Genomic DNA, 40,540 nt, shown 5'->3' on the forward strand with positions numbered 1-40,540 from the left:
CGAGCACGGCCGCCGCCGCGGCCGCCAGGCCCCGGCGCCGGCTGACGACCGGACCGCGCTCGCCGTGCCCGCCACGCCCGCTCACCGGGCGGCTCCCGTGGGCGCGCAGGTGATGTCGCGTCGCGGCAGCGTGCCGTCGCGGAGGTAGTCGTTGACGGCGTCGTCGGCACACGGGACGGGGCGGTGTCCGTCGATGTCACGCCCGTACACGCCGTGCGAGCGGATGTCGGCCGTCACCAGGCGCGATCCGGTGAGCCTGCGGTGCAGCGCGAGCGCGCCGTCGTACGGGACGTTGTTGTCGCGGCGGGCCTGGAGCATGAGGACGGGTACGTCGTTGTGGATGGCGGTGCCCGGCTCGCGGGGCTGTGCCTTCCAGAACGCGCACGGCGCGATCATGCCGTTGACGACCGGTCCGAAGACCGGCTGCGTGACGCGGCTGCGGACGCTGTTGCGCCAGTACGTCTCCGGGTCCTTCGGCCAGCCTCCGGCGGGCCAGCCGCCGTCGCCGCACATGAACAGCGCCCCGCCGACCATGCTGTCCTCCAGGTCCGGCGAGTTGAGCAGTTCGAGCATCGCGGCCAACTCCGGCCCCGGCTCGGTCAGTTCACCGGCCGCGGCATCGGCCAGGTCGCGCGCCACGGCGGCGAGGGCGGCGTCGCTCTCCTGGTGCTGGACGAGTTGCCGCAGCAGCAGCCGCAGTACGGGTGCGTTGAGCCGCTGTCCGCCGACCGCCACCGGGCGGCGTTCGGCGCCGTCTAGCACCTTCTGTACGGTCGCCCGCACCTGGCCACCGGTCCGGCCCAGCCGGTACCGGTCGTGGTGCCGGGCGGCCCACCCGGCCCACTCGTCTAGCCCCTCCTCCAGCGGGCCGCCCGCCCGTTGGAACAGTTCGTACTGGGTGGCGGCCGGGTCGGTGGAGGAGTCGATGACCACGCGGCCGGCCCGGCGCGGGAACAACTGGGTGTAGACGGCGCCCAGATCGGCGCCGTAGGACACGCCGTAATACGAGAGCCGGGGCTCACCGAGAGCGGCCCTGATGGCGTCCATGTCCCGGGCCACGTTCCGCGTCGAGGCGTGCGGCAGCAACGCGGCGTTGTCCCCGTACTCGTGACAGCGCCGCGCCGTGTCCCGCGCCGACCTCACCGACGCCTCGAAGTCCTCGCGGGGCGTGGTGACCGGGCCGGGCCGCTGCGGGGCCCCGGCGGGGGCACAGCGGAGCGGACTGCTCTCCCCGAGGAACCGGGGGTCGAACCCGATCAGGTCGTACCGCTCCGCGACGTCCTTCAACGCCGGGCGCAGGGCCAGGGTGTTGGCGAGCCCAGTCCCGCCCGGACCCCCGGGGTTGGACAGCAGGATGCCGCGCCGTCCCGCCGGGGACGTCGCCTTGATCCGCGAGATCGCGATCCGGATGGTCCGCCCGCCGGGATCGGCGTAGTCGAGCGGCACGGCCACCTTCGCGCACTCCGCACCCGCGGCTCTCAGCTCGGCCTGCGCCGCCGAACAGGGCCCCCACACCGGCCGCTGCCTCTGGGACGCCGCCGAATCCCCGCCGCCCGCCGCCTGCTGAGGCGTGGCCGCGGCGGGCACGACCGCGGTGAGTAATCCGGCCAGACCCAGGCCGACGGTGACCGTGGACGGGACGCGCATGGTGCTCCTCGTGTCGGAATGGCGAGATGGCGAGATGGCGAGATGGCGAACGCGACTGTCATCTGCCGCCACGACGCTAGGAGCCCCCGCGACCCGGGGCCATGCGGCTGCCCGGCTCATCGATCATGGGGTGGACGGTATTGACTCGATCACGAGGTGAACGGTATTCGCGGTGGCAGTACGCCGACTCCGGCGAACCCTGACCCCGCGCGTCAGCGGCGGACCAGCATCGCGTGCGTGACGGTCGGCGAGCCGACCAGCTCGGACACCCGGTAGCCGTCGATCCCGTCACCCAGGTTGTCCAGCAGCCGCTCCCCGCGCCCGATGAGCATCGGCGCGATCACCAGGTGGAGCTCGTCGATCAGCCCGGCGCGCAGATACTGACGGATGACCGCCGCGCCGCCGCCGATCCGGACGTCTTTGCCGCCCGCGGCGTCGAACGCGCGCTGGAGCACCGTCTCCAGCGGCTCGTCGGTGAAGTGGAAGGTCGTTCCGCCGGCCATCTCCAGCGTCGGGCGCAGATGGTGGGTGTGCACGAAAACGTCGTGGTGGTAGGGCGGGTTGTCGCCCCACCAGCCCTTCCAGGACTCGTCCTGCCACGGCCCGCGCTGCGGCCCGAACATGTTCCGCCCCATGATCGTGGCGCCGATGTTCTGGTCGCCGCGGACGAAGTAGTCGACGTCGATTCCGGTCTTCCCCGCGGCGGCGTCTTCCGTCGCGGAGACGAACCAGCTGTGCAGCTCGTCACCCCAGCCGACGCCGTCGCCGAACGGGGCGTCCAGCCGCTGGTTCACGCCGGCCGCGAAGCCGTCGAGGGAGATCGTCACGTTGTGCACGCGGACCTTGGGCATGGCCTTCGCCTCTCGTGTTGATGTCGTTCTCTCACCTCTGCGTCGTACAGAGCCTGCCTGGATCGACATCCCCGCGCACCTTCTTCCGGCGGGGCCGTACTCGTGCCCGGCACACCGACCTCAGGCGACAGCACACCTAGGTGGCCGAACTGCACAAGGCGTCCCGGAAGGGCCCGTCCGCCGCGAACACCCGTTCCGCGAAGCGTTCGCCCATGCGGTGGTGGGTGGTGGCGTCCGGGTGGAGGTCGTCGGGCAGGGGGAGTTCGGCGTAGTCGGTCTCGCCGTAGAGGTCGCGGCCGTCGAGGTAGTGGAGGTGCGGGTCCTGGGCCGCGCGTTGTTCCACGATGCGGGCCAGCTCGTCCCGGATCACGTTCAGCGTCAGCTTGCCGCTCGCGCGCTCCGCCGGGTCGCCCACGGCCCGGAAACGCAGCCGCCCCTCGTCGAGACCCGCGAAGTCCGGCGCGCAGGGGCCGGGGGTGTCCTCGTGGATGGGGCACAGGATGGGCGAGACCACCAGCAGCGGTGTGGCGGGGTGGCCGTCGCGGATGGTGTCGAGGAAGCCGTGGACGGCCGGGGTGAAGGCGCGCAGGCGCATCAGGTCGGCGTTGACGAGGTTGATGCCGATCTTGACGCTGATCAGGTCGGCCGGGGTGTCGCGCAGGGCGCGCGCGGTGAACGGATCGAGCAGCGCGCCGCCGCCGAAGCCCAGGTTGATCAACTCCACGCCGCCCCGGGAGGCCGCGAGCGCCGGCCAGGTCGTGGTGGGGCTCGCGGCGTCGGAGCCGTGGCTGATCGAACTGCCGTGGTGCAGCCACACCTTGCGTCCCCGGTCCGGCGCCGGCTCGACGGGGGCGTCGGTGCGCAGGGCGACGAGTTCGGTGGTCTCGTTGTGCGGCAGCCAGATCTCGATGTCCTTCATGCCGTCGGGCAGGCCGCTGAAGCGCGCCGTGCCGGCCGGTCCGGCCTTGTGCTCGGCCGTCCCGGCGGTCATGTCGATGGTCAGCGTGTTGCCTCCGCGCACGCTCGCCTGCGCGGTCAGGCGGCCGTCGACGACCAGGTCGTACACGCCGTCCGGACGGGGCGGGACGCCGACATACACGCGCTTGGTGGGCAGCGTGTCCAGTTCCACGGCGGTGGCCCGCGTGCGGAAGACGAGGCGGACGCCGGCGGGCTGGGACTCGGCCATGGCGAGCTGCGCGTCGGCGCACTGGGCACGGGCCCGGGCGGGCAGCCGGTGCGGCAGCACGCCGTGCGCGGTGCGCTCCAGGTCGAGGGCGCCGCGCAGGAGGTCCGCGGTGATGGGGGCGGTGGTCCAGGTGGGGTGTTCGGGGCGGTTGGGGTGTTCAGAGGGCATGGTGGGGTGCTCAGAGGGCATGGTGTCTCAGCCTGTTGCTCGAAGTTCGGTGTTCGGTGTGGGTACGCGGACGTCCGTACGCCGCCGCTCAGGCCGTGGGCCAGGTCCGCAGCAGCGCGTCGAGCGCGTCCACGATCCGGGACCACGACTCCTGCGAGTCCGGTGCGCTGTGGCTGAAGGACCCGGCCGTCTCCAGGCTGACGTAGCCGTGGAAGACGCTGCCGAGCAGTCGGACCGCGTGGGTCTGGTCCGGCTCCGCCAGGTCGTAGCCGCGCAGGATCGCCCGCATCATCTGCGCGTGCCGGGCGCCCGCGCTTGCTGCCGCCGCCTCCGGGTCGAGGCGGAAGCGGGCCGCGGTGTACCGGCCGGGGTGCTCCCGGGCGTAGTCGCGGTAGACGTCGGCGAACGCGGCCAGGGCGTCCTTGCCCGCCCGCCCCGCGAGGGCCGCGGCGCCCCGGTCGGCCATCTCCTCCAGGGCGAGCAGGGCGATCCGGGTCTTCAGGTCGTGGGAGTTCTTCACGTGCGAGTACAGGCTCGCGACCTTGACGCCGAACCGCCGGGCGAGTTCCGAGACGGTCACCTGCTCGAAGCCGACCTCGTCGGCCAGCTCCGCCCCGGCCCGGGTCAGGCGTTCCTTGGTCAGTCCTGCGCGCGCCATGATGCGCCTCCCTTTCGACAGAACCCATTCTGCATCTGCCTAATAGCTTTAGGCAAATAGAATCGACCCTTAGCCTCGTCGGCTGGCCCCCGGCACAAAAAAGTCCCGGGCGGGTGGAGGGCTCACGCCTTCCACCCGCCCGGGACCCCGGACGATCAGATAGTGCCGCGGACTCAGACCGCCACGGCCGGGTACGTCGGGTACTCCACCCCGGAGACGTGCTGGACGACCCGGATGACCTGGCACGAGTAGCCGAACTCGTTGTCGTACCAGAGGTAGAGGATCGCGCTGTCGCCGTCGACCTTGGTGGCGCCCGCGTCGATGATCGAGGCGTGCCGCGAGCCGATGAAGTCGTTCGAGACCGCGTCGGGAGCGCTGGTGAAGTCGATCTGGCGCCTCAGCGGCGAGGTCAGCGAGACCTCGCGGAGGTGGTCGAGGACCTCGTCGCGCGTGGCCTCGCGGCCGAGCCGCAGGCTGAGGATCGCGATCGAGACGTCCGGCACCGGCACCCGGATCGAGCTGCCCGTGATCGGCGCCTTGAGGTCCGGCAGCGCCTTGGCGACGGCGGAGGCGGCCCCCGTCTCGGTGATCACCATGTTGAGCGGCGCCGAGCGGCCGCGCCGGTCGGCCTTGTGGTAGTTGTCCAGGAGGTTCTGGTCGTTCGTGAACGAGTGGACCGTCTCCACGTGCCCGCGCAGCACGCCGTACTCGTCCGCCATCGCCTTCAGCGGCGGGACGATCGCGTTGGTGGTGCAGGAGGCGCAGGACAGGATCCGCTCGTCCGGCTTGATCATGTCGTGGTTGACGCCGTGCACGATGTTCGGGACGTCGCCCTTGCCCGGCGCGGTCAGGACGACCTTGTCGATGCCGGGGCGCAGGTGCTGCGACAGGCCCTCGCGGTCGCGCCACTTGCCGGTGTTGTCGATGAGGATGGCGTCCTTGATGCCGTACGCCGTGTAGTCGACCTCCGACGGGTCGCTCGCGTAGATCACCTTGATCGCGTTGCCGTTGGCGATGATCGTGCTGTTCGCCTCGTCGACCGTGATCGTGCCCTGGAACTGGCCGTGGATGGAGTCGCGGCGCAGCAGCGAGGCGCGCTTCACGATGTCCTGCTCCCCGCCCCGGCGGACGACGACGGCACGCAGCCGCAGACCGTTGCCGGAACCGGCCTTCTCGATCAGCAGGCGGGCGACGAGGCGGCCGATGCGGCCGAAGCCGTACAGGACGACGTCGCGGCCCTCGCGGCACTCGATCTTGTTGGCGCCGGTGGCCCCGGCGACGGCCCGGGCGGTGAACTCCGCCACCGGCAGACCGCGGCCGTCGGCCCGGTACGTCGCGGCGAGCATGCCGATGTCGATCTGCGAGGGGCCGAGGTCGAGCTCGGTGAGCGCCCGCAGGAACGGCAGCGTCTCGGTGACCGAGAGCTCCTCGCCGGCGATCTGCCGGGCGAATCGGTGGGTCTTGAGGATGCTGACCACCGACTTGTTCACCAAGGAGCGGCTGTGCAGCAGGATCGTCACGTCCCGCTCGCGGTGCAGCTTCCCGATGATCGGGATCATCGATTCCGCGATCTCCTCGCGGTTCTTCCAGTCGGTGAACGAGTCGTCGTTGACAGTCACAGGAGTATCTTTCGAGCTAGGCGGCGCTCATATGCTAACCCCACCCGACTTTGAGCTTTCAACCGGTGTCTCGGGGATCGCGCCCCGCCCCCGTCCCGGGCCGCCGAGCAGCAGGAACGCCGAGGCCACGAATCCGGCGGTGCCGGCATGCGGCGCAGCAGGGCGCCCGCCAAAAGGCCGCTCAGTACGGAGCCCGCGCCCTGCACGGTGCAGAGCATGCCGGCGAACGCGGGCGTGCGGTGCAGGCCGGAGTCCACCACGCCACCGAGGAGAACGCGGCGTTCCGGTCACGCAGGACCCGGCTCACGCCCCAACTCATGCAGATCTCCTGCCTGTTGCGTCACAGTGCGCGGCAACTCGCTTGGTCCGCGAGCTGTCCGGCGGCCTCGACTCCAGCGCCGTCACCGCGCTCGCCGCCGCCGAACACCCCGAACTCACCACGTACTCCATGGACTTCGAGGAGGGCGACACCGACTTCCGGCCCACTCCCCGGCGCCCGGAACGTGACGCGCCGTACGCCCATGCCGCCGCGCGGCACAAGCGCCTATCCGGCGACCTTCGCGCCCGCGCACAGCGGCCCCATGATGGCCGTCGCCGACACCCTGCACCTGCTGCTGCCCCTGATCGAAGTGGACCGGTGGATGCGGGACTACCACGTCTCAGTGGAATGAACGCTCTATTTAGTGGCGGTCAGTGTCCGGTGGGGGGACCGGCGAGGGCGTCCGCGCGGTCGAAGTGGTCGCGGCGCCCGAGCAGTTCCCTCCGCTGGAGCGCGAGCGGCATGTTGCCCTCCTGCCACAGGCGTCGAGCCGGTCCGTCGCCTTCTCGATGGTCAGGTCGCCCTGGCGGAAGGCGATGCCCTCGTTGGGCGTCGAGTCGTAGAAATGCCTGCGTACGGGGCAGCCCGGGGTGCGGCTGCGGCACGTACCGCACGGCGTCCTCGCCGGCGCGCGCGGGCGAGGTGAGGTCGTCGGGCACACCGAGCCACGTCAGCGGCGCGAGGTGGGCGGGCATGTCGACGAAGCGATACCGGCGCAGGTCCTGCGGGTCGCGGAAGAGGCCGCGGTCGGCCAGGAAGGCGCGCGTCTCCCGCTCGGCGGCCTCCTGCCGGGCGATCTGTTCGGCCGCGGTGGCCGGCAGGACGGTTTGCGGACCGCGGACCGGGCGAACGGCCGCCGGTCGAGCAGGAGGCAGTAGAGGGGGCCCAGCGCCTGGTCGATGTAGAAGCACGGGTTGCGCTGCCAGCCGCGGAGGTGGTCGAGCTCCCAGCGGACCCGCGCGAGGGCCGAGCCGAGCAGCCGCGAGTCCACGGCATCGGGGCCGTCGGGGCCGGCGACCGGCCGGGCCGTCGCCCCGAGCGGACTCCCCGCGCTCTTCTCGAACTCCCCCTCGAACTCCCCCTCGAACTCCCCCAATCTGCGGCGCTGTTCACGTACCGCCTCGGACGACCAGTCGGCCACCCACCCCGAAGGCCGCTCCACGCGCGGCAGATCGTCCATCGAGTCGGGCTGGGTCTCCTCCCGCCAGGCCCAGAATCTCTCCGCCAGTTCCGCTGTCGTCCTCTCCCGTGCGGCCGAAAACCCCTTGGGCGCGGCCGAGGCCCGTCGATATCCTGCAAGGCTGCCCGCGGACCCGAGACCGTCCGTGGGCCTGATCGAGGAAGGAGCGTGACGCGATGCGGTGGCGAACCCAGCCGCCCGCCCGGAGGTTCCGGGAGCCCGGGCGGCGGTTCCGGAAGGAACGAGATGTCCCGTACGGACAAGACGAAACCCCTGTGGGTGCGCCACGCCGAGCACGACCCCCGGCCGGTCCACGATCACCGCCACGGCCCCTGCGACCTGCCGCCGCGCCCGACACGGGAGGCCCCGGAGACCCGTTGCCGGTGGGAGCACCCCGGCATGCTGCTGTTCGGCCACACCTGCTGCGCGGGCTGCAACGCGCGGGCCTGCGTCAAGGAGCGACAGGACATGGTCAGGGCCGCCAACCGCAAGGAGCGCTACGCGGGACGCCGCGAGGCACGCCGCCTCGCCACGGCACTTCACCCCGGCTGTCGGGGGGTTGTCGGCGGTGGTCGGTGATCTGTCGGTGGTCTGTCGACGGCTGCCGGGACAGTGGATCTCGTTGGCGCCGGTCAGCAACGGCACCGGCCACCAGCGACGCATCATCCCGACCTACTGGAACGGCGCAACCGGCGTGACCTGCCGCGTCCGACCGGTGGTCCACGATCAGGAAGAAAGCCCCCCATGACCACTGACGTCACGATCATCGGCGCCGGGCTCGGCGGCCTCACGCTCGCCCGCGTCCTGCACGTCCACGGAATACCGGCCACCGTCTACGAGGCGGAGCCCTCCCCCGTGGCGCGCTCGCAGGGCGGGATGCTCGACATCCACGACTACAACGGACAACTGGCCCTGGAATCGGCTGACTTGATGGACGAGTTCCGGGGTCTCATCCTGGAGGGCCGCCAGGCCATGCGGGTCCTCGACCCGGACGGGACCGTCCTGTTCGACAAAGCCGACGACGGCACGGGGGGACGGCCCGAGGTGCAACGCGGCGAGCTGCGCCAGGTCCTGCTCGACTCGCTCCCGGCCGGCACCGTGCGGTGGGGGCGCAAGGTCAGCGGCACCCGTGCCCTCGGCGAGGGTCGCCATGAGGTGACGTTCACCGACGGCGCCACGGTCTGCACCAGCTTGCTGGTCGGCGCGGACGGCGCGTGGTCGCGGGTCCGGCCGCTGCTCTCCACCGCCGCCCCCGAGTACATCGGCAAGTCGGTCGTCGAGACCTACCTGTTCGACGCCGGCACCCGGCACCCGGCCACCGCGAAAGCGGTCGGCGGCGGGTCGATGATCGTGCTCACGCCGGGCAGGGAGATCTTCGCCCACCGGGAGAAGGGCGACACGCTGCACGCCTATGTGGGGCTGGCCGAGCCGCAGGACTGGTTCGCCGCCATCGATTTCGCCGATGCCGCCGTGGCCACCGCGCGGATTGCGCAGGAGTTCGACGGCTGGGCGCCGGAGCTCACCACGCTGATCACCGGCGGCGACATCGCGCCGGTCCTGCGCCCTCTCTACGCTCTGCCGACCGGGCACCGGTGGGACCGGGTGCCCGGGGTGACCCTGCTCGGCGACGCCGCCCACCTGTCGGCCCCGAACGGTGAGGGCGCCAACCTGGCCATGCTCGACGGCGCCGAACTCGGCAAGGCCCTCGCCGCGCACCCCGACGACATCGAGGCCGCGCTCACCGCGTACGAGCAGGCTATGTTCCCCCGCAGCGCCGAGGGAGGCGAGGGGCTGCCGGTCGAGGCTCAGCGCACCGGGAAGCCGAAGGAGTAGCCCTGCTCCTTGAGCCGGGGCAGGAGTTGGCGCAGGGCCTGGAGGGTCTGGGTACGGTCACCGCCCGCGTCGTGGAAGAGGAGTGTCGGCCCGTTGGGCAGCTCCCGCTCGACGGTGGCGACGATGGCGTCCGTGCCCGGGCGCTCGAAGTCCTTGCTGTCGACGTTCCAGCCCAGCGGGCGCATGCCCCGGGAAGCGGCGAGCTTGCGGCTGTACGGGGTGAAGGCCCCGCCGGGCGCGCGGTAGTACATCGGCCGCACACCCCCGGACGCCTTGGTGATCATGCGTTCGGCGTCGAGGATCTGCTGCGACTGGTAGGTCCGGGAATCCTTGTCCATGGCGGTGTTGTGCGACACCGAGTGGTCGCACAGCCGGTGCCCGGCCGCGACCACTTTCTTGACGAGGTCCGGGTGGGCCTGCGCCTGCGTGCCCACCATGCAGAACGTGGCCTTCACCCCGTACTCCTCCAGCAGGTCGAGGACTTGAGGGGTCCACTTGGGGTCGGGGCCGTCGTCGATGGTGATGTTGACGCCGCGCTTGCCCGCGTCCGAGGCGTGCGCGATGGTCGCCGCGACCGGCTTGACGTCGCTGCCCGGGGCGGCCGGCGCGGTCGCCTCGGGTGACGCGTCGCCCGCGGCACCGGCCTGGGCCGTCCACACCGCGACACCCGTGGCGAGCATCGTCACCCCCAACGCCGCCCCGGCCACCCTGCCGTACCAGCCCCGACCACCGCCGTGCCGTGCCATGTCCGCCCCTCTCGCCCGATCCCTCGCCGAACCCGGTCTCTCTGCGACCACCCGGCAGGATGAGGCACCGTGGCCAGGGGCTGCCTCTGTTACCGATCACGGACAATTCCGAGAGCGTTCGCGGACACTCTCCGCGAGGTCCCGCCTCACCTCCGGCAACCCCCTCGTTCTCGGGATACCTGCTCTTCGGCGTGCGCCGCATGCTGAGTGCACGGCGCCGCTGAACATCGCATTCCGCGATCCGGCAGAGCGCTGTCCGATGCCCGACCCGTCCGACCGATGGAGGCTCTTCAGTGATCGCTGCCCTCAGGAACAGAACCGGCGGGGCCCTCCTGGCCCTGGTACTCGCCGCCGGTCTGTCCGTCATCAGCGCGCCGCCCGCGCCCGCCGCGGCCGCCGCCTACGAACGCTGCCCGGATCGCTACTCCTGCTACTTCTCCGGCGCCGACGGCACCGGGGACATGTGGCTGGCCCCGAACCCCGGGTGCTTCGACCTCGGACACTGGAACCCTCCGTTCAACGACCGGATCAGCTCGGTGTTCAACCGCGGCGGGCACGAAGTGCACATGTACGACTGGACCGGCAGCTACTGGAAGTGGGTGGCCGACGTCCAGATCGGCGAACAGTGGTCCGTCGGCGGCGGGGACCCCCGCAACGACGTGATCGACGCCGTGTGTGTCGGCCGTACTCCCTGAACCCGCGCGCTGTCCGCGGCCGGCCACCTCCGGCCGCGGACAGCGGGTGGGCAGGAAAGCCGTTCAGCGGCCGCTCGTCCGCACCAGGCACGCGAACAGCTCGTCCCGTCCGGCCACGCCCAACTTGCGGTAGACCGACTTGAGATGGTCGTTGGCGGTGTGCACCGACAGGCCGAGCCGGCGGGCGATGTGCTTGACCGGCACCCCGTGGAACGCGTGCCTGATCACGTCCCGCTCGCGGGGCGTGATCCCGTACCACTCCGCGATGGCCGGAAGCAGCGCGTCGGCCGTGGCGGGCTGAAGGGTGATCGCGTTGCCCTCGTCGCCGTTCTCGCCGAGCGGCTGCGCGTGCAGGGTGGCCCAGCCTCGCGGGGTGAACAGCCGGCTCACCGCCGTGCCGTCCGGCGCCCTGCGCGCGGTGTGGGTGATGTTGCACAGCGCGGTGAACAGCGCCTCGTCGTCGAGGGGCCGCGCCGGGTCGGGGACGTACGCGCGCAGCCACTCCCTCGCTCCCGGCGTCGCCGCGCGGATCGAGTCGTCCGCTCCCACGATCACCACGCCCGGCGGGCCGCCGTGCGCGGCGACGCGCAGCGGCTTGCTCGCCACGAACGCCCGCAGTGAGGCGGCCAGCGGCGCCGCCAACCGCTCCGCGTGGGCGATCTCGGCCGACGAGAACGGCCGGCTGCGCCGCTCCCGCAGCAGCACTACGCCGCCCCACGCCCGGCCGCCCAGGGCGAGCGCGATGCGCATCTCGCTGCCCATCCCCTCCGCCCGCATGATCTCGTGCAGCCGCGCGCAGTACCGGTGTTCATGGACGCCGGTGCTCAACACCCCGACCGGCGTGGGTCCGGTGAACAGCGTCGAGAAGGGGAACGCCTCTTCAGGCCGTCCGAACTCCCGCTCAAGACCACGCAGGGACTCCGCGCCGTACCCGTGCCGCAGCACATGGAACGCGGAAGCTCCGCTGACCGGGTCGAGCCCCATCAGGTGATACCCGTCGTGCGGCACACGCCGGCCGATCTCCGCGGAGACGGCCGCTCCCAGCTCCCCCAGCGTCGCCGCCTCGGCCGCCAACGACGGAAGAACCCATCCGTTCCCACCGAGGAGCACGCTCACCCCGCGAGTATGGCGTGCCGTTCCGGCCGCGGACCACTGAATTCCGGCTGTCGTCCCCGCCCCTACCCCGGAGGTAATCGACACCCGGAACGGGGTCTGGAAAGGTCCAGATCATGACTTCCACCAAGGCACAGCACGATGGGGACGCAGTGGTTCAGCGGCTGAAGGAAGAGGCGTTGCGGCGGATCGAGGGGCGCCACGAAGTCGACCTGGAACCGGGGGCGGTGGCCCGGGACGCCGGGGTCGACGCGCAGGACGCGGCGCGGCACTTCCCCGACCAGGAAGCCCTGATGTCCGCGCTGATCGTGGGCGCGTACAACGCCGTGGCGGACAGCGCGGAGGCCGCCGCCGAAGCGGCGATCGCGGCGGGAGCCGATCCGCTGCGCCGCTGGGTCGCCATCTGGCAGGGCGTACGGGAGTGGGCCGTGGCGCACCCGGAGGAGTACGTCATGCTCTGGGGCCGTCCGATTCCGGGGTACACCGCCCCGCCGGAGACCGTGGAGGCCGTCGGCCGCATCGTGGGGGCGATGGTGGCCGTCCTGCGCGACGCCCGGAAGGCGGGCGAGCTCACCGAGGACCGGCCGGGCGAGGCGCCGTTGAGCGACGGGATGCTGCAGAACGTCCGGGCGCTCGGCTCGGGCCCGCTGGAAGGGCTTCCCAGCGGTGTGGTCGCCCGCATGTTCGTGGTGTGGACGCAGCTCCACGGCATGGTCGGTTTCGAGGTCAACAACCACCTCGCGGCCGTCGCGGTGGACCCGGCGTCGGTCTTCGAGTACGGCGCCGGGTCCATGGGCGAGTACATCGGCCTGCGTCGCCGGGCCGATCAGTGACGCTGGCGGTGCTGTGCCCTGCCGTGCGCGGTGGTTCGCGCCCCGCTCACCACCGCGCCCCGGCTCACCACCGCGTCGCGGTCCCGCACCCCGCTTCGCCGGCCTCCCGCATGCGGGTGTCCATGGACGCGCTCCGGTCGTAGGGGTCGACCTCGCGGCCGTTCCCCGAGCCGGTGCCGGCCCGCCCGGCGCCGAACTCGGGGACGAAGTAGCCGGTGACGTTGTCGCAGCCGCCGTTGGTGGTGTCGGTCTTGTAGGAGAGAAGGGAGAACGTGCCCGGCGCGGTGACGACCTTCGCCGGGTCGTCCCAGCTCATCACGGTCTCCCGGCGCACGATGGTGCGCGCCACTTCGTCGCTCCCCCCGGCGGCGCGGACCACCGGATAGACGTACGTGACGTCGGCGGTCACCTCGACCGCGCCCCGCTTCCCTTCCCGGAACGTGATCCGCCCCCGCGTCTTGACCACGTCGCCGACCACCCGCACGTCCTTGCGCGCGAAGCGGCTGAACAGCATCAGCGGATCGTTGTCGCGGCTGGGCGCACGGAAGGCGGTGGCCAGGTAGTCCTGGACGTCCCGCTGCCGGGGATTGATCAACGCGATGGCCTTCTCGGGGTGTTCCCCGCGCAGCACGCCGGGGTCCAGGCTGGACGCGGCGAGGAAGTCCCGGCTCCGGCTCAGCGCCCGCGCCACCTGGTCCTCGCTCATCCAGCCGGTCGCCCGCGCCGACGGCATGTGGATGCCGGCCGTGCCGTCGCCCCAGCGCGCCGCGGGTGACCCCCTGAACGGCTCCCGCACCGTGGGCAGTCGGCGCGAAGCCTCCGAGGCCGGGGCCCGGGCCGGACGTTCCGACTCCGCTGCGAGCGGCGCGCTGTCCCCGCTTCCTTCGCCGTCTCCGCCCCCGAACCATCCCGCCACCCGGCCCGGCGCCAACGCGACGACCAGCAGCCCCACCGCGACGAGCAGGCCGGCCGCGTACCAGAGCTTCCTGCCCCGTCTCCGCCGCGGGGGCCGATGAGTCCGCCAGCCTTCCGGTGCCTCGGGTTCCTCACGCAGCCGCCGCGCCACCATCCGGGCTCGCGCCGACGGTTCCTCCGGCGCGTCCCGCGTCCCGGCCTCGGCCTCGCGCAGGAAGCGCTCCCACTCCTCATCCGATATGGACCCGTCCTTGCCCACGATTCCCCTCCCGCACCCTCTGTCCCCTGGCCCCCAGGCCCCCTGATCGCCCCTACTGCATCACACGGTGCAACCGCGCCACCACAGACCCCTACCCAGGTGATCTAGCACGCGTCCCATGCCGGACGCATCGTCTCGCCCTGTGCCGTTCACCCCGCGGACCGAGCCTGCGCGCGGCGGCCACTTCGCGCCGTTCGAGGAGCCCGAGCTGTACGCGGCGGAGCTGCGGGAGTTCTTCGGATCCGGCCGCCGTCGAGGGTCACGATCTCGTCGGCCTCGGTGAGCCACGACCGGTCGTGGGTGACCAGGAGCGTGGTGCGGCCGCGGGTCGCGGCGAGGATGTCGGTGAGTACGGCGGCGGCGGTGTCCGGGTCGAGGCCCTCGGTGGGTTCGTCGAGGACGAGGACGGGCGGGTCGGCGAGCAGCGCGCGGGCCAGGAGCAGGCGGCCGCGCTGACCGCCCGACATCGCGGCGCCGTTCTCGCCGAGGAGGGTGTCCCAGCGGTCGGGCAGCGACTCGATCCAGTCCAGGAGCCGGGCCCCGCGGGCCGCTTCGCGCAGGGCGGCGTCCGTCGCTTCGGGTCGGGCCAGGAGGAGGTTGGCGCGGATCGTGGTGTGGAAGACGTGCGCGTCCTGGGTCACACCCGTGATCGCGCGGCGGACGTCCGCGCCCGCGCAGTCGCGCAGTTCGCGTCCGCCGACGCGAATGCTTCCGGCTTCGTACGGGACGTAGCGCATGAGCGCCGCGATCAGCGTGGACTTCCCGGAGCCGCTGGCGCCGAGGAGTACGGTGCGGCGGCCGGGCGGCAGTCGCAGGGTCACTCCGTCGAGGGCCGGGGGGCCGCCGGGGCGGTGGCGTACCCGTAGGCCGGTGATGTCCACGCCGAGCGGCCCGGTGGCGGGGAGTGGGAGGGGGGCGGGCGGGTCGGTGACCGGGGGCGGCGTGTCGAAGAGGTCGGCCAACCGGCGTGCGGAGGCGCTTACTTCGGCGAGTCGGCGGGCGGCGGCGGGCAGGGGCGCGAGGGCGTCGAACGAGACGAGGACGAGGACCGCCAGGACGGTGAGGTGCACGGCGGGCAGGGTGCCCGCCGCGTGCGCGCGCAGCGCGAGCCAGGTGACGCCGACCACCGCCCCGGCCTGGAACAGCAGCACCACGGCCGAGGCGAGCGAGGTGGTCAGCGCCCCGCGGCGCTCCAGCGCCGCGATCCGGGCGGAGGCCCGGCGGACCCGTTCCTGGGCGCGGCCCCGGGCTCCGTACGCGGCGAGGTCCGCCGCCCCCTGGACCAAGTCCACGGTGAGCGCGGCGAGTTCGGAGCGGGCCGCCTTCTCGGCCGGGCCCGTGCGGCGGGACAGCGCCAGGACCAGGGTGGGTACGAGGAGTCCCGCCACGGCCAGGAGCAGCCCGAGCAGGACGCCCGCCTGCGGCAGCAGCACGGCGGCCGCTCCGGTCGCGGCCACGGCGACCGCGGTGGCGGCCGCGGCCGGGATCAGGACTCGCAGCAGCAGGTCCTGGGCGGCGTCGACGTCGTCGACGAGGCGGGTCAGCAGATCGCCGCTGCGAAAGGCGGGGGTGCCGGCCGGGGCGAGGGGCACCAGCGCCTCGTACACCCGGGTGCGGAACCCCGCGACGGCCCGCAGCACGCCGTCGTGGCCGAGGAGCCGGTCGGCGTAGCGCAGCGCGCCGCGCCCGAGGGCGAGGGCGCGTACGGCGACGATCGCGACGCTCACCGAGGCGAGCGGGGGCTGTTCGGCGGCGCGCGTGATGAGCCAGGCGGCGGTGGCCATCAGCGCGGCGGCGGCGAGGTCGCTGCCCGCCGAGGCGAGCACGGCGGGCAGCAGTCTGCGCCAGTACGGGAGGAGGTGGCGCAGAAGGCGGAGCGTGGGGCGCGGTCCGCGGGGCGGCGCGGGGGCAGTGCCCGAGGGGTGCAGGCTCATCAGGTCAACAGCCCTTCCGTGGGCGCCGGTTGAGGGCCGGGTCCCGGGCGGGGCGCAGCGGGGGCCGCCGGCCGGGTGATGTCGAGGCTGCCTGCCCGTACCGTGACGATCCGGTCGGCGTGCGGCAGCAGGCTCGTGCGGTGGGCGACCACGACCGAGGTCCGGCCCCGCATCAGCTCGACCGTGGCGCGCGTGACGGCGGCCTCGCTCTCGGGGTCGAGGTGGGCGGTCGGCTCGTCGAGGAGCAGTACGGGGGCGTCCTTGAGGAACGCGCGGGCCAGGGCCACCCGTTGGCGTTGTCCGGCGGAGAGACCGGCGCCGTGCTCGCCGAGCACCGTGTCGTACGCCGCCGGAAGCTCCTCGATGAAGACGTCGGCCGAGGCGGCGCGGGCCGCCCGCCGCACCTCGGCGTCGCTCGCGTCGGGGCGCCCGAGGCGGATGTTGTCGGCGACGGACGCCGCGAACAGATGCGGGCGTTGCGGCACCCAGGCCACTTGGGCGCGCCACGCGTCGAGGTCGTGCCCGGCGAGGTCGTGTCCGGCGAGGTCGGTGCCGCCGACCGAGACCCGGCCCGAGGCGGGGGCCACGAATCCGAGGAACAGCGCCAGCAGGGTGGACTTGCCCGCCCCGCTCGGGCCGACCAGGGCCAGGTGCTCGCCGGGACGGACGTCGAGGGAGACGCTCCGGAGGGCGGGCGTGGCGCGGCCCGGGTAGTGGACGGTGACGTCGTCCAGGCACAGAGGGGCGGCGCGGGCGGTGTGGGCGGCGCGACCGCGCCCGTCGCCGCCGCCGCTCAGCTCGCCGACACCGACACCGACACCGACACCGACACTGACGCCGACGCTGACGCCGACACCGACGCGCTGCGCCCGTTCCGCGCCACCCGCCGCCGCCTCCTCCCCCTCGTCGACGATCGCGAACACCCGCTCCGCCACCGCGACGCCCTCCGCGCTGTCGTGGAAGGCCGCGCCCGCCGCGCGCAGCGGCAGGTACGCCTCGGGGGCGAGGAACAGGACGGTCAGGGCGGTGCGCAGATCCAGTTCGCCGCCCAGCAGCCGCAGTCCGACCGGGACGGCGACCAGCGCCACGGACAGGGTGGCGACCGTCTCCAGGACGAAGGAGGAGAGGAACGCCACGCGCAGCGTCCGCATGGTGGCCCGCCGGTGGGCGTCCGCCATCTCGCGCACCACCCGCGCCTGGTGCCGCTCGCGGCCGAACGCCCGCAGGGTCGGCAGCCCGGCCACCACGTCCAGGAAGTGCCCGCCGAGGCGGGCGAGCAACCCCCATTGCCGGGCGGTGCGTCGGGCCGTGTGCATGCCGACGAGCGCACCGAACACGGGGATGAGGGGCAGCGTCACGATGATGACGAGCGCCGAGGTCCAGTCGGCCCACAGCAGCCAGCCGACGACGGTGAGGGGCACCACCGCGGTCGCCGCCGTCGTCGGCAGATATCCGACGACGTACGGGTCCAGGGCGTCGAGGCCGCGGGTGAGCAGCGTGGCCGTCTCGCCGTGGCGGCGGGCCGCCAGGCGCAGCGGGCCGGTGCAGCGGGCCGGTGCGCCCCAGCCGATCGGTGACGCGGTCCCGCAGCGCGCGCTTGGCGTCGGCCGCGGCGCGCTGCGCGAGCAGGCCGCGGGCCCAGGTGAGGAGCGCGCGCAGCGCCATGACGGCGGCCAGCGCGGCCGGCGGCGCGAGCAGGATCCCGTGCCCGGCGAAGCCGTCCGCGAGGACGGCCGCGAGCAGGCCCGCCTGGGCGACGACGAGCCCGGCGGTGAGGAGCGCGAGCACGGCGGAGTACGTCATGTGGCGCCGCAGCACCGGGAGTTCCCGCATCAGGCGGCGTTCTACGGGCTTCATCCTTCGGTCCCTCTCGTCGCCGGCGCGGCTCAGGAATTGCTTCAGAAATAGCTGGGGTGACGGCGGCCCGTGGGCCCCCGGAAGGCCCACCAGCTCCACGCCTGGTACGCGAGGATCATCGGGACCACCAGGACCCCGAACGCGCTCAGGATCCTCAACGTGGCGTGGTCGGTGACGGCGTGACCGATGGTCAGCCCCGTCCCCGCCGAGCTGATCAGGACGTACGGATGGTGACCGGCCCCCACGAGCAGTACGGGCAGCGCGGTCGCGCAGCAGGTGGCCACGAACGCGCGGACGCGGTGTCCGCGGGAGAGCCACCACCAGGCACCCGCGAGCGCCGCCGCGAACAGGGCGGCGATGACCGCCGCCGTCACGCGGTTCGTCATCGAGGCACCCGCCCCGAAGAGCGTGAGCAGCAGCGCGAGGGAGCCGGCGGCGGCTGCCCCGCGCAGCAAGGGATCGCCCAACTGGCGTGCCCTGGCTGCGACGTCGGGCCCCGAGCGCAGGGCGACGAAGGCCGCGCCGTGCGCCGCGAAGAGCAGGACGGTGGTCGCGCCGCAGGCCAGCACGAAGGGCGTGAGGACGTCGCCGAACCCGATGTGGAAGGACCCGTCGGGCCGCCGGGGCACGCCGTGGAGCAGCAGGCCCAGGACGAGTCCCCAGCACACGGCGGGCAGCGCGCCGCCGAACACGATCAGCGCGTCCCAGCACCGGCGGGCGCGGACACCTTGGGCGCGGCCCCGCAGTTGGATGGCGGCGTTGCCGAGGACCAGGCCGACGAGGATCGCCACGATCAGCGGATACAGGCCGGACAGGAGGCTGCCCTCCAGGTGCGGGAAAGCTCCGAAGAGGACGCCGGTGAAGGCGACCAGCCAGACCTCGTTGCCCAGGAAGAACGGCGCCATGGCGTCGAGGGCGGCGTTCCGGCCGGCGAGGCGCTCGGCCTGTCGGCCTTCGCCGCGGCCGAGGAAGGGGTGCAGCATCTGCGCGCCGTAGTCGTAGCCGCTGAGCACGAAGTACCCGGCGAGGAGCAGGCCCAGGAGGGCCAGCCAGGCGATCTCCAGACTCATGTCGTTCAACCTTCCATCGAGAGGGGCGAGTTCAGCTCTGCATACGGTTCCGGGCGGCTCAGAAGGCGGGGACCCGCTGCCGCTCGTCGGCGCCGCCCGCGCCGGGCCCCTCGGGCACGTCGTCGGGCAGCGGCTCGGTCGCGCCGAGCTGGGTGGCGTCGGGGCCGCGGCGGGCGAAGCGGGTGATGAGGGTCCAGTTCGTCGCCGCCAGCGCGACGAACACCGCGATGAACACGGTGCAGGACACCGCCAAGGAGGCCGTACCGACCTGGGAGAGGGCGTCTTCGACCGTCAACTCGCCGTAGACCAGCCAGGGTTGGCGCCCCACCTCACGGACGACCCAGCCGCCCGCGGAGGCGATGAAGGGGAACGGGACCGTCGCCACCAGCAGCCAGGAGGCCCACCGCCAGCGGATCAGCCGGTCCTTCCACAGCAGGACGAGGGCGACGATCGTGATGGTGGACACGGTGTTGCCGATGATCGTCATGACGTCCATCGAGATCCGCAGGGTGTCCTGCCAGGGCACGTAGTCGCCGGGCCCGTGCTCCTTGACGAGCCGGGCCTGGAGCTCGGCGACGCCGCTGTTCTCCAGGACTGCGTGCTTCATGGGCTGGGTCCGCTCGATCACGGGCCGCTGCATCTCGCCGACGATCACGACGAAGAAGGAGGCGAGCATGGACACCCACAGCCCGAGGCGCAGGGAGCCTCGGAACAGCTCGGTTTCCTCGGTGCCCTTCAGGAAGTGCCAGGCGCTGACCCCGGCGACGAAGACGCCGCCCGTCGTCAGCGCGGCAAGGGCGATGTGGCCGAGGGCCACCAGGGCGCTGGAGTTGGTGAGCAGCGCCCCGAAGTCGGTCAAGTAGGCGGCGCCGTCGCGCACTTCGTAGCCCACCGGATGCTGCATGAAGCCGTTGGCGATCAGGATCCAGTACCCGGAGGCGTACGCGGTCAGGGCGACCAGCCAGATGAGCGTGACGTGCACACCCCTGCGCATGCGGCCCCAACCGAAGATCCACATGCCGAGGAAGGTGGACTCGGCGAAGAAGGCGATGAGGGTCTCCAGGGCCAGCGGCGCGCCGAAGACATTGCCCGCGAACTTGCTCAGGCCGCTCCAACTGAGCCCGAACTGGAACTCCATGACGAGACCGGTGACGATGCCGACCGCGTAGTTGATGACGTAGAGCTGGCCCCAGAAGCGCGTCATGCGCTCCCGGACGGCCTTCTTGGCGGGATCACGGGTGAACGCGGCCCGGGTGTGCATGATCGCCACAAGCGGGACGAGCCCCATGGTGAGGATCACGAACAGCCAGTGGATGCCGGTCGTGGCCGCGAACTGGAGTCGGGCCAGATCCGCAGCGCTCATGGTGCGACCTTCCTGGAGGAGGGCGGGGACGGGACGGATGCGGGGCCACCGCTTCGCGTGTGCAGGTGCCGGGCGCCATTGCCCGTCACCTGTGCGGTGACCCCGCTGAAGACCGTAGGGAGAATCGCTTATGCATTCCAAGACCGGTTTCGCTATGTGAAAATGCCTCGGCAGACATAAGTGATGGTGGACCGTCAGCAGTGAAGGTGGACCGTGGATCTTCTGCAGTTGCGTTACTTCCAGACCGTCGCCCGCTTCGAGCACATCAGCCGGGCGGCGGAGGAGCTGCGCATAGCGCAGCCCTCGCTCAGCCGCACCCTGGCGCGTCTCGAGGCCGAGCTCGGCACCCCGCTCTTCGACCGGCAGGGCCGCCGCATCCGGCTCAACCCGTACGGCGCGATGTTCCTGCGCCATGTCGACCGCGCCCTGAGCGAGCTCGACGACGGCTGCAGGGCCCTGCGCGACGCCCGTGACAGCGGGCTCGGCCGGGTCAGCGTCGCCTCCGAGACCCTGCTCACGGTCACCCATCTCCTCGGCAGCTTCCGGGCCGACCACCCCGACGCCGACGTGCGCCTCTACCAGTCGGACGCGGCGGAGATGTCCCGCCAACTGCGCGCCGGAGAGGTCGACTTCTGCGTGGCCTCGCAGCCGCTGACCGGCACGAACCTGGAGTCGGTCGAGCTGGCCCGCGAGGAGGTGCTGCTCGCGGTTCCGCCCGGGCACTGGCTCGATGGGCGGGAGAGCGTGACGATCCCCGAGATCGCCGACGAGCCCTTCGTCACCACCCGCCCGGGCCAGTGGCAGCGCACCCTCCTCGACCAGCTGTTCACGGCCGAGGGGCTCACGCCGCGGCTGTCCTGCGAGGGCGACGAACCGGGCGCCAGCCAGGACATGATCAGCGCGGGACTCGGCATCGGACTCATCCCGGCGATGTCCCGCCAGGCCGGCATGGAGACCCGCGTGCCGGTCGCCTGGCTGCACCTGGACGCCCCCGGCTGCCACCGGGTGCTGACCCTGGTCCGGAACCGCGACGCCTACCTCTCCGAAGCCGCCCTGAAGTTCCGGGAGTTCACCACCGACCGGCCCTTCATGACCCACCGGCTCCCCCACCGGCGCCCCTTGCACTCGCACGACCCCGCCCAGGGCGTGTCCTAGCGCGCCGGTAACTCCTCTGGTACGTTCCAACGCGCCGCCGCATCCCCGGCCGAGGACGTCGCGTGTCCGAACGGCCGACAGATGAGGGCGGGTTGGCAGGGGTGTCGCGTCCCCCACCGGCCACCGGCGGCGCCCTCCCCCTTGCACCGATTCCACTTGTTCCCAGCTGACCGCTGTCCGTGCCCTGGCGCGCCCCGCACGCGCGGCCGGACGCCGTCACGGAGTACCGAGGAGTTCCGGCATGCCCAAAATCACCTACGTCGCCACCGACGGCACCGCGCGCACCATCGACGTCGCCGTCGGCACGAGCGTCATGCGCGGCGCCGTCTTCAACGACGTCGACGGCATCGTCGCCCAGTGCGCCGGCCACGCGCAGTGCGCCACCTGCCACGTCTACGTGGACGAGGCGCACCTCGACCAGCTGGAGCCCGCGCGCCCGGACGAGGACGACATGCTCGGCTTCACCGCCTGCCCGCGCCGCCCCAACAGCCGCCTGAGCTGCCAGCTCAAGGTGACGAGCGACATGGACGGCCTGATCGTCCACCTCCCGGAACGGCAGTACTGATGACCAACAGCACACACCCCGCGTCCGTGGTCGTCGTGGGCGCCGGACAGGGCGGCCACCAGACGGCGGTGTCCCTGCGCGAGCACGGCTACCGGGGATCCGTCACGCTCATCAGCGCCGAGGACGCCCTTCCGTACGAGCGTCCGCCGCTGTCCAAGGCGTACCTCACGGGCGAGGCGGACCAGTCCCAGCTCTGGCTGCGGCCCGCCACGTACTACGTACGCCAGTCGATCGACCTGGTCGGCGGCACCGTCACGGAGATCGACCGGGCCGCCCGCACGGTCCGGCTCGCCGACGGCTCCTCGTACGAGTACGGCCATCTCGTCCTGGCCACGGGCGCGCGGCCGCGGGCGCTCGACGTGCAGGGTGCCGGGCTGCGCGGCGTGCACACCCTGCGTACCGAGCAGGACGCCGCCGAGCTGCGGGCGGCGCTCGCCACCGCCCGGCGCGCGGTGGTGGTGGGCGCGGGGTTCATCGGCCTCGAATTCGCCTCCGTGGCACGCTCGGTGGTGCCGGAGCCGGAGGGTGCGACGGCTCGGGGGTCCGGGGGTTCGACGGCTCGGGGGACAGGCCGCCCGACGGCGCGGGTGCCCGGGCGTGCGCGCTGCGAGGTGACGGTCGTCGAAGCGCTCGACCGTCCGCTCGCCCGGGCCGTCTCGGCGCCCACCGCCGGCCACTTCACGCGGCTGCACCGCGAGGAGGGCACCCGGTTCCTGTTCGGCCGGGGCGTCGCGGCCCTGCACGGCGACGGGCGCGGGCGCGTGGCGTCGGTGGAGCTGGCCGACGGGCGCAGGCTGCCCGCCGACCTGGTCCTGGTCGGCGTCGGCGTCACCCCGCGCACGGAACTGGCCGCGGCGGCCGGTCTCGCGGTGAACGGCGGCATCACCGTCGACTCCCGCCTGCTGACCGGCGATCCGCGCATCTCCGCCATCGGGGACTGCGCGGCGTTCCCGCAGGTGCGTTCCGGGAACCTGCTGCGGCTCGAATCGGTGCAGAACGCCGTCGGCCACGCCCGGCTCGCCGCCGAGCGGATCACCGGGTCGACGACCCGCGCCTACGACGAACTGCCCTGGTTCTGGAGCGACCAGTTCTCAACAAGGCTCCAGATCACGGGAGTTACCGACGGAGGCGGCCACGATACGGAGGTGGTACTCGGCGACGTGAACTCCGGCGCGTTCTCGGTGCTCCTCTTCCGGGGTGCGGACCTCCTGGCGGTCGAGTCCGTCAACCGCCCCGCCGACCACCTGGCGGCCCGTCAACTCCTGGGCAGGGCAATCAAGGTGACCCCGGACTATGCCACGGCACCCGGGTTCACGCTCAGGGGCCACCTCGCACACCCCACGCCGGGCAGGCCGCGTCACACTCCGGGGGCGGACCGCACGGTGATGCCGTGCCGCTCCAGCAGCGCCGACGTCACCCCGTCGCCCGACACCAGCCCCCCGGCGAACGACCCGTCGTAGACCGCGCCCCGGCCGCACGAGGGGCTGCGCGGCATCAACAGCGCCTCCGCGCAGCCCCCGTGCCGCGCCGCCGCGAGCGCGCGGTGCGCTCCGGCGACGAACTCCGCCGTCACGTCACGCCCCGTGTCCTCGACGACCCGCGCCGTCCCGTCCAGCACGTCGTGTCCGTCACCGCCGACGAGCTCGGCGGGCCGGCGCGGCGTGGCGAGGCCGCCCGCGACTTCCGGACAGAAGGAGACGACCGCACGACCGGCCACGGCCTCGTCGAACTCGGGGGACGCCTTGTGCCGCCCGTCGTAGCGGCAGGGCACTCCGCGCAGGCACGCGCTGACCAACACTGCTTCCATGCCGTCAGGCTATGCGGGAGCCCGCCGCTGCCGTGCCCCGAGTCCCACCACAGGGCTCTGGCACGCCCCTTGACCGCTCCCTGAACTGCGGTTACCGCTCGACAACAAATTGACTTTGCGAGCCCTTTACTGTTCCCTGCCGACATGCACCGACACATCCGCACCGCCGCGTGCGCCCTCGCCGCCGCCGGACTCGCGCTGAGCCTCGCCGCCTGCTCCGAGGCTGAGGAGGCCGTCGACGCCGTCGACAAGGCCGTCAACGAGAAGTACCAGGTGACCTACGAGGTCTCCGGCAAGAGCGTCGACGAGATCGAGTTCGCCGCGGGCGGCGGTTCCGCGGCCAACCCGAAGCTGGAGAAGGAAGCCGACCCGAAGTTGCCGTGGAAGAAGACGGTGACGCTGCGCGGCATCACACCGCCCACCGTCGTCCCCATCTCGACGGACCCGACGGGCTCCGACCTCACCTGCAAGGTGATCTACAAGGGCAAGGTCATCAAGGAGGCATCCGGCGAGAACGTCGTGGCCGGTTGCATCGCGGTCTCCCCGGTCGGCAAGTAGCCGCCAGGAAGGTCGGCCGCCGCGGGGGCGGGGTGATCCGGGGCGGCCGCCACGTGAACAAGTCCGGCTGAAAGAACCGGACATGGGGCGACGCCCCCAGCAACTCCCGCGCCGTCACGCGAACGCGGCCCGGGCGGCGTGTTCTTGGGTGCGGGCCTCCTCCCTGGTGGTCCAAGCGGCGCCGCGCCGCAGGGCGTCGAACTCGTGGGTGAGTGACGTCGCGGACGTGGTGCGGGTGTCGGTGCTGATGGTGACCGGGAGCCCGGCGGCCAGGAGGCGGGTGGCGGGGTGGGCGGCGAGGCCGGGGACGGCGCCGGTCTGCACGTTGCTGGTGGGGCACATCTCCAGGGCGACGCGGTCGGTCCGCAGGCGGTCGAGGAGCGCGCCGTCGCCGGCGCAGCGGACCCCGTGGCCGATGCGTCGGGCGCCGAGGACATCGATCGCCTCCCACATGCTCGCGGGCCCCGCGGCCTCCCCGGCGTGCACCGTGCAGGGGAGCCCGGCCGCGTGGGCGAGATCGAACGCGGCACGGTGCGGGCGCCCGCCGTGCAGCCTCTCGTCACCGGCGAGGTCGAGTCCGACGACCGCCTCGCGATGACGCAGGGCGGTCTCGGCGACGGCGAGGCTCTCGTCCGGGGACTGGTGGCGCAGACAGCACAGCAGGAGTCCGGTCCGTACGCCGGTGTCCCGCCGCCCCGCGGCCAGGCCCCCGGCGACGGCCCGCACGGCGTCGTCCAGCGTCATGCCGCGGCGGCCGTGCAGTTGCGGGGCGAAGCGGACCTCGCCGTACACGACACCGTCGGCGCTCCAGTCCTCGACGAGTTCGCGTGCCGCGCGGGTGAGGGCGGCGGGCGTCTGGAGCACCCGCAAGGGGACGTCGATGTAGGTGAGGAACCGGGTGAGGCTGCCGCAGTCGCGCGGGGCGATCACCAACTCCTCCACGGGCCCGTCCAGGAGGACGCCCTGCTCGCGAGCGAGGTCGGCGACCGTTCCGGGCCGCACGGAACCGTCCAGGTGACAGTGCAGTTCGTACCGCGGCACAGGAGCGCGGGAGGGAATGAGGGCGGGGGTCGGCTCGCTGGAGTTCATCGGCGGCTTCCCGGTGAGGGGGCGGCAGGCGCGGCGGACAGCGGAGCGAGGCCGAAACCTCGGCGCGCGCCCGGCGGCACCGAGGCCGGAATCCGGCGAGCCAGCGCGTCGAACAGAAGCCCCTTGAACCCGACTTCGTCCACGCGCCGCACCAGGGTCAGGTTGGGCGCGGGCGCGGTCCTGCGACGGTCGATGATCATCTGTCCCCGGGTCTCGTCGCCCACGGCGATGTCCACGTACGCCTGTTCCCGCTCCGTGATCAGTTCGGGCCGCAGGGCGACGGCCATGGCGACGGGGTCGGGCAGGTCGTATCCGGCCAGGCCGGTGACGTCGCGGGCCCAGTCGGCCACGGTGCGGTTGACGCGATGGGCGAAGGTCGCCATGGGAGTGCCGAGGCGCTCCAGGCGCCGCTGGTCCTCCGGGGTCATGACGGCGTCCTTGCGGGAGACGTCCCAGCCGATCCAGGTCACCTTGTCGGGCGTGGCGGCCCGGGTGACGATCCGCGCGGCCTCGGGATCGGCCCACACGTTGAACTCGGCCGTGGGCGAGACGTTCCCTCGCGTGTCGGCCGCGCCTGCCATGCAGTAGACGTGCCGGTAGCGGGTGAACAGCAGCGGATCACGCGTCAGCGCAGCGGCGATGTTGGTGAGCGGGGCGAGCGTGACGAGTGTCAGCTCGCCGGGGTGGTCGCGGGGCAGGCCGAGCAGGACGTCGACCGCGTGCGGCGGCTCCGGGGCGCGCGCCGGTTCGGGCAGACCGATGTCCCCCATCCCGTCCTCACCGTGCACATGCTGCGCACTGGACAGGCTCCGCACCAGCGGGCGTGCGCAGCCCGGATACACGGGTATGTCGGCGCGCCCCGCGGTCTCCAGGGAGATGAGGGCGTTGCGGGTGCCGGTGGCGAGCGGAACGTTCCCGGCCGCGGTGGTGACGGCCCGGACATCGCCGAGTCCGCCGGCGGCCGCCAGCAGCAGCGCGACCGCGTCGTCGGATCCGGTGTCGGTGTCGATGACCAGCGGAAGAGCAGGCACGGACCGTGTTCCCTTCGTCCGAGGTGTACGAGACGGCGTACGAGGTGCGCCGCCCGGCCCCCATGTCTAAACGTTTAGATGCCAGAATGCAAGGATCATGACGAAGCGAGCAGCCAGAGCGGCCACCCTGACCGACGTGGCCCGCAGGGCCGGGGCCTCGACAGCGGTGGTCAGTTACGTGATGAACAACGGCCCCCGCCCGGTCGCCGCCGCGACCCGCGAGCGGGAGCGGGTGCTCGCCGCGGCGGCCGAGCTCAACTACCGCCCCAACCGCGTCGCCCGCGCCCTGCGTTCACGCACCACCGGTGTCGTCGGGCTCGTCCTCGCCGACGCGTCCAATCCCTACTTCGGTGCCCTGGCCCGGCACATCGAGCGAGCCCTCGGTGCGCGCGACAAACTCACGCTGACGGGCAACGCCGACTACTCGGCGGACCGCCAACAGGACCTCGTGGAACGCTTCCTCGCCGCTCAGGTCGACGGCCTCGTGATCGTCTCCGCGGACGGCGGCGCCGACGTGGCCGCCGAGGCCGAGGCGGCCGGCGTCCCCGCCGTCTACGTACACAACCGGCCCGCGTCCGGCCACTCCCCCGTGGTGAGCGCCGACAACGACGCCGCCGTGCACACGGCGGTGACCCACCTGCGCTCCCACGGCCACGACCGCGTCGCCTTCCTCGCCGGCCCCCACGACGCGGGCCCCGTCGGCCACCGCCGCGCGGCCTGGGAGTCCGCCGTCGGCCGCACCGACGACACGCTCCTGCGCTGCGCCTACGCGCGGGCCGCCGCGGCCGCACTGACCCGGGACCTCGTCGCCCGCGGCGCCATGCCCCCGGCACTGATCACCGCCACCGACGAACAGGCCATCGGGGTGCTCGCGGGCGCCTCGGCCGCCGGACTGTCCGTACCCGGCGGGCTCGCCGTCGTCAGCCTCGACGGGACCCCCGACAGCGCCCACACCGCCCCCGCCCTGACCGTCGCAGAACAGCCCCTGCGGGCCATGGCGCGACGCGCCGTCGGCGTGCTGCTCGACGGTGCCGACAGCGCCTCCGCCGAGGCCGTGCCGCCCGCGTCCCTGATCGTGCGGCGCAGTTGCGGGTGCGGGAGCGGTTGAGAACGGGCCTTCCGGACAGTCACTAGGGCGTGTCCGATGGTTCGGATGAGGGGCCGGTTGGCTCTCGACGCGCGGCGGATTGGCCCGCTCGGGTCCCGCAGAGCGGGATCGGGTGGGCAAGTCCGCTGATCGTCTCGGCGAGGTCCGGCCGAAAGCAGATGGTGCGCTTTTCGGACGTTTTGGGTCATTGCCTGCGGGACATCGTTGTGGGCGGGCAGGGTGGACGCAGTTCTCCAGACCCCTGGAAGACATCGTGGAGGAGGCGCCATGACAGCCGTTTTCACCGCCACGTTGATCGCCCGCCACAGTGACAAGGCCGTGTCCGTCGACGGTGAGAAGAAGACCGACGGCGCCGCGATCATCCAGTGGGCATACGCGGACCGCGATCACCAGAAGTGGAACCTGGAGGCGACCACCGGCGGCTACTACATCGTCCGCGCCGTCCACAGCGGCAAGCCGATGTCGGTCGACAGCGAGAAGATCGACAACGGCACCCCGGTCATCCAGTGGCCCCTGGGGAACAGGCCGAACCAGGAGTGGAAGCTCGTCCAGAAGGACGACGGCTACTTCGCCCTGGAGGCCCGGCACAGCGGCAAGGTCCTCTCCATCCTCAGCGAGGACAGGACGGACGGCGGCAAGCTCGTCCAGTGGACCGACGAGAACAAGCACCACCAGCAGTTCCGCCTCGGCTGAGGAAGTGCTTGAGGGCGTCGACGCATCGCTCGACTTCTCCCTGCAGGCGTACGGCTTCCGGGCGATGCCACACCGGGCGCCGACACGCTCCAGGCGTGGCCGTGGGCGAGGGCGCTGGGCGTGGGCGAGGGCGCTGGGCGTGCGGCAGCCGACGATGGCCGGTGCCTCCTGGACGAGCGCGTCGTCGGTGAGCGCCTCCACCATGAACAGCGCGAAGTCCACCCGGCGCGTCCGGTTGCCGGCCAGCACCGGGTCGCCCACGTGTCGGCTGCACACGGGCAGGCCCTGCCGCGCACCACGGTCCACCGGGGAGGTGAGCCTGCCGTTCAGCGACTCGGCGGGGCTGGACGAGGTCGCGGGCGCCATCCTGCGGGAGATGCCCGCCGACGCCTACCCCCATCTCACCGAACTCGCCACGGAGCACGTCCTCAAGCCGGGCTACGCCTACGCCGACGAGTTCACCTTCGGCATCTCCCTCATCCTCGACGCCCTGCACCCGGACGAGGACGAGACCGAGGGCGCCGAGGGCGTTTCCTAGGGGCTGTCCGACGGGTCGGAGTGCCGGACCAGCCAGTCGCCGTCGCGCATCAGCTCGCGGCCGCGCAGTTCGTTCTCCTCCCGCCACGCCTGGACGCGACGCGGAGTGATGCGGAACCAGCGGTAGGGCGTGGCCGGTACGCGCGGGTCGAAGCCGGTGCGCGCGGCGAACCTCTCGGCCCGCTGCCGCGGCAGCGCGTCGATCTCGAAGACCTCGACCTCGCCGTCGATCATGGACACGTCGCGGGTGGAGCCGAGCCCGAGTCGGGCGGTCCCCGTCGCGGCCAGGTTCCTGCCGGTCGGGCTGTCCGCCGGGGTGGCCAACAGGAGCGTCTCGCCGTCCCAGTCGAAGGACAGCGGCACCAGGTACGGCGCGCCGTCCGGCGAGGCGGTGGCCACCCAGACGTCGACGTCGTGGGTGAGCCGGTGCTCGGTGTCGCGGCGGCGCCGGGCACGGGGGCGGGGTGCGGTCTTCATCGGTCCTCCGGTATGCAGTGGTGCTCGCGTATGCAGCGGCCCTCCAGCGGGCCGAACGCCCTTGTCGGGCTTGATCGCTGTGGTCCGAGCCTCTCCCGGCGGGGGTGCGGGCCGCCTCCGTGCTGACCACGGAAGCCGCCACGGATAATGAGGCGGTGTCGACACCAGTGATCTCGGCTCGGGAAGCCGAAGTGCTCGCGCTGCTCGGGGAGCACCTCAGCAACGCGGAAATCGCCGCGCGCTTGTTCATCTCCGTACGCACCGTCGAGTCGCACGTCTCCTCGCTGCTGCGCAAGCTGGAGGTGCCGGACCGGCGGGCGCTGTCCCGGCACGCGGCCGAACGCGCACCCGCGGAACAGGCGCGCCCGGCCCCGGCCCTGCCGGCACCGCTGACCTCGTTCATCGGCCGGGCGCGGGAGCGCGGCGAGCTGGCCGAGGCGGTGCGGGCCCACCGGCTGGTGGCCGCCGTCGGCCCGGGCGGAGTGGGCAAGACGCGGCTCGCGCTGGCCGTGGCGGCGGACGTGGCCGCCGAGTTCGCCGACGGGGTGTGGTTCATCGACCTGGTCTCGGTCACGGACCCCGAGCGCGTGGGGGCGGCGGTCGCGGCGGCCGCCGGCGTGGGCGAGCAGCCCGGGCTCGGCATCGACGACGCCCTGCTCGCCGCGCTGGCGGACCGTCAGGCACTGCTGGTGCTCGACAACTGCGAGCAGGTGCGCGACGGGGTGGCTCCGTTCCTCGAACGGCTCCTGACGTCCTGTCCACGCGTGCGGGTGCTCGCGACGAGCCGGGCCCGGCTGATGGTGCCGTTCGAACGGATCTTCCCGGTCCCGCCGCTGTCGCGGGCCGGCGGCGACGAGTCGGAGGCGGTGGCCCTGTTCATGGACCGGGCGGCGGCGGTCGGCTGGCCCCCGGGCCCGGCGGTGAGCGAGGGGGTCGTGTCCATCTGCGAGCGGCTCGACGGCATGGCGCTGGCGATCGAGCTGGCGGCGGCGCGGTGGTCCACGCTCGGGCTCGACGGCCTCGCGGACGGCCTCGCCGATCAGCTGCGGATCCTCACCGGCGGCGCCCGCGCCGACGACCGGCACCGGTCGGTGCGGGCCGTGCTCGACTGGAGCCACGACCTGCTGGAGCCGCGGGATCAGGCGCTGCTGCACCGGGTGGCGGTGTTCGTCGCGCCGTTCACCGCGGCGGCGGCCGCCGAGGTCGCCGGGTTCGCGCCGCTGGATCCGGGCGCGGTCGCCGACGGGCTCGGCAGACTCGCCGAACAGAGCCTGCTCACCGTGGTTCCGTCCGCGTCCGGCACCCGGTACCAGGCGTTGGAGACCATCCGGCAGTACGGGACGGAACGGCTCGCCGACGCCCGTGAACCGGACACTGTCCGCTCCCGCCACCTGGACTGGTGCCTGGCCGGCGCGACCGCACTCGGGGACGCCTCGGGCGCGGACTGGCGCGCCCGGTTCGACGCCCTGGCGGACGACCTCCGGGCGGCGCTCACCTGGGCGGCCGACCAGCCGCGCCGGCGCGCGGACGCCCACCGTCTCGCCTTGTCCCTGGCCGAGTTGGCGTTCACCCGCAATCTGCTCGGCGAGGCACAGGAGCGGTACGAGCAAGCCGCCCGGCTCGCCGACGACGCCACCGGTGCCGTGGCACTGCGGCACGCCGCCGCGGTGGCCGGGTGCCGCAGGCTCGGTGACGACATGTTCCGCCTGCACCGTGCCGCGGCGGACGCCGCCCGGCGGGCCGGGGACGGCGTCGGCGCGGGCCGCGATCTGGCGGCCGCCGCCACCGTCGCGTACCGCTTCTCCACGTCGTTCACGCGGATGCCTCCCGTGGACGAGGTGACCGCCATGGTCGCGGAGGCGCGCGAGCTGTCCGGCGGTGCCCCGGCCGCCGAGGCGGATGTGGCGCTGGCGGAGGCGGCGGTGCTCGCGGACGCGTTCGGCGCGATCCAAGGGGACCTGGACCACACCGCCGACACCGCGCGGGAGACGGTCGGGCGCGCCGAGCACGCGGTCGCTCTCGCCCGCCGCGCGGGCGACCCGGTGGCGGAGTCCGCCGCCCTCGACGCGCTCTCCGGCGCCCAGAGTTGGGCCGGTGAGTCCTTCGCCACCGCGGCGGCGGCCCGGCGCCGGATAGACATCCTGGCTTCCGCGCCGCCCACCCCCGCCAGTACGCACGAACTGATGGACGCCCTCGCCATGGCCGCCGGAACCACGGTGGGCGTGGGGGAACTGCCGGAGGCCCGCCAGTGGGGCAGGCGGCTCGCCGACCACCCGCTGCTCGCCGAGGCGGGCCATCACGCCACGGCCTGGCTCCTGGTCGCGGACGCGTTCGCCGGGCATGCCGACGACGTACGCACCCGCAGCGTGCGGTTCCTCGACGCGTGGGAGCAGAGCGGCCGCCAGCAGTCGCTGTCCCTCGGCGCGGCGGCCGCGTCCGTCGCCATGATCCACGGCCTGCGCGGCGACCACGACGCCCGGGCCGCCTGGCTCGCGATCGTCGACCGGGCGGACACGGCGGCGGAACACCGGCTCGGCTACGGCGCGGTCTTCGACGCGACGGTCCTGCTCCACCGCGGCGACGCGGAGGCGGCCCTGGAGCGCCTCGCGCCGGAGCCGGATCAGGTGTGGAAGTGGGTGTGCTGGATCTGGCTGCACTGGTACGTGGCGCTGCGGGCGGAGGCGGCGGTGCTCGCCGGGCACCCGGACGCCCGGGACCGGATCGACGCCGCCCGGACCGTGGTCGTCGGCAACCCGGTCGCCACCGCCCAGGTGGACCGCGCGGAGGCCCTGCTCGACGGCGATCTGCCGCGGCAACTCGCCGCCGCGGCGGCGTTCGACGCGGCCGGCTGCCCCTACCAGTCGGCGCGCACCCTGCTGCTCGCCGGGGGCGAGCACGCCGCCGCGGGTGCGGCCGCGCTCGCCGAACTCGGCCTCGCTCCGGCGGCCGTCCGGTAGCCCGCTCCGGGTGCACGCCCTCGGACGGGCTCTCAGCTCACCGCCTGCTTCACCAGCGCGGCGATCCGCTCCTCCGCCTCGGGCGTCACCTCGGTCAGCGCGAACCCGGCCGCCCACATCGTGCCCTCGTCCAGCTTCGCCTGGTCGCTGAACCCCAGCGTCGCGTACCGCGCCTTGAACTTCGCCGCGCTCTGGAAGAAGCAGAGGACCTTGCCGTCCAGCGCGTAGGCGGGCATCCCGTACCAGAGCTTCGGGGCGAGGGCCGGGGCGGCGGCCGTGACGACGGCGTGGACGCGCTCGGCCATGGCCCGGTCCGCGTCCTGCATCTCGGCGATCTTCGCGAGTACGTCCCGCTCCGCCTCCGCCGCCTTGTCCGCCCGCGATCCGGCGCGCCCTGCCTTCTTCTGCTCCCGGGCGTGGTCCTTCATCGCGGCCCGCTCGTCCGCCGTGAAACCCTCGTACTTGCTGCTGTCCGTGCTGCTCATGGTGACTCCCGTAGCCGTGGGTCGCGATCGCCCCGGTGTGTTCTGCCGGTCCCGATCGGTGTGGTCACAGCTTCTCCCGGCGGAGGTACGGGACGCCTCCGTGCTGACCACGGAATCCACCACGGACGACGCGTGGGTGCCGGCGCGCACGCCTGCCCACCTCGGCCTGCCCAGCGCGCTGGGGCGCTGGGCAGGTCGCGAGGCGGTGGGGCGGCGGGCCGGAGGTCAGCCGCGCAGCGGTCCCTCGCAGCGGAAGTCGGACGTGCCGCCCCGGCCGTCGGACCAGATCTGCACCTCGCCGAACGAGCAGTTCATGTCGGTGAGGTTGTTGTCACCGCTCTTGGACCGGTCGAGGATGAAGTAGTCGACCGTCTCGGACATGTCCTTGAAGACGAGGTCGGGGTTGGTCGCGCCGGTGAGCCGGGCCGTGACGCGGCCGGTGCAGGCGAAGGTCGGGCGGTCCTTCGAGCCGCCGGGGGCGCACTGCGGTGTCATGCCCGTCGTCGCCTTGAAGGAGTCGCGGACCCGGGCGGACGAGGTGGCGTGCAGCTTCTCCACCGGCACGTACTTGGTGTCCGGCACGAACAGGTCGTCGACGTTCTTGATCTGCTGGTCGAGGAACGCGTCGTACCCCCGCTGCAGGTTCGTGTCCCTGCCGAGCCGGTCGCGCCAGGCGTCGAAGCCCGCCGGGTTGTCGGCGCGCAGCAGCCGGTACATCTCCTTGAGCAGGGCGGGGCGCTCGGTCCACAGGTACTCGAAGAACGTGCCCGCGTAGCTGTAGAAGCGGAAGCCGTCGCCGTCGTACGTGGCGTGCAGGATCTGGTTCACGGTCATGCGCGGGCCGCCGTTCGCCGTGTCGGCGATGATGCTCTTGACCAGGGACTTGCGGACCTTGATGCCGTCGTCGCGGGTGGCGCCGTCGAAGAACTCCGCGGTGCCCTCGTCCATCGCCGTGGTCCGGTCGCCCTGGTACCAGGGGCCCTCGCCGAAGAAGCCGGGCACCGCCCAGCGGCCGTTGAGGTAGTGCGTGTACTCGTGCCGGAACAGCTCTTCGAGGGTGAGGGAGGAGTCCTGGGGGACGCGGCGCTGGTACGTGTAGAAGGTGGCGCCCTTCTCGATGTACATGCCGCCGTTGTCGGTGCTCAGGCCGGTGAGCAGGGGCTGGAAGTTCTCGTACTGGGCGCGTGACGCGTAAAGGACCACGCGCAGGTTGGAGTTGGGGTCGCCCGCCAGCGGCTCCTGGGAGCCGACCACGCGGTGGAACTGCGCCTTGACCTGCCTGCTCGCGTAGTAGAGCTGGTCGACGGTGGCGCGGTCGAGCGCGGAGCGCACCACGATCCCGTCCGAGCCCTGCTTGCCGTAGCTGTCCGTGCGGGGGAACAGGCGCTTCTCGATGTCCTCCCTGCACACCTTGTACGGGGCGCAGGCGTCGAACTCGACGAGCCAGGTGGCGACCTTCGCCCACGGGGCGCTGAGGTCACCGAAGTTGCGGGCGGTGACGCCGAGCAGCGGGCCGAGGCCGGCGACGATCTCGGCGCGGATCGCGTCGATCTGGCCCAGGCGGCCGTACTCAAGCAGGGCGTCGCGCACCACCCAGTCGTTCTCCGTGCCCTTGAGGTGGGTGTGGCCCGCGAACGCCTTGAACGCGGCGCGGTAGGACGGGTCGGCCGCCACGGCGGTGTGGAAGGCGGTGTCCTTGTTGCCGGGGTAGACGCCGAGGTAGTTGAGGGAGAGCGCGGCGAGCGCGGCCCCGGCCCAGGCGCGGTCCTTGTGGGTGGCCGGGCGGTCGGCGTCCATGGTCTTCAGGACCCGCTTGATCAGGGGCAGTTGGTGCTGGCGCAGGCCCGGCGCGCCGGCCGCGTACAGGGCCTCGCGCAGCGTCTGCGCGTTGGCGGGGGTCACGTCGAAGGTACGGGCCGCCGTGCCGAAGGCGTCGACGGCCGCGCGCATGGCGGCGACGGTCGGCGGGTCGGTGACGTCGATCTCGTCGCGGGAGAAGTCGTGGTACGCGACGGCGTGCAGGTAGGTGAACATCTCCAGGAGGTGGCTGCCGTTCTTGCCGTCGTGGCCCGCGGCGAGCGAGCCGATGCGGCGGGACACCGCCTGCACGTGCGCGTCCGACATCACCGGGGCGAGGCGCCGGTCCCAGGTCCAGATCAGTGAGCGCAGACAGCCGTCGGCGGTGACGGCGGGGTCGGCGAGGAAGTCCGCGAAGGCTTCCGGGGACAGCCGGGTGACGTCGTCGAGGGTGCAACCGGCGGCCGCCGACTTGTGCTTGGGCTTGGGCGTACGCGGGCCGGGGACGCGGCCGTCGGTGAGGCCGCCCGGGGCGGGGATCTGCTTGGCCGAGGGCTTGGGCGCCTTGGCCAGGCGGTCGGCCCTGTCGTGCGGGTCGGGCGCGGCGGCCCCCGGACCGGGGGCGGCGGCCGGGCGTATCGCGTCGGGCGACGCGGAGGGAGTGTCGGCCAGCCCGAGCGGGGCGGCGGTGACGCACAGGGTCACCGCCGTCGCGACGGTGAGCAGTGATCTGCGCAGGGTTCTCGAAGGAAACACAGAGGGCTCCCAGGTGGGGGTGGAGGGTCAACACGTGGACGGGGCCGGGATCTCGGCCCAACTGCCGTGTTGCTGACGGCACTTGGCGGCCCCGCTCCCCGAGTCGGCGGTCCGCCATGTGACGCGTAACGTAGTAATGTGAAATTGCACTGACAAGAGGTCAGGCGCTCCGTTATCCACCTGTGTCCCAACTGGGCGGCGTTGCCGGTCGGCTGACTGTGCCTCAAAGAGACGCGGGCGGACAGCGGTCAGGCGGCCGGAGCGGACTCCGGGTGGCTTTCCGGGTAGCCCAGAAGGCGCCGGAGCAGCGTGTCCCGCCGTTCCGGCGCGACGTCCGCGAGCAGCGTCGCGAGCACCGCGATCCGCGCCTGCCCGGCGCGCAACGTGCCGGTCAGGACCGCGCCCGCCGCGACCAGGTCCACCGCCCCGCCGCCGGTGTAGATCTCGGCGACTGGCCCGGCGTGCACGCGCGTCGTGACGGCCACGAGGACGCCCCGCGCCACCGCCGCCGCGACGGCACCGACGAACTCCGGCGTCGCGTTGCCCGCCCCGGTCGCGACGAGTACGACGCCCCGCGCGCCGGCCGCGACCGCCGCGTCCAGGAGCAGCGGGTCGGCGTCGGAGTGGTGCGTCACGATGTCGACGCGGGGCAGTTCGGCGGACCCCGGGGTGGCGGCCCCCGTGCCGGTCGCGGGCAGGGGCAGCGGCACGGATCGCTCGGGCCGCCGGTGAATGTCGACGCGGCCGAACCCGAGCCGTCCGACGCGGCCCTCGGACGGGTCGGCGAACGGATGGGCCGCGAGGGTCTGCGTCTTCACCGTGCCGCGCGCCGCGTGCACCGCGCCGTCGAAGACCACGAGCACCCCCAAGTTCCGCACGGAAGCGGCCACTTGAAGGGCGTCGTAGACATTGCCGGGACCGTCGCCGTCGGCGGTGCCGAGCGGGCGCTGGGCGCCGGTGAACACCACCGGGCGCGGGTCGGCGTGGTGCAGATCGAGCAGGAAGGCCGACTCCTCCAGGGTGTCCGTGCCGTGGGTGACCACGACGCCTGCGACACCGGGGTCGGTGAGTGCCTCATGGACCGCGCGCAACAGCGCGAGCTGCCGGGCGGAGGTCATGCGGGAGCTGTTGATGTTGAACAGGTCGACGACCTCGGGTGTGACGCCGTGCGGCACGGCGGCCCCGGCCAGCACCTCGCTGCCGGAGGCGTCGGCGGCGTACCCCGTCCCCTGCCAACGGCTGGCGATCGTGCCGCCGGTGCTGATGACGACGACCCGCCGAGAGGCCGCCGGAGGCGCCGGGTGCGTCAGGGGGGTCGCGTGCGCCATGGGATGTGCCTGCCTCTCCATGAGGTCGGGGGGGGTGCCGTCGGCCGCTGCTCGTGGCGCCGCAACGATAGGCGAGAAGCCGCGCAATCGGGTGTCGAAATCCGCCCGGAGCACCGGGAGTTCGTAGTTCATCATTGCGTCATGGACCGAATTGATCGCGCCATCTTGCGCGAGCTCCAGGAGGACGGCCGGCTGACCAACCAGGAGCTCGCCCAGCGGGTCGGCCTCAGCGCCTCGCCCTGTATGCGACGGGTGCGGCAACTGGAGCGGGACGGGGTGATCCGGGGCTACCGGGCGGTCGTCGATCCGGAGGCGGTCGGCCGCGGTTTCGAGGTGCTCGTCTCCATCGAGGTGCGCCGCGACCGGGCGACGGTCGAGGCGTTCGAGGCGGCGCTGCGGGACATCCCCGACGTCGTCGAGGCGTACCGCCTCTTCGGCAGCCCGGGGTGCCTGCTGCGCATCGCGGTCGCCGACCTGGCCGCGTACGAACGCCTGTGGATCGAACGGCTCACGTCCCTGGACGGGGTCGCGGAGGTCAACTCGCAGATCATCATGAAGCGGGTCAAGGAGCCGCGCGGCCTCCCCGTCGACCCCGGCGGGCGGGCCTGACGCTCAGCCGGCCTCGCGTGCCAGCTCCATCAGGCGGGCCAGGACGCGGCCGCCGGAAGCCGTGATGCCGTCGTGTTCCCACTCGTTGGTGATCCAGACGCGGGTGGCGCCCACCTCGCGGGCGGTGGCGAGGGAGAGCCCCGCGTCGACGTACATGTCGTCGTAGTAGACGGCGGCGGCGAGGGGGACCTGGTTGGCGGCGAGGGCGGTCCGGTCGTACAGGGGCTGCCAGTCGGTCCTGGCGGCCAGGAGGTCGGCGGCGTCGGCGAAGGGGCGCAGGGCCCTGATCTCCCGGAACATCCAGGGGTAGATCATCTCGCCGGTGAGCAGCAGGGGGTCCGCGTCGTCGGCGAACTCCGGGTGGGCGGACAGGGCGCGGTCCGCCGCCCAGCGGCCGGCGGTGGCCCCCTGGCCGTAGATCGTCTCCTGGAGGACGGCGAAGAGCGGGTTGTCGGTGAAGCCGGTGGCGTTCATGACCTGGTGGAGGAAGGTGTCGCTCAGCTCGCCGTGGGCGTCGAGGGCCTCGTCGAGCAGCCAGTGCACCCGCTCGAAGCCGTCGCCCATGCCGAAGACCAGACCGAGGGCGCGCAGGCGGCGGACGGTGAGACGGTCGCCGTCGGGCAGCCGGACATCGGCGGCGGCGAGCAGGTCGGCGATACGGCGCAGCCGGTCCGCGTCGTCGGGGTAGCGGGCGTAGAACTGCCGTACGCGGTCGCGGACTCGGGGATAGGTGCGGGCGTACACGTCGTCGGCGGTCGCGTCGAGGCCCGGCAGGCCGCCGGTGACGTACGCCGCCTTCAACGCGTGGGGTGCACGGGAGAGGTAGGTGAGCGTGACGAAGCCGCCGTAGCTCTGGCCCAGGGTCTCCCAGGGCTCGTCGCCGCAGAGTCGGTGGCGGATGAGTTCGGCGTCGTCGACTATCGCGTCGGCGCGGAAGTGGGTGAGGTGGGCGGCGAGGCGCGCCGGGTCGGCGATCCGGGCGGCGGCGCGCGCGGTGACGGGGGTGGAGCGACCCGTGCCGCGCTGGTCGAGCAGGAGCACCCGGTGGGTCTTCAGGGCCTGCGGGAGCCAGCCGGGCGATCCGTCGGACGGGCGCGGGGACTTGCCGCCCGGGCCGCCCTGCAGATAGAGCAGCCAGGGAAGCTGCTCCCCCGCCCGGGTCCGGTCGGCGACCTCCCGCGCGAAGACCTCGATGACCGGGCCGTCGGGGCGGGCGTGGTCCAGGGGGACGGTGAAGACGTGATCGGCGGTGGCGTACGCGGGGTTCATGGGTCCCTTCGGGGCGGATGCGACGTAGGCGATGACGCGGTACTGGTGGTGTACGACGAGCCTGACGCGGCGCTCCGGTCCCAGGGATCCCTCAGCTGTGCATGACGTGCCGTGGTGCACAGCCCCCGCGTACGCTCACTCGGCCTTGGCCCACAGCGAGCGCACGTGCCCCAGGTGCCGGCGCATGCACGCCTCGGCGCCCTCGGCGTCGCCCGCCAGCATCAGCTCGAGCAGTTCCAGGTGCTCCTCGGCGGACGGGATCAGGCGGTCCCGCTCGTCCAGTGTGCTCAGGCCGTACAGACGGGTGCGCTTGCGCAGGTCGCCGACGGTCTCCACGAGGCGGTCGTTGCCGGACAGCGCGAGCAGCGAGAGGTGGAACTGCCGGTCCGCCTCGAGATAGCCGATCAGGTCGTGCTCGCGCGCGGCGCGCACGATCTCCTCGGCCACCGGCCGCAGCGCCTCCAGCTCTTCGCGGGTCGCCGTCCGCGTGACCTGGCCGACCGTGGGGATCTCGATCAGGGCACGGATCTCCGTGTACTGGTCGAGGTCCTTCTCGGTGACCTCGGTGACCCGGAATCCCTTGTTGCGGACGGGCTCGACCAGGCCCTCGCGGGTCAGGTCGAGCATCGCCTCGCGCACCGGGGTGGCGGAGACACCGAAGTCCTCGGCGAGGCCGGGGGCGGAGTAGACCTCGCCCGGCCGGAGTTCGCCGGAGATCATGGCGGCCCGCAGGGCGTGGGCGACCTGGTCGCGCAGGCGCTCCCTGGCGGTGACGAGGGTGCGCTGCTTCAGGTGGCCCATGGTCTTCCCTTCGTGCCGCGACGTGACCCGGCCATCGTACAATGTCACATGGTTTTTCCTGGTGACAGGGTGTATGTGCGGCTGGAGGTGTAGAACTCCAGCGCGGCGCGGCCCTGTTCGCGCGGGCCGTGGCTGGAGTCCTTGGTGCCGCCGAAGGGCAGGTGGAAGTCGACGCCGGTGGACGGCGCGTTGATCCGGATCATGCCGGTGTCCAGCTCGTCGAGGGCGCCGAGGGTCGCGTCGAGGTCGGCCGTGTGCACCGAGGTGACCAGGCCGTAGGGCACGGAGTTGGTGATGCGGACGGCGTCGGCCAGGTCGGCGGCCGTCAGCAGGGCCGCTACGGGACCGAAGACCTCCTCGCGCAGCAGCCGGTGGTCCGCGGGCACCTTCTCGGCGAGGGTGGGGGCCGCGTACCAGCCGGGTCCTTCGGGCACGGTGCCGCCGGCCAGCAGCGAGAGGCCCGCCCAGGCGTCACCGACCTGCTCGCGGGCCCGCTCGGAGATGAGCGGACCGCACACCGTGGCGGGGTCGGCCGGGTCCCCGACCGGGATGCTCCGCAGCGCCTCGGCGAGGGCTTCCCGCAGGGGCCCGGCGGCGCCGCCGACGGCGATCACCCGGCTGGTGGCGGTGCACTTCTGTCCCGCGTATCCGGCGATGGCGGCGGCCAGGTGCGTGGCGGCCCGCGCGATGTCGGCGTCCGGGAGGACGATCGCCGCGTTGAGGCCGCCCATCTCGGCCTGGGCCGGGATGCCGCGGGCGGTGGCCGCGCGGGCGACCGCCTGCCCGGCCCCGGTCGAGCCGGTGAAGGAGACCGCGTCGGCGGCGGAGGCGACGGCGGCACCCTCGGCGGCGCCGCCGGGCACCACCGTGAACACCCGCTCCGGCAGCACCTGTTGGACGATCTCGGCGAGCCGCAGCGCGCAGGCCGTGGCCTCGGGCGCGGGCTTGAGGACGACCGCGTTGCCCGCCGCGAGCGCCGGGGCGGCCTTCCAGCTCGGGATGGCGAAGGGGAAGTTCCAGGGCGTGATCAGCCCCGCGACCCCGTGCGGGCGGCGGCGGGTCAGCAGCAGCCCGGCCCCGGCGGCCGCCTCGTGGACGGCGCCGACGGGCTCGTAGGGGGCCTGGGCGTAGTACCGCCAGATCGCGGCGGTCCGCGCCACTTCGGCGCGGGCCTCGGTGAGCGGCTTGCCGACCTCCCGTACGGCGAGTGCGGCCAGCTCGTCGGCGGCGCCCTCGACGGCGGCGGCGATCGCGGCGAGGGCCGCCGAGCGG

The 40,540-nt window shown here is 73.0% G+C and carries 37 protein-coding genes and 2 pseudogenes; 15 read left to right on the plus strand and 24 right to left on the minus strand.

The genetic code is table 11. From position 1 onward, the window contains the following. Window positions 1-81: 81 nt before the first annotated feature. The 5 genes from STRAU_RS26670 to STRAU_RS26690 all read right to left on the minus strand — a co-directional run bounded on the left by STRAU_RS26670 (window position 82) and on the right by STRAU_RS26690 (window position 6,129). Window positions 82-1,647 carry an alpha/beta hydrolase gene (locus tag STRAU_RS26670; RefSeq protein WP_016643504.1) on the minus strand — a complete coding sequence of 522 codons (1,566 nt, stop codon included), beginning with the start codon at window positions 1,645-1,647 and terminating at the stop codon, window positions 82-84. 212 nt (window positions 1,648-1,859) lie between these two features. After that, complete coding sequence (locus tag STRAU_RS26675; RefSeq protein WP_016643505.1) at window positions 1,860-2,498, minus strand: dihydrofolate reductase family protein; 639 nt, start codon at window positions 2,496-2,498, stop codon at window positions 1,860-1,862. Window positions 2,499-2,634: 136 nt separating this feature from the next. Continuing rightward, a complete protein-coding gene (locus STRAU_RS26680; protein WP_016643506.1) occupies window positions 2,635-3,852 on the minus strand; it encodes a GDSL-type esterase/lipase family protein in 1,218 nt (405 codons plus the stop codon). A gap of 88 nt (window positions 3,853-3,940) precedes the next feature. Beyond that, complete coding sequence (locus STRAU_RS26685; RefSeq protein WP_016643507.1) at window positions 3,941-4,510, minus strand: TetR/AcrR family transcriptional regulator; 570 nt, start codon at window positions 4,508-4,510, stop codon at window positions 3,941-3,943. 173 nt (window positions 4,511-4,683) lie between these two features. Next, complete coding sequence (locus tag STRAU_RS26690; RefSeq protein WP_016643508.1) at window positions 4,684-6,129, minus strand: glyceraldehyde-3-phosphate dehydrogenase; 1,446 nt, start codon at window positions 6,127-6,129, stop codon at window positions 4,684-4,686. Window positions 6,130-6,160: 31 nt separating this feature from the next. On the opposite strand from STRAU_RS26690, the pseudogene STRAU_RS44740 reads away from it, so the two are divergent. After that, a pseudogene (locus STRAU_RS44740) lies at window positions 6,161-6,607 on the plus strand (asparagine synthase-related protein); the annotation flags it as partial. A gap of 25 nt (window positions 6,608-6,632) precedes the next feature. After that, entirely contained in the window at window positions 6,633-6,800 is a 168-nt protein-coding gene (locus STRAU_RS43900; protein WP_259299986.1) for a hypothetical protein, read from the plus strand. Between the two features lie 19 nt (window positions 6,801-6,819). Here STRAU_RS43900 and STRAU_RS43905 read toward each other — a convergent pair whose 3' ends face one another. Together STRAU_RS43905 and STRAU_RS43910 are read right to left on the minus strand one after the other, a co-directional pair. Beyond that, complete coding sequence (locus STRAU_RS43905; RefSeq protein ID WP_259299987.1) at window positions 6,820-7,143, minus strand: hypothetical protein; 324 nt, start codon at window positions 7,141-7,143, stop codon at window positions 6,820-6,822. Then, complete coding sequence (locus tag STRAU_RS43910) at window positions 7,119-7,628, minus strand: hypothetical protein (RefSeq protein WP_259299988.1); 510 nt, start codon at window positions 7,626-7,628, stop codon at window positions 7,119-7,121. The genes STRAU_RS43905 and STRAU_RS43910 overlap by 25 nt, the downstream gene beginning before the upstream one ends. 246 nt (window positions 7,629-7,874) lie before the next feature. Between STRAU_RS43910 and STRAU_RS26705 the strand changes: the two genes are divergently transcribed. Together STRAU_RS26705 and STRAU_RS26710 are read left to right on the plus strand one after the other, a co-directional pair. Then, window positions 7,875-8,207 carry a hypothetical protein gene (locus STRAU_RS26705; RefSeq protein WP_016643510.1) on the plus strand — a complete coding sequence of 111 codons (333 nt, stop codon included), beginning with the start codon at window positions 7,875-7,877 and terminating at the stop codon, window positions 8,205-8,207. A 165-nt stretch (window positions 8,208-8,372) separates the two neighbouring features. Next, window positions 8,373-9,461 carry an FAD-dependent oxidoreductase gene (locus STRAU_RS26710; RefSeq protein ID WP_016643511.1) on the plus strand — a complete coding sequence of 363 codons (1,089 nt, stop codon included), beginning with the start codon at window positions 8,373-8,375 and terminating at the stop codon, window positions 9,459-9,461. On the opposite strand, the gene STRAU_RS26715 is transcribed toward STRAU_RS26710, so the two are convergent. After that, complete coding sequence (locus STRAU_RS26715; protein WP_016643512.1) at window positions 9,434-10,207, minus strand: polysaccharide deacetylase family protein; 774 nt, start codon at window positions 10,205-10,207, stop codon at window positions 9,434-9,436. The genes STRAU_RS26710 and STRAU_RS26715 overlap by 28 nt on opposite strands. A gap of 293 nt (window positions 10,208-10,500) precedes the next feature. On the opposite strand from STRAU_RS26715, the gene STRAU_RS26720 reads away from it, so the two are divergent. Continuing rightward, window positions 10,501-10,902: a peptidase inhibitor family I36 protein gene (locus tag STRAU_RS26720; RefSeq protein ID WP_016643513.1), complete on the plus strand. Its 402-nt coding sequence runs from the start codon at window positions 10,501-10,503 to the stop codon at window positions 10,900-10,902. 63 nt (window positions 10,903-10,965) lie between these two features. Here STRAU_RS26720 and STRAU_RS26725 read toward each other — a convergent pair whose 3' ends face one another. Further along, entirely contained in the window at window positions 10,966-12,018 is a 1,053-nt protein-coding gene (locus tag STRAU_RS26725) for a helix-turn-helix transcriptional regulator (protein ID WP_016643514.1), read from the minus strand. A gap of 113 nt (window positions 12,019-12,131) precedes the next feature. Here STRAU_RS26725 and STRAU_RS26730 point away from each other — a divergent pair, with 113 nt between their 5' ends. After that, window positions 12,132-12,848, plus strand: a complete 717-nt coding sequence (locus STRAU_RS26730; protein ID WP_063890376.1) for a TetR-like C-terminal domain-containing protein — start codon at window positions 12,132-12,134, stop codon at window positions 12,846-12,848. A 64-nt stretch (window positions 12,849-12,912) separates the two neighbouring features. On the opposite strand, the gene STRAU_RS26735 is transcribed toward STRAU_RS26730, so the two are convergent. The 5 genes and pseudogenes from STRAU_RS26735 to STRAU_RS26755 all read right to left on the minus strand — a co-directional run bounded on the left by STRAU_RS26735 (window position 12,913) and on the right by STRAU_RS26755 (window position 20,246). Next, window positions 12,913-14,022, minus strand: a complete 1,110-nt coding sequence (locus STRAU_RS26735; protein ID WP_016643516.1) for a hypothetical protein — start codon at window positions 14,020-14,022, stop codon at window positions 12,913-12,915. A gap of 149 nt (window positions 14,023-14,171) precedes the next feature. Then, window positions 14,172-15,956 carry a thiol reductant ABC exporter subunit CydC gene (gene cydC, locus STRAU_RS26740; RefSeq protein WP_016643518.1) on the minus strand — a complete coding sequence of 595 codons (1,785 nt, stop codon included), beginning with the start codon at window positions 15,954-15,956 and terminating at the stop codon, window positions 14,172-14,174. Next, a pseudogene (cydD, locus tag STRAU_RS26745) lies at window positions 15,956-17,813 on the minus strand (thiol reductant ABC exporter subunit CydD). The gene cydC and the pseudogene cydD overlap by 1 nt, the downstream one beginning before the upstream one ends. Window positions 17,814-17,854: 41 nt before the next feature. Then, entirely contained in the window at window positions 17,855-18,883 is a 1,029-nt protein-coding gene (gene cydB, locus STRAU_RS26750) for a cytochrome d ubiquinol oxidase subunit II (protein ID WP_052029295.1), read from the minus strand. A gap of 58 nt (window positions 18,884-18,941) precedes the next feature. Then, window positions 18,942-20,246: a cytochrome ubiquinol oxidase subunit I gene (locus STRAU_RS26755; RefSeq protein ID WP_016643521.1), complete on the minus strand. Its 1,305-nt coding sequence runs from the start codon at window positions 20,244-20,246 to the stop codon at window positions 18,942-18,944. A gap of 213 nt (window positions 20,247-20,459) precedes the next feature. Here STRAU_RS26755 and STRAU_RS26760 point away from each other — a divergent pair, with 213 nt between their 5' ends. The 3 genes from STRAU_RS26760 to STRAU_RS26770 all read left to right on the plus strand — a co-directional run bounded on the left by STRAU_RS26760 (window position 20,460) and on the right by STRAU_RS26770 (window position 23,426). After that, window positions 20,460-21,401 carry a LysR family transcriptional regulator gene (locus STRAU_RS26760; RefSeq protein WP_016643520.1) on the plus strand — a complete coding sequence of 314 codons (942 nt, stop codon included), beginning with the start codon at window positions 20,460-20,462 and terminating at the stop codon, window positions 21,399-21,401. A 241-nt stretch (window positions 21,402-21,642) separates the two neighbouring features. Then, the gene (locus STRAU_RS26765) at window positions 21,643-21,966 is read left to right on the plus strand and encodes a 2Fe-2S iron-sulfur cluster-binding protein (RefSeq protein WP_016643522.1); all 324 of its coding nucleotides are present in this window, start codon (window positions 21,643-21,645) and stop codon (window positions 21,964-21,966) included. Continuing rightward, window positions 21,966-23,426: an NAD(P)/FAD-dependent oxidoreductase gene (locus tag STRAU_RS26770; protein WP_016643523.1), complete on the plus strand. Its 1,461-nt coding sequence runs from the start codon at window positions 21,966-21,968 to the stop codon at window positions 23,424-23,426. The genes STRAU_RS26765 and STRAU_RS26770 overlap by 1 nt, the downstream gene beginning before the upstream one ends. Here the strand turns inward: STRAU_RS26770 and STRAU_RS26775 are convergent. Continuing rightward, entirely contained in the window at window positions 23,324-23,773 is a 450-nt protein-coding gene (locus tag STRAU_RS26775; protein ID WP_037662101.1) for a 2-thiouracil desulfurase family protein, read from the minus strand. The genes STRAU_RS26770 and STRAU_RS26775 overlap by 103 nt on opposite strands. 144 nt (window positions 23,774-23,917) lie before the next feature. Here STRAU_RS26775 and STRAU_RS26780 point away from each other — a divergent pair, with 144 nt between their 5' ends. Further along, a complete protein-coding gene (locus STRAU_RS26780) occupies window positions 23,918-24,331 on the plus strand; it encodes a hypothetical protein (protein WP_016643525.1) in 414 nt (137 codons plus the stop codon). A 114-nt stretch (window positions 24,332-24,445) separates the two neighbouring features. Here STRAU_RS26780 and add read toward each other — a convergent pair whose 3' ends face one another. Both add and STRAU_RS26790 read right to left on the minus strand, forming a co-directional pair. Next, window positions 24,446-25,420 carry an adenosine deaminase gene (add, locus tag STRAU_RS26785; protein ID WP_052029297.1) on the minus strand — a complete coding sequence of 325 codons (975 nt, stop codon included), beginning with the start codon at window positions 25,418-25,420 and terminating at the stop codon, window positions 24,446-24,448. Then, the gene (locus STRAU_RS26790) at window positions 25,417-26,451 is read right to left on the minus strand and encodes a nucleoside hydrolase (RefSeq protein ID WP_016643527.1); all 1,035 of its coding nucleotides are present in this window, start codon (window positions 26,449-26,451) and stop codon (window positions 25,417-25,419) included. Before STRAU_RS26790 ends, add begins: the two co-directional genes overlap by 4 nt. A 97-nt stretch (window positions 26,452-26,548) precedes the next feature. On the opposite strand from STRAU_RS26790, the gene STRAU_RS26795 reads away from it, so the two are divergent. From STRAU_RS26795 to STRAU_RS43920, 3 genes are all read left to right on the plus strand, one after another. Then, the gene (locus STRAU_RS26795) at window positions 26,549-27,559 is read left to right on the plus strand and encodes a LacI family DNA-binding transcriptional regulator (protein WP_016643528.1); all 1,011 of its coding nucleotides are present in this window, start codon (window positions 26,549-26,551) and stop codon (window positions 27,557-27,559) included. Window positions 27,560-27,826: 267 nt separating this feature from the next. After that, the gene (locus tag STRAU_RS26800) at window positions 27,827-28,252 is read left to right on the plus strand and encodes an RICIN domain-containing protein (RefSeq protein WP_016643529.1); all 426 of its coding nucleotides are present in this window, start codon (window positions 27,827-27,829) and stop codon (window positions 28,250-28,252) included. Between the two features lie 139 nt (window positions 28,253-28,391). Beyond that, entirely contained in the window at window positions 28,392-28,790 is a 399-nt protein-coding gene (locus tag STRAU_RS43920) for a hypothetical protein (protein ID WP_259299990.1), read from the plus strand. Here the strand turns inward: STRAU_RS43920 and STRAU_RS26810 are convergent. Continuing rightward, a complete protein-coding gene (locus tag STRAU_RS26810) occupies window positions 28,787-29,266 on the minus strand; it encodes a pyridoxamine 5'-phosphate oxidase family protein (RefSeq protein ID WP_016643531.1) in 480 nt (159 codons plus the stop codon). The two genes, STRAU_RS43920 and STRAU_RS26810, sit on opposite strands and share 4 nt — an antisense overlap. Before the next feature lie 155 nt (window positions 29,267-29,421). On the opposite strand from STRAU_RS26810, the gene STRAU_RS26815 reads away from it, so the two are divergent. Continuing rightward, on the plus strand, window positions 29,422-32,223 hold the full coding sequence (locus STRAU_RS26815) for an ATP-binding protein (protein WP_037662105.1): 2,802 nt from the start codon (window positions 29,422-29,424) through the stop codon (window positions 32,221-32,223). Window positions 32,224-32,255: 32 nt separating this feature from the next. Here STRAU_RS26815 and STRAU_RS26820 read toward each other — a convergent pair whose 3' ends face one another. From STRAU_RS26820 to STRAU_RS26830, 3 genes are all read right to left on the minus strand, one after another. Further along, the gene (locus tag STRAU_RS26820; RefSeq protein WP_016643533.1) at window positions 32,256-32,708 is read right to left on the minus strand and encodes an iron chaperone; all 453 of its coding nucleotides are present in this window, start codon (window positions 32,706-32,708) and stop codon (window positions 32,256-32,258) included. 225 nt (window positions 32,709-32,933) lie between these two features. Further along, a complete protein-coding gene (locus tag STRAU_RS26825; RefSeq protein WP_016643534.1) occupies window positions 32,934-35,261 on the minus strand; it encodes a collagenase in 2,328 nt (775 codons plus the stop codon). Between the two features lie 248 nt (window positions 35,262-35,509). Beyond that, a complete protein-coding gene (locus tag STRAU_RS26830) occupies window positions 35,510-36,589 on the minus strand; it encodes an asparaginase (RefSeq protein WP_016643536.1) in 1,080 nt (359 codons plus the stop codon). Window positions 36,590-36,730: 141 nt separating this feature from the next. Between STRAU_RS26830 and STRAU_RS26835 the strand changes: the two genes are divergently transcribed. Then, window positions 36,731-37,198: an Lrp/AsnC family transcriptional regulator gene (locus tag STRAU_RS26835; RefSeq protein ID WP_037662108.1), complete on the plus strand. Its 468-nt coding sequence runs from the start codon at window positions 36,731-36,733 to the stop codon at window positions 37,196-37,198. Window positions 37,199-37,201: 3 nt separating this feature from the next. On the opposite strand, the gene STRAU_RS26840 is transcribed toward STRAU_RS26835, so the two are convergent. The 3 genes from STRAU_RS26840 to STRAU_RS26850 all read right to left on the minus strand — a co-directional run. Continuing rightward, window positions 37,202-38,467: an alpha/beta fold hydrolase gene (locus tag STRAU_RS26840; RefSeq protein ID WP_016643537.1), complete on the minus strand. Its 1,266-nt coding sequence runs from the start codon at window positions 38,465-38,467 to the stop codon at window positions 37,202-37,204. Window positions 38,468-38,602: 135 nt separating this feature from the next. Beyond that, window positions 38,603-39,268: a GntR family transcriptional regulator gene (locus STRAU_RS26845; RefSeq protein WP_016643538.1), complete on the minus strand. Its 666-nt coding sequence runs from the start codon at window positions 39,266-39,268 to the stop codon at window positions 38,603-38,605. Between the two features lie 44 nt (window positions 39,269-39,312). Beyond that, window positions 39,313-40,540: aldehyde dehydrogenase family protein (locus STRAU_RS26850; RefSeq protein ID WP_037662111.1), on the minus strand; the 1,228-nt coding region annotated here is incomplete at its 5' end.

Origin of the sequence: Streptomyces aurantiacus JA 4570, from assembly GCF_000414115.1 — a bacterium.
Classification (GTDB): Bacteria; Actinomycetota; Actinomycetes; order Streptomycetales; family Streptomycetaceae; genus Streptomyces; species Streptomyces aurantiacus_A.

Bases quoted from the DNA above. Each gene is read 5' to 3' on its own strand.
- STRAU_RS26830 (WP_016643536.1), bottom strand. From the start codon at position 36,589: ATGGCGCACGCGACCCCCCTGACGCACCCGGCGCCTCCGGCGGCCTCT.
- STRAU_RS26730 (WP_063890376.1), top strand. From the start codon at position 12,132: ATGACTTCCACCAAGGCACAGCACGATGGGGACGCAGTGGTTCAGCGG.
- STRAU_RS43910 (WP_259299988.1), bottom strand. From the start codon at position 7,628: ATGGACGATCTGCCGCGCGTGGAGCGGCCTTCGGGGTGGGTGGCCGAC.
- STRAU_RS26685 (WP_016643507.1), bottom strand. From the start codon at position 4,510: ATGGCGCGCGCAGGACTGACCAAGGAACGCCTGACCCGGGCCGGGGCG.
- STRAU_RS26715 (WP_016643512.1), bottom strand. From the start codon at position 10,207: ATGGCACGGCACGGCGGTGGTCGGGGCTGGTACGGCAGGGTGGCCGGG.
- STRAU_RS26705 (WP_016643510.1), top strand. From the start codon at position 7,875: ATGTCCCGTACGGACAAGACGAAACCCCTGTGGGTGCGCCACGCCGAG.
- STRAU_RS26780 (WP_016643525.1), top strand. From the start codon at position 23,918: ATGCACCGACACATCCGCACCGCCGCGTGCGCCCTCGCCGCCGCCGGA.
- STRAU_RS26800 (WP_016643529.1), top strand. From the start codon at position 27,827: ATGACAGCCGTTTTCACCGCCACGTTGATCGCCCGCCACAGTGACAAG.
- STRAU_RS26775 (WP_037662101.1), bottom strand. From the start codon at position 23,773: ATGGAAGCAGTGTTGGTCAGCGCGTGCCTGCGCGGAGTGCCCTGCCGC.
- STRAU_RS43905 (WP_259299987.1), bottom strand. From the start codon at position 7,143: ATGCCCGCCCACCTCGCGCCGCTGACGTGGCTCGGTGTGCCCGACGAC.
- STRAU_RS26765 (WP_016643522.1), top strand. From the start codon at position 21,643: ATGCCCAAAATCACCTACGTCGCCACCGACGGCACCGCGCGCACCATC.
- cydB (WP_052029295.1), bottom strand. From the start codon at position 18,883: ATGAGTCTGGAGATCGCCTGGCTGGCCCTCCTGGGCCTGCTCCTCGCC.
- STRAU_RS26835 (WP_037662108.1), top strand. From the start codon at position 36,731: ATGGACCGAATTGATCGCGCCATCTTGCGCGAGCTCCAGGAGGACGGC.
- cydC (WP_016643518.1), bottom strand. From the start codon at position 15,956: ATGAGCCTGCACCCCTCGGGCACTGCCCCCGCGCCGCCCCGCGGACCG.
- STRAU_RS26845 (WP_016643538.1), bottom strand. From the start codon at position 39,268: ATGGGCCACCTGAAGCAGCGCACCCTCGTCACCGCCAGGGAGCGCCTG.
- STRAU_RS26710 (WP_016643511.1), top strand. From the start codon at position 8,373: ATGACCACTGACGTCACGATCATCGGCGCCGGGCTCGGCGGCCTCACG.
- add (WP_052029297.1), bottom strand. From the start codon at position 25,420: ATGAACTCCAGCGAGCCGACCCCCGCCCTCATTCCCTCCCGCGCTCCT.
- STRAU_RS26675 (WP_016643505.1), bottom strand. From the start codon at position 2,498: ATGCCCAAGGTCCGCGTGCACAACGTGACGATCTCCCTCGACGGCTTC.
- STRAU_RS26810 (WP_016643531.1), bottom strand. From the start codon at position 29,266: ATGAAGACCGCACCCCGCCCCCGTGCCCGGCGCCGCCGCGACACCGAG.
- STRAU_RS26670 (WP_016643504.1), bottom strand. From the start codon at position 1,647: ATGCGCGTCCCGTCCACGGTCACCGTCGGCCTGGGTCTGGCCGGATTA.
- STRAU_RS26820 (WP_016643533.1), bottom strand. From the start codon at position 32,708: ATGAGCAGCACGGACAGCAGCAAGTACGAGGGTTTCACGGCGGACGAG.
- STRAU_RS26755 (WP_016643521.1), bottom strand. From the start codon at position 20,246: ATGAGCGCTGCGGATCTGGCCCGACTCCAGTTCGCGGCCACGACCGGC.
- STRAU_RS26680 (WP_016643506.1), bottom strand. From the start codon at position 3,852: ATGCCCTCTGAACACCCCAACCGCCCCGAACACCCCACCTGGACCACC.
- STRAU_RS26770 (WP_016643523.1), top strand. From the start codon at position 21,966: ATGACCAACAGCACACACCCCGCGTCCGTGGTCGTCGTGGGCGCCGGA.
- STRAU_RS26795 (WP_016643528.1), top strand. From the start codon at position 26,549: ATGACGAAGCGAGCAGCCAGAGCGGCCACCCTGACCGACGTGGCCCGC.
- STRAU_RS26840 (WP_016643537.1), bottom strand. From the start codon at position 38,467: ATGAACCCCGCGTACGCCACCGCCGATCACGTCTTCACCGTCCCCCTG.